This window comes from Paraburkholderia haematera (genome assembly GCF_905220975.1).
Lineage (GTDB): Bacteria > Pseudomonadota > Gammaproteobacteria > Burkholderiales > Burkholderiaceae > Paraburkholderia > Paraburkholderia haematera.
In genome coordinates, this window is the sequence record NZ_CAJNBK010000018.1 from 1 (window position 1) to 57,671 (window position 57,671).

Consider the following 57,671-nt stretch of genomic DNA (forward strand, 5'->3'; position numbering starts at 1 on the left):
CCGGTCGCGAGGACGACTCATGCGCGCAAAATGCTCCCTGCCTCTGACACTTGCTACCTTGAGCACCTGTTCGCCGCTTGACTTCCAATACGGTTGCTTTTCTTTGCGGCATGCAAAGAAAAGTAGGTGCCCCCCGCACAGGGGGAACGCAAATAGACCACTAACAAAACAAGAAAACGCCAACACCAAAAAAAACCACACCCAAACAAAGCGCCACACAGGCAAAAAAACCCCCTAATTCGACAACGACAAATACGGCGAACTCAACGGCACAGGCGGAAACGGCTGCAACCCCGTCTGCTTACTAAAGCTATACCGCACATAAACCGCAGCAAGCCACTCCCGATACTCATAAGCATTCCCGAGCGACGCAGTCGCCCCAAACGCCAACTGCGGCGCAAGTTGATATTCCCCCACTGCGCTAAGCGAATAAGAAACCCCGGTCTTACTCTGCCCAGGATAAACCGCACCACTATCCAGACCCGAGCCGAGCTTTTTGGCTTGCGCCGCCGCATCGCTCTGGCGCTTGGAACCATCATTGAGCGGGAAGTAGTTCGACTGATCCTGCCGATAGTGCTGGACACCGATCGACCCCTTCAAGTCGTAGGTAAACGCGCCATTACGCCCAGCCCATTCCACCGGAAGATTCAGGATCACATACTGTTGCGGACTGAAGTACCCACCCTGACCATAGGTGAAGTAGGACAGATTCTTGTTATAGGCCATCAGTGTCGTGTTCACACCGATAGTCAGCGTCTGATCCGCATCCTTGAACAGACGCGTGTAGATGCCACCGCCGCCTTTGACTGCGTTATTGCTTGCGACGTTATAGCCCTCGTAGTGCTGATAGGCGGCGTTCACGTACAGGCCGCTGGTGCCGTCATCCCATGCAAGGCTGGCGAGGCCGCCGTTGGACGTGACGCCGCCCCACTCGAGGCCCGAACCCGAATCGCGCGCGCCGGCATACGACAGCAGGCTGTCAGTCACCGCGCGGCGCGCAACCGCCAGCGAATACGACACCTTATCGGTAATGCCGCCGTTATATTGCAGGCCGCCTACGACAGTCTTCTCGGGGAAGCCGAGCGGCGTTACACCGACATCGCCGCTAAAGCTGCGGCCTTCGTAGCCGAGCGACAGTCCCACGCCGCTGGCGGTCTGGCTGCCATAGGTGTTGTTGCCGGCAACCGCCGCCGCCGCGGACGTGGTATTGGATAACCCCGCGCCAAATCGCGCGAGCGTCGACAAATTGCCCGAGGCAGTGCCGGCATCCAGCGTAACCGGCGTCGCCGTCACGACAATGTGGCCATTGCCGGCCTTGATACGCCCTTGAATGGGCGCTTCGATGTCCGTCAGCGTCGACAGGCCGTCTTCTCCCGAGCGATTGCGGAACACGATCCCGCCCGACACGGTGCTCGACTGCTCGCGATTGACCTGGGCCAGTTCCTCGGCGACACCGAGCGTCTGCGTGTTGGCTACGTTCGGTTGCGGATAGTTGCCGCCGTTGCCGTTCGCGCCGGGTTGTTGCGGGTAATAGGCTTGCGCATAACCGGTCGGCGGCTGCGGAATGTATGGCTGCTGTTGCTGCGCGTAATAACCGGAACCCTGATTCGGATACGGCTGATAAGGCTGCTGGCCGTAAGCCTGCTGCGGCGGATACGGTTGATAGGGCTGTTGCGCATAACCCGCTTGTTGCGGCGCGTACGGTTGATAAGCCTGCTGGCCGTAGTAGGGTTGCTGCTGCGGATAGCCTTGCTGCTGCCCATACGGCGCCTGCGCATAGGCTTGTGCGTTACGGTTGCTCTTCGACGCAGTTGTCTTCTTGCCGGCCGGGTGTTTTGTGCCGGTAGTCGAGCCTGCATAACGCGGCGGCTGCATCGAACCGGCATTCGCTTGCGCTTCTCGTGCCGCAGGCGACATCGGCCACGGCGTGGGCGCGTAGCCGTCAGGCGCCGGCTGCTGGTATTGCCCTTGTTGAGCGTATCCACCCTGCTGCGGATAACCGGCCTGTTGCGGATACGCCGGGTTGTACTGTTGCTGCGGGACCTGTGGCAAGGGCGGCATCTGCGTCTGGCCCTGGCCCGGATACGGCTGCAACGGCGCGCCCGACTGGCTCGACCCGTTGGACTCCTGGCCATAACCGCCGGTGTTGGCGCCAGGGCGCGGCGCGTTATAGGGAACGGCGGTAGGCGCGACGTTGGGCACGGCCGTAGGCACGGCGGTAGGCGCATACGGCTGCGCGGGCGCAGTATACGGCGCGACGTAAGGCGCGGGCTGTGAAGGCGGCGGATAGTTCGGCACGGTCTGTGACGGCAAGGAGGACTGCGAGTACGGGAGCGAAGCACGCGCGGCATTGGAGCCGCCGCCGGCCAACGCGGCGTTGTCGGCATCGGTCGGCGAGATCGTGGCGGTTTTACCTTCGAAGGGATTGGTGCCCGGCAGCGGCGTCGCGCCGATCCGGCGCATTGCGACTTCCCAGCCACGCGGCACGTTGCTCGGCGCATTGGCGCGTGGCCCATTGGCCATCAGCGGGGTATTGGCCGCGACCAGCGAGCGCTGCAAATAAGTCGACGCGAGCGACAGCTTGCCTTCGGCGCGATACATGCGGCCGACTGTCGCCAGCACGCCCGGATCGCCAGGGGCCGCCGCGAGCGCCTGATTGGCGAGCGATTCGGCGTAGCTGAACTGTTTCGCACCGGCCGCCGCGGAAATGGCCGACTGCAGCAGGTTCAGATCGTCCGGCTTGCGCTGCAACGCGACGCGGTAACTGGCGAGCGCATTGCGGTCGTCACCGGCGCTCGAATAGAGGCGGCCGAGGGCGGCCTGCAGATCGGGGTTGTCGGGCATCGCCGCAAGCCACGGCGCGATCACGTCGTAAGCGCTGGCAAGGTCGCCGCGCTGACGCACCGCGTCGCATTGCTTGATGACGATCCCCAGATTCAGGTTGCCGAAATCCGTGCGCTGCTGCGGCGTCAGTTGCATCGCTGCAAGCCGCCGCATCACCATGCCGAGTTCGGCTTCCTGCTGGGTGGCGGACAGAATGCCCGCGTATTGCAGGAGCAAATCGGTGTTGCCGGGCGCCGCGTTCATCGCGCTGCGCACGAGACTCAACGCGCGGGTTGGATCGCCCGCCTGCTGATACGCCGCGGCGATCACGCCGATCAGTTCGGGGCTGTTACCCGCCACGGGTTCGGCCGCCTGCAACGTCGCCAGCGCTTGTTGCGACTGGCCGTTGCGCGCCATCCGCGTGGCGAGGTCGGCCTGTTGATGGACCCACAAGCGATGCTGCAAGGTCGTCATCGCGTCGGTGCGTTGCGCGGCCGGAATCCGTTCGAGTTGCGCAAGACCGGCTGCCCAGTCCTGCGTTTCCGCCGACAACAACGCGCTCGCATAGAGCGCGTCGGTCATGTCGGGATGCGCGGCGAGCAGGCCGTCCATCATGCTGCGGGCATTCGCTACCGCGCCCTGGCGCACGTAAATGCGCGCGAGGTCGAGGCGCAGCCAGGGATCGTCGGGATCGTTCAGCAGCGCGTCTTCGAACAGGCTGCGCGCACTGCCGAGATCGCCGCGCGCTTCGGCCGCGCGCGCCTGCGCGGCCTGCGCTTCGCCGCGCAGACGGTTGATGCCGCCGGCCTTCGATTGCTGTTCGCTGTTCAACTGATTGGCAAATTGCAGCGCTTCGTCGCCGCGGCCTTGCGCGGCAAGCGCGCCGACGAGGCCGCGAATCGCATCGGGATTGTCGGCCTGGCGGCGCAGCGCCATCCGGTAGGCCTGCTCCGCGCCGACCGGGTCGCCGTTCGACAGCAGCATTTCGCCGAGCAGCACCTGGGCTGTGACGTCGGACGGATTCAGCGCGATCGCGCGTTCGAACAGCGACTTCGCCTTCGCGAATTCGCCGTTGCTGCGCGCGCCGATGGCGTCGCTGGTATAGGTCCAATAGGTCGCGCTATCGAGCGCGGTTTTCCAGCGCGCCGGATTGCCGCTGCGCGAAGCACGTTCCAGATAGTTGCGGGCTTCGGCGAATTTTTCCTGCTTCAAGGCGGCGATACCCATGCCGCCGAGCGCGTCGGTGTCGTTCGGACTATTTGCCAGTACTGACGAAAATTTCGCCCGCGCCGTGCCGAGGTCGCCGCGATCGAGCGCGGCGAAACCGTCGGCGATGGTGCGGCCGCGCGCGTCGACGGCGGCATTTCCCTGGGCGCGATCACGCGCCGCCTTGTCCTGCTGAACCATCGACTCGAAGCGCGCCTTGACCGCGGCGTCATCGGGTGCGCTTTGCAGATACGCTTCGTACAACGCAGCGTCGGAAGGGCGTGCGTCGAGCCACAATAACGCCTGCCGCCAGCTCTTTTTCGCCGACGCGCCGACCGTGCTGTCGCCCGCCAGTTTCTGCAGCCGCGCGACACCGTCGCGACGCGTCACGTCGCGATACGTCAGATGCTGGGCGTAGGCGAGGGCGTAGCGCGGGTCGTCGGGGTTATCGCGTGCGAGCTGTTCAAGGCCGCGGCGCGCCTGGTCCCAGCCTTGCGGCGTGGCCGACAGCGCCTGGTAATACTCGAGTTGCAGTTCGGGCGTGGCCGGCTTGCCGTTCAACGCGCGCTGATACTCCTCTACCGCACTCGCGCTCTGACCGCTTTGCGCGAGCCGCCGCGCGTCGTTGACCGTCTGGTCACGCAGGCTCGATTCGCCAAGACGGCGGCCCAGTTCGTCCAGATTCGGATAGTTCGGCGCAACTGCTTTCAGGCGCGCCAGATATTGCTGCGCGCCCGCGCCGTCCTTGCGGTCGGCGAGCACCATGCCCATGCCGTAGAGCGCATCGGGCTGCTTCGGGTCGATGCGCAACACTTTCTGCCAGGCCTGTTCGGCGAGGTCGCCGCGGTGATGCGATTGCCAGTACTTGCCCTGATCGATCAGCACGTTCAGGGGATCTTTCGACGCCTGCGCCAACGCGTCAGGCGAAGCCGTCGCCACGCAGCAGACGGCCGTGAGGCTCAGCGCGAACCGCAATGAAAACGCGAGGGCGCTCAATCGCATGCATTTCTCCAACTCGGCACGAGACGGCCGGCTTCGTCGAAACGATAGCGGCCGTCGATGAATCCGGTGCCGAACAAACCCAGCACACGATCGTAATAGACAGGTTCGCGGCCCGGTACGCTGGTGTCGAGCACGGCGAGGTGGGTACGCGCGAGGCCGAGGCCGCGTTCGTCGCCGAGCGCCTTGAAGTACGGCGCGAGCGCGCCCCAGTAGCTCAACGGTCCTTCGCCGCTCGCCGTGCCGGTGGTCGACGAAACCTTCTCGGGCGGGATGCCGGTTTGCGCAACCTTCGCGCGCATGCCGCCAAGCGCCGCGAGCCAGGGTTTGGCAAGCGGGTCGGCGGGCGAGGCGAGACCGGCCCACAGGTAGACGCGGATCGCGTCATAGCTGCCGGTGTCGCCTTCCTTCGGGTCGACCACGAACTGGCCGTTCTGCCACGCAGCCCAGTCGGGCGCGAAGCCTTGCGGCGCAGTGGTCTTGATCAGCCTGTAAGCACTGTCGGCAAGTTTGGCCCACGGGCCGTTCGGTATCTCCTTCGCCAGCGCACGCAACACCGGCAACGGCAGATAGCTCGGATTCAGGCGTGTCACGCCGCCATTCCTGAAGCCCTGCGGTCCGGGCAGCAGCATCGGGCCGACGCCGGGCAGCGTGGTCATTTCCTGGCGAGCGATTTGCGCGGCGAGCGCCTGACCGAGTTGCGTATAACTCGCCTCATGCCAGAGACGGCCGGCTTGCAGCAGATCGTAGGCGATCCACAGGTCGGAATCGGACGCGGAGTTCTGATCGAGCACGCCGAACGAGCCGTCCGGTTTCTTGCCCCACAGCCACGACGGCAGCCGCACGTTTTGCGCGTCGAACTGATTGCCCGCGAGATTGGTGCGGGTCCAGTTGAGCAAGCGGTCGAAGGTCGCGCGGTCGTTCGCGACCAGCGCAAAAAACAGACCGTACGACTGGCCTTCCGAGGTGGTTTTCAGTTGTGGCGACGAGTAGTCGATCACGCGGCCATCGGCCTGCACGAAACGCTCGACGAAGAGACGGTACGCCGGCCAGTCGGTGTTGCATGGACCCGCCTGGCCCGGCGTCGACGTGGTCTGGGACACCTTGGTGATACTGGCAAAACTCGCGGTCGCAGCGAGAGCCAGGCCCAGCCCGAGCGTCAGTGCCACGGATGTCTTGTTGATTTGATGCCGCATATCAGTCCTATCAGTCCTTCAGGCGGCGCGCGGCGATCGAACGCAGCGTCCGGTAGAACAGGCCCGCGATGATCAGCGCGGCGAGCACGCCGCCCAGCATCAGCAACAGCGGATGCGACGACAGCGCCCAGCGCAAATATTCCTGCGGCGACAGATGGCCGACATAGTACGCGTCGCCGTTCGACGTGATGGTGACGGTGCGGCCGTGAATCACGGCCATCGCGCCTTGAATTCCCTGCAGCACGTCGGCGTCGAGCAGGGCGGCGGACAGATCGGCGTCGGACTGGCCGGCTGCGCTCACCAGCGCGACGGCGCTGCGGTTCTTCTGCAGCGGCGACTCGAAACCGCTCAGGAGCGCGTCGCCGTTCGAACTCACGAGCGTGAGATCGGCGCGTGCCGGCGAGCGTTCGACACCACGCTCGCCATGCCACCAGTCTTCGAGCTTGAAGACAACGTCTGAGAGCGTGAAAGTGCGCGAATCGCCGTCGCTGGAGAACGGCATCGATTTGGCCCAGCGCTGCAACAGCGGTTGACGGCCCGGCGCGCCGAAAATCAGCAGGTCCTTGTCGGCGTACCTGTCGACGTCCTGGGCCGTGCCGACGGTGACGCCATCCACCGGGTAACCCGTCGATGCCCCCATGCGGCCCATGGTCAGCAGGTACAGGCTGTAGTCGCTGGAATCGGCCTCGTCCGGCAGGATCGCCGCGGTCTCGGAGAGGTCGGCCATCCGCGTGAACGGGAAGCCGCTGTTCGCAAATGCCGCCAGGTCGGGCAGCGCCATGTAATGCGGGAACGACGATAGGTCGATCGTCGAGTTCGGATCGATTGCGCCGACCACGTTGTCCAGTAGACGGCCGTGACATTCGCCCGTATTCGGAATGTCGTAAAAGAAGTGCAGGCGCACTTGCGCGCGCGGCGTGAGCAGCAGCGGCGGAATATAAATCGTGCGGCGCGCTTCTGCGGTCTGGTCCGGCAACACGCGCGCGAAGTAATGGCTCAGTTCGAACACCGAGGCCGACTCGGCCGGAATCGGCAGAGCCTGCACGAACCCGTCATTGACGCTGACGTTCAGCGACGAACGGTCCCGCAGCGGGCGCACCGTGTAGCGGTAGCGCAGATCGATCGGCGCGCCCTTGGTGTGCCACATGAACAGATCGGGTGGCACGCGCAGATTCACGCGCACGGCGTCGGCGTCGTAACCGGACACGGTCAGGTCGCGCGGGTCGGCGAGCTCGCCGAAACGCACCGGGCGGTTAGTGGGTAGCCAGTTCGGCGCGTCGTACGGCGCGCGCGGCGCGAGTTCGTTCAGTTGCGTGATCGTCGCGCTCGGACCGGTCAGCGTGTTCTGGCCGATGCCGAGTGCCCTGGCGGCGGTTTTCAGTTCGGCTTCGGTGCGGCCGAGCACGAGCAGCAGCTTGCCGCGCGCCGGCGCTTGACGATCCACCACGGCGATCGTCGGGCCGGAAATCGCCGGAATCGTCACGCCGGCCGGGCGCTGGTCGTCGGTTGCGAACACTACCGCGTTACCCGACAACGGTGCGTTATCCTGCTGCGCCGGAAAAACCGCGCCGCGATAGCCGGCGAGCGCGCCGAACCATGAGGCGACGATGCCGCCCGCTTCGAGCGTCGCGGCGCCGGGTTTTTGCGGGAACACGAACGGCAGCTCGAGACGGCGCACGTCGCGGCGGTCGAAGAACGGCTGTGGCAATGCCGCCAGGTCCGGCTTGCTGGCGAGCGACGCATAGGTCAGATCGAGCGAACTCGCATTGCTGACGGTGGCCCACAGCGAGGAATTCGCCGGGTCTTCGCAGCTTGTGGTGTAGTGGCCGATCAACTGCACGTTCAGGTGGTTGAATTCGGTGATGAAACGCGGATCGATCGAAACGTCGCGCGCCACCAGCATGCCGGCCTGTTCATGCGGCACGGGCAGCGTCGCGGCCACTTCGCCGTTCACCAGCACTTTCAGCTGGGAGATATTCGCGAGCAGCGCGGGCGAGTAGCTATACACCAGATGCAGGATCGCGCCGGTCACCACTTCGTCGCCGCGCACGGAGAACGCGACGCCGTTCTGGCCGTCCGTGCCACGCAGTTGCAGCGGGTCGTGCGCGCCGAGATCGGCGAACGTGAGCGTCTGACGGCGGCCGCCCGGCACCAGCGTGCCCGGTTCGGCGGTGGTCGGCGTTCTGATGCCCAAGGCTTTCACCGACGACGCGGCGAGCGCAGGCGTGGGTGTGGCAAGCTGCGCCTGCGCGATTGCGTTCGGATCGTAAGGGACGGCCGCGCTCGGCGCGGGCACGCTGCCCACGCCGGTGGCGACGCGCGCGCCCGGTGCGGCCTGGGCCGATGTTTGGGCCGATGTCTGGGCCACGACCGCCTGGCCGGCTTGTGACGCACTCGCGCCGCTCATGGCCACCGCGGCAACTTCGGCCGCCGAAGCCAGCGGCGCCGCCAGCGCGGTCTGCAACGCGAGCCAGCAGGCAAGCCCGCGCGTCAACCGTTGCGAGCGGGAGCGTCCAGACAGACGCGTCTCCGCTTCCATCGCACTGCGCTCGTGATTCGAGCGTTCGACGTTTGACTTCGCCATCCTGTTGCCCATAGATCAGTCTTTAGTTTTTAGCTTCTTGACGTCCGCCGGACGGCTTTTCATCGAGCTTCGAAGGTCGGCATAAAGATGCTCGAAAAGACCCACAATGCCGCGCGCGCCGACCGTCAGCACATGCGACAGACCGCGCAACGGCGTGTCCTGCTGGCGCCCTTCGGCCCAGCCGGTCCACGCGTCAGCGCGCGCGAAGGTGGTCTTGACGAACTCGTATTCCTGCTCTCGCGTCAGCGCCGAGAAGCGCAGGCCCACGCGGCCCGGCTCCGTGAAACCGACCGTGGCCGGGAAGGCGTATTCCTCGTCGCCGCGAAACAGCGAGACGGTCACGCGTTCGTGCATCGGCACCTGGATTTTGCCCGGCAGCGCCACGCCGACGCCGCCTTCCGAGTAGTCGATGGTTTCGCAGGCGAGCGTGCGGCCGGTCGAGAACTTCAGCATCACCGGCATCTGCATTGCCACGCGGTGCACGGCGCGAATCTGCCGGCGCTCGCTCGCCGCGGCCACGCTCGCGCCGAGAATCAGCATGTTGTAGGTGGTCCAGCCGAGGTTCAGGATGGTCGTGTTCACCACGCTGCGGGTGTGCCAGTTCAGATAGATATGCACGATACCCACGACAAAGCCGATCAGGTTCAGCAACAGCAGGAACAGATACGGCCGCGAGATCGCCCAGTCGAAGTAGTTCTTCTCGATCTGGCCGCCCTTGGCTGTCACGTTGAACTTGCCGAGCTTCGGGTTGATCAGCGCGAGCAGCGTAGGCGCGGTGATGTACGACGCCAGCACCGATTCGTAGACTTCGGCCCAGAACGAGTGGCGAAACGAGCGCTGCATCCGCGAGTTGGTGATGCTCGCATGCATCATGTGCGGCAGGGCGTAGATCGCGATCGTGCTGGCGGCGGCCTCGATCACGTGCGCGCCGAAGAACAGATACGACAACGGCGCGGTCAGAAACACCAGACGCGGGATGCCGTAAAAGAAGTGCATCATCGCGTTCAGATAACAGAGCCGCTGGCCGATTTTCAGACCCTTGCCGGTCAGCGGATTGTCGATCCGGAAAATCTGCGTCATGCCGCGTGCCCAGCGAATCCGCTGGCCGATGTGGCCGGAGAGGCTTTCGGTGGCGAGACCCGCCGCCTGCGGAATCGCCAGATACGCGGTGGTGTAGCCGAGGCGGTGCAGCTTCAACGCGGTGTGCGCGTCTTCCGTGACCGTTTCCACGGCGATGCCGCCGATCTCTTCGACCATGGTCCGGCGCAGCAATGCGCATGAACCGCAGAAGAAAGTCGCGTTCCACAGATCGTTGCCGTCCTGCACGAGACCGTAAAACAGTTCGCCTTCGTTCGGCACCTTGCGGAAGGTGCCGAGATTGCGTTCGAACGGATCGGCGGAGAAGAAGTGGTGCGGCGTTTGCAGCATCGACAGCAGCTTGTCGCGCAGGAACCAGCCGAGGCCGATCTGCAGGAACGAGCGGGTCGGAATGTGATCGCAGTCGAAGATCGCGAGGTATTCACCCTGGGTGATCTTCAGGGCTTCATTGATATTGCCGGCTTTCGCGTGGCGGTTGTGCGTGCGGATCGTCCAGTTGACGCCGACTTCCTCGCAGAACGCCTTGAACTCGGGGCGGCGGCCGTCGTCGAGCACGTGGATCGCAATCTTGTCGGCCGGATAGTCGAGCGCGAGCGCGGCGTAGATGGTCGGCTTCACCACCGAGAGCGGCTCGTTGTAAGTCGGGATGAACACATCGACGCTCGGCCACTGGTCGCGCGAAGCGGGCAGCGGCATCGGCTTGCGTTTGAGCGGCCAGGCGGTCTGGAAGTAGCCGAGCATCAGCACGATGGTCGAATAGACTTCGGCCGAAACCAGAAGCAGGCCCCACGCGGCGTCGAGCGGATGTTCCCAGTAAGTGGTCGAGGTCAGGCGCCAGTACATATAGCGGCCCGAGGTGACCACCGAGAGCATGATCATCACCATCGTCGCGTAACGGCCTGGCTGGCGGCGGAACAGCAGGGCGGTGATGAAGCAGCAGGTCGCGAATGTCAGTTGCTCGTAGAACGCGAGCGGCACCGTGAACACGAAATACAGCATCATCAGCGCGAACAGCGTGATCAGGCCCGTTACGATCCGGCTGTTCCAGAAACGTGCGTCGACGAAGCGGTCGAGCCGCGATGGCTCGGCGCCCTCGAGGCTCTCTGTAGAAGGCGTACTCATGCGACGTTCCTCGGCGAAACGGCGATCGCATCGACCGCCGTCATGAGCCAGTTGCCGCACGAGCGGAAATCCGCGGATGCCTGGCTGAGTGGATCGTAGTGAATGAGCGTGGTGTCGCACGCGAGCGCTTCGCTCACGCCTTCATCCATATGGATCACGCCCGGGAAGAGTTTGCCGCCGAGCATCTGGCGCAGGACCTTGAGGACGTCTTTGGTCAACTGGCGTGACTGGTCGATCTGGTTGATCACGTAGCCTTCACCACCGAACTCGGAGCGCGGCGCCGCATACGTTTCAATCAGTCTTTCCATTAACGGAATGGCCGCGTACGAAGCGGCGTCGGCGAGCACCACGTTCAGCGCGAAGGTGGCCGCGAACAACGCAGTGCGTACATACACGGACGAGCCCGGCGGCGTATCGACGATAACGATGTCGGACTCGTCGAGCCGCAGCGTTTGCAGCGACTGCGCGAGCCAGCCTGGTTGCTGGTCGATATGCGCTTCGAAACGGCGGCGGTCGTCTTCGATCAGTGCGCCATAGGGCAGCACGGTCACGCCGTCTATGCCGTCGAACATCACCGATTGCCATGGATCGCCCATCAACGTGGCGCGCGACAAACCGTCGATGCTGTCGAGCGGCACGCCGAAATGCAGACGCAGCGCGTTCTGCGGATCGAGGTCGAGGGCGATTACGCGCCGGCCGCTGGCGGCCAGCACGGAGGCGAGATTGGCGGCCAGGGTGGTTTTACCGACCCCGCCTTTGGCGGACACGACCGCAATGACTTTCATGAGCGACGAGGGCCGTTGACCAGCCACGAATTGGAGGCGGCAGGCGTGGCGGCCCGGGGGGCGACGGCCGGCGGCGCGGCGGCCGTTTGAGCGGGCGTGCCGCGCAGACGGTCGAAGACCGATTGCAGCGGTGCGGATTCGCCTGGGCGGCCGGCCGGTTGCGGCGGCGCGAGTGCGGGTTCAGGGGCGAACAGTTTGCCGAGGATCGAAGCAGGTGGCTTCGGCGCGGCGGGCGCCTGGGCCCATGCGGGTGCGGCGACCGGCGCCGGGGCGGTTGCAAAGACCGGCGTCGCGGCGAATGCAAAAGCCGGCGAAGGTACGGGTGCAGAGACGGGCGCAATGGGTGCCGGTGCAGGTGCGAAGACCGGCGAGGGCACGGGTGCAAAGACCGCCGAAGGTGCGGGTGCGGAGACTGCCGCCGGGTCCACGGCGCGTGGTGTCGCGGCGGGGATCTCGGTGCGTGACGTCATCACGTCGATCCGTGCCGCGGCTGGCGCTGCTTGTGCGGCCTGCGCTGCTTCTCCTGCCTGGGCTGTTCGCTGCGCAGCATGATCGTTCGCTTCGGGCGCGCCGAAACGCGAAGCGCCGGCCGGCGCGGCCTGCTGAGCGGCGACGACGACCGGCGGAATGTCCCGCCGATGCGACCGGGTAAACAGCGGCGCCCTCGCGCGCGTGACCGAGGCGGTGTCTTTGGGCGTCGTGTCCTGACGATCGGCAGCCGGCGCCTCGTTTTGCGCCAAGGCCTCGCTAACGGCCGCGCGGGGTTGCCCGATTGCGGGAATGGCCGGCTGCGTCAGATCCAGCGTCACCAGCAGCGGCCAACGTGTGCGCGCCGAACGCGCTTCGTTTTCGCGGCCGATTTCCTGATACGCGTTGGCGTCGCCGCCAAAATGATCGAATAGTTTCTCGATGTCGCTCGATGAACTCATAATGCCGCCGTCTCTTCCATGACTTCCCTTACCCCGATCCATCCACCTGCCGCTCAAATACGATGCCGGCCCAGCCGGAACTCGATCGCGGTGTCCGTGCCATATTCGCTCGTTTGCGCGACCGACAGGCCCTCTGCGCCCAACGCGCTTAACCAGGTCTGATAGACGCCTTCGAGAAACGCCGGGGTCCATGCGAGCGCTGTGTTGCCGAACGCCTGCAGCGGCGCACAGTAATGCACGATGCGCAGAGAGTCGGTTTCGTCGGACAACTCGACGTAGCCCCAATCCATGCCATGCCAGACCAGATTCAGCGCCTGAGCGAGTTCCGCCGTCGAACCGCAAGCGGGCAATTGGTGCGCCGCGGCAAAACGGCAGCCGACGCGATACATCAGTTGGCGCAGTTCGTCGCGACCGATCTGCGCTTCGAACTCCGTTGCCAATGCAGTCAGCATGCCACGCCATTGTGGCGAGATCTGGCGTTCCAGCAGGTAATCGAGAATTGGGACCATATTTTCCGGGAAATGGCCGTTGCTTCAGCCGTATATGAAAACGGGTGCCGACGGTCGAATGCAAGTGAAAGCGTTACAGAAGGCCGCGCGTTGCACGCGTCCGCAGTTACTTTTACCGAACTGTCTAGTCTCTCCGCAACATTTCGCAGGAGTCTACTTAAGACATTAACTTTTAGCCACTTTACATTCGTCTGCGTAATACGCGCAAACGATTGCCGTAGATGCACATCATTTACGTGACACGCATGCATTTTCTTGCTGCTGGACTGCCTTTCACGCTTCCCCACTGTGGATGCCTGCTGCGAGCGTGCTCGCCACCGGCCTCATTGACTCCATTTCTTCTCCGTGAGCAGTTGTTTTCGCCGTTGTTTTCGCCATTGCTTTAGCGTTTCGTTTCGTGGCAAATGCAACGCTTTGACTTGGCGTGGATGCGATGCGCATTTGCCTTCACCGGTCGCGTCTGGGAGACTCCCGCCGGCTGGTTGTGCCCTCAACTACGCTCAGGGCCGGTAAGCTACGCCCTTGCGCGGCCCGACTGACCCTGTATCGACGCCAGTCGCGCAGGCAGCAGGAACGTGGCACGCCAAAGCAATGCCGCTCGACTCAAGACAACAATGCTCAATCCACTCACTATTCTGGCGGTTACGGTTTTATCGGGCGCCATGGGGATGGCCGTGCTCGGTTCCTTATGGCGCGCGGCGATACCCGGCGTCGGCTACTGGATCTCGGCCAATGCGGTCGCGATCGTGGCGCTTTTTGCCTTTGCCTTGCAAGGACACGCGACGCGCTGGCTGACTATCGTGGGGGCCAACGAGCTGCTGGCCGTCTCGCTGCTGCTGGTGGTGGAAGGCTGCCACCGTTTTCTGCGGCGCCGCACGCGGCCGTGGGCGGCCTATGCCGGCGCGCTCGCGGTGTTGATCGGTATGACTTACTGGACCTTTGCCGCGCCCGACTTCAACGCCCGCGTGAGCGTGGCGTCGGCGTATCACGCGCTCCTCTATGCGATGCTCGCCTTCATGATGTTGCGCGACCGTCCCTCGAACCGGCCGCGCTACTGCTACTACTTTCTCGCGGTAGCGTCGGTGCTGCTATGCGCGGGGCATCTCTCGCGTGGTGTCATGTACGGCTTCGGCATGCTGCTGCAGACCAGCTTGCTGCAGGTGACGCCCGGCAATGTCGCCTTTCTCGCACTCGGCATCCTGGCGCCGCCGTGTCTTTCGATCGGGGTCGTGATGCTGGCGCACGATCGCCTCGCCGAGCGGCTCGAGCGGCTTGCCAATGTCGACGATCTGACCGGCGCGTTATCGCGTCGCGCGTTTCTCGCGGAAGGCGACGCGCTGCTGGAGGCGTCGCTGCACACCCGCTTGCCGGTGGCCATGGCCATCATCGACATCGATTCGTTTAAAGCGGTCAACGACCGCTACGGCCATGCCACGGGCGACCAGGTGTTGAGCCACTTCGCGGCGTTCGTCCGCGGCAACCTGCGGGCCGGTGACGTGTTCGGGCGGTTGGGCGGCGAGGAGTTCGGTGTGCTGTGCCCGGCAACGAGCAGCGCCGAAGCGGTGCGATTGATGGATCGTCTGCGGGTCCGGCTGGCCTCCACCGCGCCGGCGGAGTTGCCGCGCGGGCTGAAATACACCTTCAGCGTCGGGGTGGACCAGCATCGGCGCGACGAATCTCTTGCCCAGTTGATGGCGCGTGCCGACGGCGCGTTGTATGCCGCCAAGGCCTCGGGGCGCGATCGCGTGATGGCCGCGTAGCCCTGACGGGGCGGGGCGCAATTCTATTTGCGGGTGGGGCATAAATATTTGTCAGACGGTTGCCGTTATACATTGGCCGAGTGACCGGAGCCAGCCTGATATCTATCAATATGCTTTCCACCTCAACGAAGCACCTGTCCGATTCCGGTTTGCGAGATCGTTTTCATCGACGATCGCTCGAGCATCAGCGTCCACTGTCGACCGTGACGATGGCGTTTACCGTTGTGGCGTTCCTGTGTCTCGTGGGCGCGCGCAACATGGTTGCCGGTCCGGCGACGCCGCTCGCCTACCGGCTCGCTTGCGCGCTGGTGCTTGCGGTGCTGGTGATGGCGATTCCACGCGCCGGCTCGACCTGGATGTTCGGCGCAATCGGCTTCGCGTATTCGCTGGTGCTGGTGGCCGGTCTTGCGCTGAACGTCTCCGGCGTCGAACAACCGTTGCTGTGGGTATTGCCGGCCATGGTGGTGATCCCGATCTGCGCCGCGCCGCTATGGCTCACGCCGCTGCATTTCTTTGCCGGCAGCGCGCTTTTCTATGGGGCGGCGCTTGCCTTGCTGATTGGCGAGCCGCGCACGCATGACGTCGACGTTGTTGTGTGGATGTGGGTCGTGGCGATCGGTGTGCCGACTTCCGTTGTGTTTCACTTTGGCTTTTACCGGTTCCGGCGCAACCACTTTCTGCTCGAGAGCCAGCTGGCGCAGCTCGCCGCGACCGATCCGCTGACCGGCCTGCAAAACCGCCGCGCGTTTGTGAAACAGGCCGAGCGCCGCCTTGAAAGCATGGCGCCGGGTGCGCGGATCAGCGCGATTTTTCTCGACATCGACAGTTTCAAATCGCTGAACGACCGTTTCGGCCACGCGCTCGGCGACCACGCGCTGTACGAGGTCGCCCAGGTACTGATGGAGGAGACTTCCGCGGACGACAGCGTGAGCCGGATCGGCGGCGAGGAATTCGCGGTATTGCTGCGCGACGGCTTGACTGGCGCGCTGGCGATGGCCGAGCGGCTGCGGGGCGCGATTGCCGCGATCGAGCGGCCGGACGGCTATCTGACCGCGAGCTTCGGCGTGGCCGAACACCGGAGCGGCGAAAGCATCATGGTGTTGCTCGACCGTGCCGACGAAGCCTTGCTGCGCGCCAAGCATTCGGGCAGAAACCGCGTGTGCGCCGAACGCGCCTTGCCGCTCGAGACGCTGCAACTCCTTGCCGACGCCGCGCGCGAAGAGGGTGGGCTGACCGCGTTACGGCATCGATGGGAGGACTATTACCTGACCTCCCACTTCCAGCCGCTCTACAGTTTGTCGCATCAGAAGCAGGTGGGGTTCGAGGCGTTGCTGCGCGGTGAACAGGACGACGGCACGCTGGTGCCGCCCGTTGTCCTGTTCGCGCCGAAGCCGTCCAGCGACGAAGGCGCGCTCGATCGGGCGAGTCATGCCGTGCATCTGGCCAATGCGCGCAAGTCGCTGCCTGGCGATGCGTGGCTGTTCCTCAATATTCTGCCGGCCACCTTCATTGCCGAAGGCTATGCCGATCAGCTCGCCGCGATCGTGCGGACGGTTGGGCTCGATCCTGAGCGGGTGATTCTTGAGATTCTCGAATCGCACGGCGGCAGTGTCGACGACATGTCGCGCGCCGCGGCTTTGTATCGCGAGCACGGCTTCCTGATCGCCGTCGACGATTTCGGGGCGGGTCAATCGAATCTCGACCGCTTGCTGCGGATCCGGCCGGATATCGTCAAGCTCGACGGCGAACTGATTCGTGCGACGAGCCACGGCTCCGAGCAGCCGATCTTGCCGAAGCTCGTTTCGCTGTTGCATCAGGCGGGGATGCTGGTGGTCGTCGAGGGCGTGGAGACGACGGAGGAGTTGATTCTCGCGGTGGAATCGAATGTGGATTTCGCGCAGGGGTATTTGCTTGGACGGCCGGCTGCGGAGATTGCGCGGCCGGAGTCGGTGCATCGGCGGATCGATGAGGCTTTCGATGTGATTGCCCAGGGGAGGGCGCATCTGCATGCGTTGTTCGAGTCTGAGGTCGAGCCTTACCGGATTGCTTTGCGGCGGGCCGCCGATCAGTTGCTGACGGGGGTTTTGATGGATGAGGCGTTTGCTTCTCTGGCGACGTTTGGTCGCTGTATCAGCTGTTTTATTCTCGATGATTCGGGGCGGCAGATCGGGCATGAGGTGCCGGGGCCGGCGTCGAGTGGCGAAGGGGCTTCGCTGCATCCGGTGGCGAATCCGCGGGATGCCAGGTGGGATCATCGGCCTTATTTTCGTAATGCGGTTTTGTTGCATGGGGTTGTGGTGACTAGTCATCCTTATCTTTCTTTGGCCAGCGGCCGGCCTTGTGTTGCGGTTACTTTGGCTGTGCAGTTTGCTAATGAACGGGCGGTTGTGGGGGTGGAGTTGGATTGGGCCGAGGTGGGGTTGCCTTGGCCGGCGGGGGATTAAGGTTTGGTTTTTTTTGCCTGCGCGGCGCTTGTTTGTCTGGGGTTTTATGGCGTTGGCCTTTCCTTGAATTCTTATTGGTTTATTAGCGTTCCCCCTGTGCGGGGGGGCACCTACTTTTCTTTGCATGCCGCAAAGAAAAGTAGGCAAAAGAAAGCGGCTCAAACCGCTAACTATTAAGCGGGTCCCCTGGCTTGGAGGAGGTAGTGGTGCATCTGGAATCGGTGCCCTCGCACATTCAGCCCCGGTGACAAGGCAGTCATTCTTCCGGCGGCGCTGCGCGCGCCGAAGCGGCGCCTCATAAAACCATGCTCTGCGTTTGGCGCTCGCATTTTTCTCGCGATCGTGGCTCGTCGATGCGTCGCCCCTGCTAACGCAGCCGACACCGCGCCGCGATGGCCCCCGCTGCGCGTAACCGAAGCCCCAAGGTTTCCCAGGCAAACCCATCCGCGACGCACGCAGTGCGGAGTGGGAGCGGATGACACCTTTGTCACTAACGCGGAGTGTGCGAGAACGCAGATTCCAGATGCACCACTACCGTGGCTGCGCGGGGGACCCGCTTAAGAGTTAGCGGTTTGAGCCGCTTTCTTTTGCCTACTTTTCTTTGCGGCAGGCAAAGAAAAGTAGGTGCCCCCCCGCACAGGGGGAACGCTAATAAACCACTAACAAATCAAGGAAAGGCCAACACCATAAAACCCCAGACAATCAAGCGCCACGCAAGCAAAAAACACAAGAAAAGCCCAACACCGCAGGCGAAGAACATCCAGGCAACCCCCCCCTCAATACCCGCCCTCCACGTACCCCACCACCACCACAGCACTCTTCTTATACGAAGCCGCCAAATCCGCCGCCGCGCGGCTCAACAACCCTGTATCCGTCCCCACCGCCACGAACGTCGCGCCCGCTGCCAGATACTCGGCCGCAATCCCGGCATCCGCCGCCAGCACGCCTGCCGCTTTACCAGCATCCCGCACCCGCCTGATGCCAGCACATATCGCTTCGCGTACACGCACGTCCCCCGGCTTACCCAACAATCCCATCGACGCACTCAAGTCCGCCGGACCAAAAAACACACCGTCCACACCGTCCACCGCGGCAATCGCGGAAAGATTCTCCATGCCTTGCATCGTTTCCACCTGCACCAGCACACACAACTCATCAGCCGCGGTGTTCAGGTAATCAGGTATCCGATTCCAACGCGATGCCCGCGCCAACGCACTCCCCACGCCACGAATGCCCTGCGGCGGGTAACGCGTCGCCGCAACGGCGTCCGTCGCCTGTTCCGCCGTGTCGATCATCGGCAGCAACAACGTCTGAGCACCGATGTCCAGCAATTGCTTGATCAACGCGCTATCGCTTCGCACCGGACGCACCACCGGATGCGATGCGTACGCAGCTACCGCCTGCAATTGCGTCAGCGTGCTGCGAACATCGTTCGGTGCATGCTCGTTGTCGATCAACAACCAATCGAAACCGGCGGTGGCCAGCAATTCGGTCACGTAGGCATCGGCGAGTGCCGCCCACAAGCCGAATTGCGGCCTGCCTTCTGCCAGCGCGCGCTTGAATGTGTTTTGCGGTAAAGACATGTCGGCGACTCAAATAAAATTCAAACCAATCCCGCCCAGCGGACCATAGTCGACATGAAAGGTGTCGCCCGCCCGTGCCGGGATCGGGCTCGTAAAAGAACCGCTCAGAATCACGTCGTTCGCGTTCAGGATTTCGTCATAGGGAGCAATCTTGTTCGCGAGCCATGCAACGCCAGTGGCAGGGTGATTCAGCACGGCCGCAGCAAGCCCGCTCTCTTCCACGGCGCCATTCTTGTAAAGCAACGCGCCAACCCAACGAAGGTCCACGTCCATCGGACGCACCGGCCGCCCGCCCAGGACGATGCCGGCGTTCGCCGCGAAGTCCGAGATGGTGTCGTAGACCTTGCGCGGTGCCTTCGTCTCACGGTCGAATTGCTCGATGCGCGCGTCGATAATCTCAACTGCCGGCGTCACGTAGGCCGTGGCATCCAGAACATCGAAGAGCGTGACACCCGGGCCCTTCAAGGGCTTGCTCAACACGAAAGCCAATTCGACTTCCACGCGCGGTGCAATGAAACGGTCGGCACGAATGTCCTGGCCGTTTTCGATGAACATGCTGTCAAGCAGCGGCGCATAGTCGGGTTCGTCAATCTGCGACGAACGCTGCATCGCGCGTGAGGTAAGGCCAATCTTGCGGCCCTTGATCGTGTGCCCCTCAGCGAGTTTGAGCTTCACCCACTCGCGCTGAATCGCGTAACCGTCCTGTACGGTCATCTCGGGATACTTCGCCGAGAAGTGGCGCAACTGGGTGCGCGTCTTCTCGGCATGGTCGAGCTGCGCCGCGAGATCGCGGATAGTTTGTTCGTCTAGCATGATGGATTCTCTATATGCGCCTACCAGGCCCGGTATGAGCCCCGGGTTTTAGCCTTGTGTATTGGCCTTAAGCCGCGCGTGCAAATTGTTGTGTTTCCACGTTCCTGCTTCGCTAAACTCATTGATCTCCAGCGACAACGCCAGGCCGTGTTGTTCAAACTCGGCAATGAAGTACTGTTTGATCACTTCAAACAGCGCATCTCCGGTCGCCTTTTTTGCAGCGTCCGAGCGGCCCGCGGCGATCTTCAGGTTCGCGTGCAGGAAGGCAGCGTCGGCTCTGCCATCGGCAATGCAGTACTGTTCGCAGCGCAAAGCGCGCACGCGAATGCCGCCGAGCGGAAAAACGCGCTGTTCGTTCTCGCGCTGTGCGTCAAGGCTTGCAGCCAGCTTTTTGCACAGTTGGCCGATGCTTGCTTCGTCAGTGAGGTTAGCGCTGTATTCAAGTGTCAAATGCGGCACGGCAGGCTCCTTTCTTAGTACTTAAACGGGCAGGGGCGTCACGGGAAAGATTGCATTGATCTGACCGGTGCCGGAACTGCCGAAATACGGCGTAACGACTTCCACCTTGCCGTCGTAACGATCCCAACCGAGCGCGCCGAGCAGCATCGCGGTGTCGTGCATGCCGCCTTCGCCCCAGCATTTCTCGTTATAAAGCGGCAGCATTTCGCAGAAAGTCTTCCAGTCGCCGGCTTCCCACAACTCGACCACCTTGCGGTCCATCTGTTCGAGAAACGGGCTCCATACCTTATGCATGAATTGCTCGGCCGTGCCGTTATTGGCAAAGTGGTGGCTCAACGAACCGCTCGCCAGAATCGCGACGGTGCCGTCGTACCGTTCCTCGATGGCCTTGCGTACCGCAAGGCCGAAGCGCGCGCTGGTTTCCAGGTCGTGCCACATGCACCAGCCCGCCACGGACACGGTCTTGAAGTGCTGATCGCTATTCATATAGCGCATTGGCACCAGCGTGCCGTATTCGAGTTCGAGTGTGGTCTCGCTGTGCGCGCGGCTCTTGACGCCCATTTCGTTGGCGACTTCCGCGATCAGATCGCCGAGACCGACGTTGCCGGGATACGCATACGGCATGTTCTTGATGAAGTGGGGCAGCTCGTTGCTCGTATAGACGCCCTCGAATTTCGGCGCGCAATTGATGTGGTATTCGCTGTTCACAAGCCAATGCACGTCGAACACGACGATGGTATCCACACCCAGCTCACGGCAGCGCCGGCCGATTTCATGGTGGCCGTCGATTGCGGGCTGACGGCAGCCCTTATGCGGACCGTCGAGTTCGGACAGATATAACGACGGGACGTGAGTGACTTTTGCTGCCAACGCGAGTTTTCCCATCGCGGTCTCCTGTTCTGTGTGGCGCGAGGCGTGATGCACTCGCGCATGGCGCCAAACGCGAAAGCGCCTCAAACGCCTTAAACGCCCCAGCGCGGAATGTGATGCGAGCCGAGCGATACGCATACGTTCTTCGGTTCAAGGAACACTTCGTAGCTCCACGTGCCGCCTTCGCGGCCCACGCCCGATGCCTTCGTGCCGCCGAACGGCTGGCGCAGGTCGCGTACGTTCTGGCTGTTGACGAAGCACATGCCCGCCTGGATCGCCGCGGCGACACGCAGCGCGCGGCCGGTACTCTCGGTCCAGATGTAACTCGACAAACCGTAGGAAATGTCGTTGGCGAGTTCGATCGCGTCGGCTTCTTCGTCGAACGGAATCAGGCAGGCGACCGGGCCGAAGATCTCTTCCTGCGCGATCCGCATGCGATTGTCGACGTCGACGAACACCGTCGGCCGAATGAAGTTGCCTCGGCGCATGGCGTCGGGCAAATCGGGCGCGTCGAGCCCGCCGCATGCGAGTGTCGCGCCTTCTTTCGGTCCGAGTTCGATATAGCTGCGGACCTTGGCCAGATGCCCCTGGCTGATCATCGGGCCAACGATCGTGCCGTCGGCCAGCGGATCGCCCACCGTCAAGCGTTTCGCGCGCTCGATAAAACGCTCGGCAAAGCGCGCGTAAATCGAGCGTTGCACCAGAATGCGCGAACCCGCCGTGCAACGTTCGCCGTTGTTCGAGAAGATCATGAACACGGCGGCATCGAGTGCGCGTTCGAAATCGGCGTCGTCGAAAATCACGAACGGCGACTTGCCCCCTAGTTCCATCGAAAACTTCTTCAGGCCCGCAGTCTGCACGATGCGGTTGCCGGTTGCCGTCGAACCGGTGAACGACACCGCATGCACATCAGGATGCGCCACCAGCGGTTCGCCGGTGTCCTTGCCGAAACCGTGCACGACGTTCAGCACGCCGGCAGGAATACCGGCTTCGAGCGCGAGATTGCCGAGCATCGAGGCGGTCAGCGGCGACAATTCGCTCATTTTCAGCACGGCGGTGTTGCCGAACGCGAGGCAGGGTGCGACTTTCCACGTTGCCGTCATGAACGGCACGTTCCACGGCGAGATCAGCGCGCAGACACCGACCGGATGGAACAGCGTGTAGTTCAGATGCGTCTCGGTGGGATACGTATGGCCGTCGACGCGCGTGCACATCTCCGCGAAATAGCTGAAGTTGTCGGCGGCGCGCGGCACGAGCTGCTTGCGCGTCTGCGAGATTGTCTGACCGGTGTCCTTTGTCTCGGTCTCCGAGATCTCCGGCACGTTCTTCGCGATCAACTCGCCGAGCTTGCGAATGACTTTTGCTCGCTCCGCCGCGGGCTTGCCGGCCCATGCCGGAAACGCTTCTTTGGCTGCGCGCACGGCAGCGTCGACTTCTTGCGCACCGCCGCGTGCCACCTCAGCGAGCACCTCTTGCGTCGCCGGATTGACCGTCTCGAAGTAGTCTTTCGCGGCGTCCGATTTGCCGTTGATCAGATGTTCGATTCGCATTGCCCTGTCCTTTTCTCTTTCACTGTCGATCAGGCGCGGCCAAAGTCCGCGTCGGATGCAATCGTATTGACGAGACGGCCAAGGCCGTCGATTTCACAGATCACTTCGTCGCCCGCATTGACGTTGACGATGCCTTCCGGCGTGCCGGTCAGGATCACATCGCCGGGCGCGAGTGTCATGAAGCCGCTCAGGTATTCGATCAACGCCGGGATACCAGTGACGAGATCGCGCGTGTTGCCATGTTGCTGCCGCGTGCCGTTCACGAAGGTGCGCAATTCGAGTTGCGTGACGTCTTCAATGTCGGCCGCATCGACGAACCAGGGGCCGAGTACCGTGCCGCCATCGCGATTCTTCACGCGCAGGTTGGGGCGGTAATAGTTTTCCAGGTAGTCACGGATCGCGTAGTCGTTAGCGATCATGTAGCCGGCCACATGCCGCATGGCGTTTTCGCGCTTGACGTTCTGCGCGGTTTGGCCGATCACGACAGCCAGCTCGCACTCGTAGTGCATGAAGGTGACGTCGGCGGGGCGGCGCGTGAAACCACGGTGACCAATGACCGCGCCCGGCCCCTTGAGAAAGACCAAAGGCTCGTCCTGCTTGTTGAACTGCAATTCCTTTGCATGTTCGGCGTAGTTCAAGCCGAGCGCGAAGATCGTGCCGACCTCGATCGGCGCGAGCCAGACAACTTCATCCTCGCGACGCACGCGGCCGTCGGCGAGGCGCACGCCATTGGCGTCCGGATACGCTTCGTGAATCGCGCCCGCATACGCAACACGGCCGCGCATCATGACGGTTCTCCATCGTGTTCTTCCGCACCGGCAAACGACACTTCGAGCGGTGGTAATCCGCCAATCGAAAGCGTGGCCGAGTCGCCGATATGCGCAACCGGCGAGCCATGAGGCACGCCGAGCGTAATGACGTCGCCGGCGCTGAGTGTCATGAAATCGGTGACGTCCGCGATCAATTGAGCGACCTTGCGTACCGACGACGCAGTGCTCGCCGTGAAGTCCTCGCGTCCTGGCAGCGAAACTTTGATCGTCAAATCGTCAGGTGTCGCAACGTGACGTGCTGCAACCACTGCCGGTCCGATCACGCAAAAGCCGTCGCGCGCCCGGAACCGTACCGAAGGCCGGTACACGCTCGCATGCGGCACGCTCAGATCGGCGACCAGCGTGTAGCCGGCAATATAGTCGAACGCCTGGCCCGCGCTGACGCGTGTTGCGGTGCGGCCCATCACGATACCTAGCGAAGCGCCGACTTCCACGCCCAATGCGTTGTCGGGTACGACCACGCGGGCGCGATGACCCGCGAACGTATTGCGCGGCTTCAGATAGAGAATCGGCGCTTTCGGCGGTGCCTTATACGGGGCGGCATGCACCGCGTCGCCCAAAGCTTCCAGCGCCGCGCGATCGTTCAGCAAAGTTCCATAAACCGCGCCGGAAACAGGCGCGCGGCAGGCCAGGCCACGGGCGAGCAGCGCGGCGACGGCGCGAGCATCCACGTCGCGAGGCAGCGCGTCGCCTTCGGGATGCAGCAGGTGATCGGCAAGGGCAAACATAAATCAGCTGGCTCCCGGTAAAAATACTAACATGTTAGTAGTATTGCGCTTGATATGATCCATGGTCAATAGCCTGTCGGCTGATCGCGGGTTTTCCCTTAAGTTTCGACGGCTGTTTTTTACCTATCTTCCGCCATGTCCGCTTCCGCTTCTACCCGAGTTTTGCACCGCAACCTGCCGATGTTGTTGCTGCGCGCCAGAGAAAAAATGATGGAGCGTTTCCGCCCATTGATTACCGCGCACGGACTGACCGAACAGCAATGGCGTGTGATTCGCGCGCTCAATGAGCACGGCCCGATGGAGCCGCGCCACATCTCCGATATCTGCACGATTTCGAGCCCGAGCATGGCCGGGGTGCTCGCGCGCATGGAGAGCATGGAACTGGTGACGAAGGAGCGTTTCGCGGAGGACCAGCGCCGCGTGCTGGTGTCGCTCACCGATACGAGCGTGGATCTGGTGCGCGTGATCTCGAAGGATCTCGAGGCGCACTATCGCGAACTGGAGCGCAAGGTGGGGCCGGAAATCGTCGAGCGCGTGTATCGCGCGGTCGATGACCTGCTTGCGGGGCTTGAAGAAGAGGACGAGTGAAGTAACGCGTTAGTTGTTGGTGTCAGGCGACGAGCCGCGCTCACCAACCCTGAAAACGCCGCCACTCGACGCTATCGCCATCCGCCGAAACCGCGTGATATTCGGGGAACTGCGCACCGGTCGCGCATGCATGATTCGGCAGAATGCGCAGCTTCATGCCGATCGGAAAGCGCTGTGCAATGTCGTCGACCTGCGCGCCTTCTTCCGTTGACGACAGGATCCCATGCTCCTGATTGGCGCCGCTCACCACATATCCGCCAAGCGGTGTTCCGTTCAGCAGGCAGGGCTGGCCGTAGCCGAAATCGTGCGGCTGCTTCGAGGTGCCGCGATCGCGGCTCATGGCCATCCAGCCCGCGTCGAGAATAGCCCAGCCTTTATCCGCCTGATGGCCGATCACGGTGGCGAGCACGCTGAGCGCGATATCTTCAAGCGCGCACACGCCGACGTTGTGCATGACCAGATCGAAGAAAACGTAGACGCCCGCTCGCACTTCGGTCACGCCATCCAGTTGCTCGGCGGCGAGGGCCGTGGGGGTCGAACCGACACTCACGGCCGGGCACGGAATGCCCGCGTCGCGCAGCCGCTGCGCCGCGCGCACGCAGCCCGCGCGTTCCTGCTCCGCCAGCGCGGCGAGCGCCTCCGGCGTATGAAGCTCGTAGCTCGAACCCGCGTGGGTCATCACACCGCCCACCGTGACGCCGTTCTCATGCAGGATCCGGCCGACTTCGAGCAGCGTGTCCTGCTCCGGCGTAATACCGGAGCGGTGACCGTCCGTGTCCACCTCGATCCACACATCGAAGGTCTCACCGTGCTGATCCGCAAAGGCGGCGATGGCCGCGGCGGCGGTGGGATTGTCCACCACCAGTTTCAGATCGCAACCCTGGCGGCGCAACGCCAGCGCTCGCGGCAGTTTTGAAGGGGCGATGCTGACCGCGTAGAGGATATCGCTGACGCCGGCCGCAAAGAAGGCCTCTGCCTCTTTGAGGGTCGAGACCGTAATGCCACGCGCCCCGGCGGCGATCTGCGCGCGGACCACGTCGATGCATTTGGTGGTCTTGACGTGCGGACGGAATGCCACACCCAGCGTGTTCATATGAGCCTGCATCCGCGCAATGTTCTTCTGCATCCGGGGGATGTCGATCAGCGCGGCAGGGGTGTCGATGTGGTCGAATTTCATGCTTTCACCGGGGGAATAGCGTGGTTCTGGGCTGACCCGAAACGGCTGAGCCACGGGACCAGCGCGTCGAGCGTCGGCGCCTCCACTTCGGGCGGCTGGGCGCCCGTCACCAGCGGCAGGCCCACACGGTTGTGCCAGTAGGTACGCAAACCGACCGCGGCCGTGCCGAACATGTCGTAGCTGGAGCCGGCCACGAAGGCGGCCTCATGGGCGCCTACGCCGAGTTTGCCGAGTGCGAGCCGGTAAGGCAACGGGTCCGGCTTGTACATACCGGCTTCTTCAGCGGTCACGATTGCGTCCCACTGAATTGGGAAAAGTTTGGCAGCTTGTGTGCCGAGGTGGATCGAGCAGTTGGTGACGACGGCCAATTTGCAATGCGGGCTGAGCGCCTGCAATGTGTCGAGGGCACCGCGCCAGGGCCTAAGCTTTAACCAGTCGGCTTCGAGCGCGAGCGGTGCGGATTCCGGCAGTCCCACTTCGACGGCTGCCGTGCGCACCAATTGTTCGTACGCAATATATTGGCCGCAGCCGTAGGTCAGGCGCAAATACGCCGCACGCCACGCACGGCCCGCCGCTTCGGAGCCCGCGGCGTGATTCCATGATGTCCATGAGTCGAGCAGTGCGGTCAGGAGGTCGAAGAGGACGGCCTTGGGGTAGGCGGCTGAGGGCGATAGGGAAGTCATGATGTAACCGGCGAGGAACGGTGAGCCGATTATAAAGTTTCGCCATTCGCGTGGCGTTCGGCTGAGCTAACTCTTAAATTCAGTTTGAGTGAATGTGCCGATTTTGACGTGGTCCACCACATTTCGATTTTTATCTTCTCCATGGTGGCAACGGTCTGAATCTGCCCTGCAAGTACTGCATGAAATGCCGCGTACGGGCCGGCAATCCGGCTCGCTGATGCGTGAGCGCGATCACGTTCGCGTCCGGCGCCTTCCAGCCTTGCAGCAGGCGCACGAGCCTTCCCTGCGCGATGTCGTCGGCCACGTCCCATTCGGAGCGCAGGATCACGCCGCGGCCTTCGCAAGCCCATTGGCGGATCACGTCACCGTCGTTGCAACTCAAATGTGGAGCAACGCGCACGCTGCGGCGCATACGGCCCTTGCTGAACTGCCAAAGCGAGACATCCTCGTTGTTTTCGCGCAGCACGATGCACGGCAGCTTGCTCAATTCTTCCGGCGACTCCGGCTGGCCAAGATGCTTGAGCAGCGCCGGCGCGGCGCATACGAAGCGCGCATTCGGTGCAATTGCGTAACCGACCAGATTCGATACCGGCAACTCGCCGATATGCACGACGATGTCGAAGCGGTCCATCGTCTCGGTCAAGGGCTGGTCGGACAGCGTGAGCGCTACGTCGATATCCGGGTTCTGCTGCTGGAAGTCAGCGATCGCCGGCGCCAGATGGCGCCGGCCGAATCCCAGCGGCGCATTGATTTTCAGGGTGCCAGTCAAACCGCCCCGGCGGGTCTGCAAGTCTTCGAACAGCGAGTCGAACTGCTGGACCAGTTCGGCGCCGCGCTCGCAGAGAAGCGTGCCTTCCTCGGTGAACTGCAAGCGCCGCGCCGTGCGGTTCACCAGTTGCGTGCCCAACTTCTTTTCGAGTTGCTGCAGACGCTGGGTCACCGCCGAGGGCGACAGTGCCAGTTTTCGCGCCGCGGCGATCAGGCTGCCACTTTCGCGGATGGTCAGCAGAAACCGGATATCGGCCGAGTCGTTCATGGCGGCAACTTGTGAGTTCGGAAGTCTGGCAGCTTAAAGCGTTTGACTGCGCTGTTCCAGTGCGGCGGGATGAACCGGCTACGGGCGCCCAGACGTCGCGCACCAATGAACGCGAGACGGCATCGCAAGGTAAACTGCTACGTTCGTAACGAAGCCGGCAGTTCGATCCGCTAAAGTGTGCGCTTGAGCCAGGTGGGACGAGCAATACCCGCCATCTATCGAATCGTTTTCGCTTCCATTTGAAGAGAAGTCCAATGCCGTTGTCACATGGACCGTCGGGTGGTGCTTCAAGCGCCGCCAGCGGATTGACCAGCATGTCGAATGATCCCGCCTGCCGGCCAACTGGGAGCTCGCAACAAAGTGCCCTGAAACAGGGGATATTTTTGCACACGGGCTGGCGCAGCGCGGGAACGTGGGTCTGGTCGCGCCTGCGCGCACTCGATTCCGTGACCGGATTCTATGAACCGTTCAGCAATGTACTTGCCGATCTGAGCCTCGCCGACGTTTCCGCGTCCCGTCCTACGCTGACCTCCGGCCATCCCCCGCTCGCGGCGCCGTATTTCGAAGAGTACCGGCCGTTTCTGCAAGAGGGTGCGCGCGGTGTGGCCGGATACAGGAAGCGCTTCGGCACCGACCGGTTCTCACCCGCACCCGACGCGGAATTTCCCGCGTTGCAGGCCTATTTGACCAATCTGTGCGAGCACACCGCCGGGCAAGGCCGCGTGCCCGTCCTCAAGTTTTGCCGTTCTTCAGGCCGGCTGCCCTGGCTCAAGCGCGCATTCCCGCAAGCCATGCATGCGGCTGTGCTGCGAAATCCCGCATCGCAGTTTGCGTCGGGGTGGCTGCTCAATCAGCAATGGAGCAATCCGTTCTTCGTGGCGGCGCCGTTTCGCGTGCTGGGTCTGAATCAGTCGGAGCCCCTGGTCAGGCAGGCTATCGAAATCTGCGGCGTGAGCTTGCCGCCTGCCGTGCCGGCTTCGGATGACGCTTACGCCATCACATGCGAGCACTATGCGCGCACGGCGGAGGGCAACAACGCGTATCGGGCGTTCCTCGCGCTGTGGATTCTCTGTGCGTTGCGCATGGCGGACGGCGTCGATTTGACGATCGACGTCGACCGGCTGGGAGCGTCGCGCGACTATGCAGCCGGCTTGCGCGCCGGGTTCCTGGCGCAAAGCGGCTTGTTGCCCGACTTCAGCGGCGCGCGCGATCTGGTCGAGGAAACGCGTCGCAGCGCAGCGCGCATGGCTGGGATCGACGGCCGGTCAATGCGGGCAGTTCACTCCGCGGCGCTGAAATTCCTCAAGACGCAGGGCGCAGCGGACGCCGCCTTTACCGAACTCATCCGCGAGAAGATGGTGCTGGCCAACGAATTGACCGAGCAATGGCGCTGAAGGGGCAATAAGAACGCGGCAATACGGATCGTCGCGCTCCTGCGCGCGGCATGATGTCGGTTGCCGGCAGCCAACGCCTATAACGGGCCGCCGGGAGCGCCACCCGCAAGCCGGGCCGATCACTGCCGGCGCCAAAGCCGCCCCTATTGCGGCGACTTCCTCAACCAATACAGTTCCCGCGCGAAAAACAATACAGTGAGGCGCGGTTTTATTGTGCTGTATCGGGAATATGACCGGCACCGTCGATACAGTTTGCGGATCGACTCTAGCGGTCTATCCCGAACACGAGGTATCGAAATGAATGCAGTGAACGAACAAGCGAACTTGTCGGTGCAGCAGTTGGGCCATTACATTGGCGGCGCGCCGGTTGCATCGGCGAGCGGCCGTTTCAAGGACGTGTTCAATCCCGCTACGGGTCAGGTGACGGGCTCGGTTGCCCTGGCATCGGTCGAGGAAGTGGACGCCGCGGTCAAGGCCGCCAAGGCCGCCTTTCCCGCCTGGAGCGAGACCGCGCCGCTCAAGCGCGCCCGCATTCTGTTCAAGTTCAAGGAACTGCTGAACCGGAATCACGACGAACTCGCCATGCTGATCACACGCGAGCACGGCAAGGTGTTCACGGACGCACAAGGCGAAGTGGTGCGCGGCATCGAGGTCGTCGAGTTCGCCTGCGGCATTCCGAATCTGCTGAAGACCGACTTCACCGACCAGATCGGCGGCGGCATCGACAACTGGAATCTGCGTCAGGCGCTGGGCGTCGTGGCGGGGATCACACCGTTCAACTTCCCGGTCATGGTGCCGATGTGGATGTTCCCGGTTGCGCTGGCGTGTGGCAACACGTTCGTGCTGAAGCCGTCGGAGCGTGACCCGTCGGCGTCGTTGCGCATTGCCGAACTGCTGAAAGAAGCCGGTCTGCCCGACGGCGTGTTCAACGTCGTGAACGGCGACAAGGTGGCGGTGGACGCGCTGATCGAACACCCGGACGTCGCGGCGCTGTCGTTTGTCGGGTCCACGCCGATTGCCGAATACATCTATACGGAAGCGTCGAAGCGCGGCAAGCGTGTGCAGGCGCTCGGCGGCGCGAAGAATCATCTGGTGGTGATGCCGGATGCCGACCTGGACCAGGCTGTCGACGCCCTCATCGGCGCTGCTTACGGTTCGGCTGGCGAGCGCTGCATGGCGATCTCAGTCGCGGTGGCGGTGGGCAATGTCGCCGACGAACTGATCGAGCGTCTGGTGCCGCGCGTGAAATCGCTGGTGATCAAGAACGGCGAAAACCTCGACGCGGAAATGGGTCCGTTGGTTACCGCCGAACATAAGGCCAAGGTGGCTGGCTATATCGACTCGGGTGTGGCGGAAGGCGCGAAACTGATCGTCGATGGCCGTGCGCATCCGATCGTGAACGAAGCCGGGTTCTTCATCGGCGGTACGCTGTTCGACCAGGTCGGTACGGAAATGAAGATCTATAAAGAAGAGATCTTCGGCCCGGTGCTGGCGGTGGTGCGCGTGCCCGATTTCGCGAGCGCGGTCGAGTTGATCAACGCGCACGAATTCGGCAACGGCGTGTCGCTCTTCACGTCGGATGGCGGCGTGGCGCGCGCGTTCGGCCGGCAGATTCAGGTGGGCATGGTCGGCATCAATGTACCGATTCCGGTGCCGATGGCATGGCACTCGTTCGGCGGCTGGAAGCGTTCGCTGTTCGGCGATCACCATGCGTATGGCGAAGAGGGCGTGCGTTTCTACACGCGCTACAAGAGCATCATGCAGCGCTGGCCGGATAGCATCGCGAAGGGTGCCGAATTCACGATGCCGGTCGCGAAGTAAGCAGCAACGTAGCCCTTAAATACGCTCTAAACGCCAGCGGACGAATCTTCTTCCGCTTCGCTCAGCACGGCAGTCTGCACCGCAGTTGCCGGGCTGACGTAAGGCGGCGCCTGGCGTGGGTCGTCGATGCTATAGCGCAACCGGCCCGCGTCGACAAACACGCGCAACTGACGATACTTCACCAGATAGATCAAGCCGACGAGCGCCGCGGCGAAGCCCGATGCCGCGCCGACGCCGAGCGCCCAACGCGGGCCGAAGCGATCCGCGACCCAACCCACCACCGGCGCGCCGAGTGGCGTGCCGCCTAGCGCGATGGCCAGCAGGATCGCGATGACCCGGCCACGCATGGCCGGCTCGGTGGAGATTTGCACGAGGCTGTTCGTTGATGTGTTGAACGTCTGTGTCGCCACGCCAACCACGACGAGTGCCAGGCCGAACAATACGTAGTTCGGCATTAGCGCGGCGACCGTGCAGCCCACGCCAAAAACCGCCGCTGCGCCGAGCAGCAGGGCCATGCGAGGTTTCGCTCTGCGTGCGGCGAGCAGCGCGCCCGTCACCGAGCCGATCGCCATGGTCGAGCTCAGCACGCCGTATTGACTTGCGCCCGCATGAAAGGCGGTGACCGACATAGTCGAGATGAAGATCGGGAAGTTCAGCCCGAACGTACCGATCAGAAACATCATCAACAGCGCGGCTTTCAGATCGGGACGGGTCCACACATACTTGAAGCCTTCCACGAAGCTGCCGCGCGCGCGTGTCGCACGTGGTTTCAAATTCAGTTCGCTGATGCGCAGCATGCGCAGCGAGCCGAGCACGGCGACGAACGAGAGCCCGTTGATCAGAAACACCCAGCCGGTGCCCACCGAGGCGATCAACAGCCCCGCGACGGCGGGGCCGATCATGCGTGCCGCGTTGAACGAGGTGGAGTTCAGCGCGACCGCGTTCGACAGATCGGCTTCTCTCACCAGATCGGAGACAAAGGTCTGACGCGCCGGTGAATCGAACGCGGTGACACAGCCGAGCAGGCCCGCGAATACATAGACCTGCCATAGCTGCACGAGGCCGGTCACGGTAAGGAGCCCCAGGCATAACGCCAGTGTGCCCATTGCCGCCTGGGTGGCGAACAGCAGCTTGCGGCGGTCGAAATGATCGGCCGCATAGCCGGTGAGGGGCAGCAGGAGCATTTGCGGCCCGAACTGCAGCGACATCACAATGCCCACGGACGTTGCATTGTGATGCGTGAGTTCCGTGAGCACCAGCCAGTCCTGCGCCGTGCGCTGCATCCATGTGCCGATGTTGGAGACGATCGCGCCGCTGGCCCAGACCCGGTAGTTGAACGTGCGCAGCGAACGGAATGTGCTGCTCACCGGAACCTCTCCGTGTGGACGATCTGCACCGTGCGGCGGTTAAAACGAGTCTTCATGCGCGCGTTTTTTCGAGCAGGTCGAGAACGTCTTGCGTGGTGCCGGTTTCGCCGAGGCGCGGGAAGATTCGCGCGATGCTGTTGGTATGGGCGTCGAGGTTCATGTCCGTCATTGCGTCGACTGCGAACGTGACGTTAAAGCCGAGTTCGTGTGCGAAACGCGCGGTGGACTCGACGCCGATACTGGTTGCCACGCCGACCAGCACCACTTGCGTGACGCCTTGCTGGCGCAGATAGGCATCGAGGTCGGTGTTCGTGAACGCGCCCCAGGTGCGCTTGCTCACCAGATGATCGGACGGCTGCTGATTCAGTTCGGGCAAGAGGTCCGCAAAGCCGACGGGGAAATCGCCGGTGTGACGCGACTGCTCCGCGCGGCCCGGCGCGCCGGCCGTGACGTTGACGAGCACCACGGGCAGACCGTGACGGCGGAATGCATCGGCCAGGTCAGCGGAACGTTTGACGATCTCGCCGGTGGGGTGAGCGGTGGGCAGCGCAACAATGCCGCGCTGCAAATCGATGACGACCAATGCGGTCTTTGCGTCGAGCGTGGTGAGAGCCATGGTGGTTTCCTGAACGTTACGAATCGATGAGGCGTTTGAGCAAATCGACGCCGATCGCGAGCTGTTTCTGTTCGGCTGCGGAGAAGCGGGTCTGGATCGTACGGAATAGCCAGTCTTCGCGTGCCGCGCGGCTGGCTTTGACCTTCTTGCGAAAGGCGGGCGTGAGGGACAGAACGGTTTGCCGCCCGTCGTTCGGATCGGGCGCGCCGCTCACGAGTCCGGCTGCTTTCAAAACTGAAAGCGTCTCGCCCATGGATTGCGGACGCATGCCCTGAATGCGCGCGAGCGTAGTGACCGTTGCGGGACCTTCGCGCTCCAGCAGGAGGAGAACCTGCACCTGAGACGGCGTGAAATCGCCCACATGCGCTTCTTCGCGCAACCGGCGGCGCAACTTGCCGACGAGGACGCGCAGGTCCTCTGCCGTTGCATGCAGGGCGTTGGGATCGGAAGGGGGCCGCGTGGGCTGAGTGTCGTTGCTGGACATACCGGCAGATGTGAAGGTTACCTTCGTAGGTTACCTTCGCATCTGCCGGGAGTCAAGTTGACGGAATGGGCAGCGGAATGCGAGGCGGGCCACGCATTCCGTGTTTGGCTTGACTGATCCAGGTGAAGCGAGGCTCGCGGTGGTGTGCCGCTTAGAACTTGTGGCGAAGTGCTACGCGCGCTACGACCTGATTCTGCGTCGACGAGGGAGACTGTGTACCGGGGATGAATGCGTCGTCGAGAATGGAGTTGGTCGAGCTGCCTGCGACCTTCTGATACTCGCCTTGAACGTAGACGTCCGTGCGTTTGGACAGGTTGTAGTCCGCCATTAGTCCGACGGAGTGGATTTTGGGCTTCACGCTGCCTGTCGAGGCGTCGTATGTCTCCATCGTGTAGACGTACTGCGCGCCGACAAAGAATGCGGGCGTGATCTGGTATTTGCCGTTCACTTCGAAGTTCTGGTATTTCAGCGTATTTAGCTGGACGCCGTTCGCGGCGAGCGGGATGCCGATATAGCCGTTGCCGGTGGGGTCTTTGTAATTCGAGTTGGTGTACGCGAAGCCGACGGTTGCCGAGCCGAACGTGTAGTTGATACCGCCGCCGAACACGCGCATGCGGCCCGCGATGAAGCTTGCGTCGTTCGCGGTGATGGCACCGTTCGAACCGACGCCGGGGTTATTCGCTTGCAAATAGGCTGCGGCGACCAGCAGGCCACCGTTTGCGTATTGGGCGCCGAAGCTGTACTGACGGTTGTTGGCGAAATTCGTATCGTTGCTGAAGCTATAGGTACCGCCGAACTGGAACCCTGAGATTTCCGGGCTGGCGTATTTGATGGTGTTATCGACACGGAACGAGTTATCCGTGTTGTCGTTGTCGTACGGGTGGGCGAACAGATAGCCTGCCCAATTGCCGTTGGCGGTGGTTTGCGCGAGATAGTCGACTACTGAATCGTATTGACGGCCTAGGGTAACGGTACCGAAGCGGTCGCTGGTGAGGCCTACGTAGGCTTGCCGGCCGAACATGCGGCCGCCTTGATTGAGCCGACCGGAGTTCAGGTCGAAGCCGTTTTCGAGTTGAAAGATTGCTTTGAGACCACCGCCGAGATCTTCCGAGCCTTTCATGCCCCAGCGGCTGCCTTGTGCGTAGCCGCTTGCGAGTTCCACGACGCTACCGTGCCCGACGTTATTTGTGTAGTCGATACCTTCGTCGATGACCCCATAGAGCGTGACGCTGCTTTGTGCAAAAACGGGGGAAGCGGCGGCACTGGCCAGGGCGATAGCGAGGATTTTCTTCTTCATAAGATCTCCATGATGTTTTGGATGTATTGGCAGGTAGCCTGCGCATGATTTTCCGGCCAATACTTTTTGCAAAGCGAGGAATTCTGATGGCATCAATCGGAAACGCCGATGGAGTGTTATCTGGAAGAAGCGGCAACCGAATCACGGAACGTCCGCGATGCGAATCATGCGAGTGGGAGGGGAGGGTGAACGCTGCGCGAAGCGAGACCAGGCAAGTCAAAACAAACGAGTAGAGGCGAGAACCGACCAGAAGCGCCCAGACGAAACAAGCCGAGATAAGGAAGGGAGACAAACGGTTTTAGAAGTGCGCGTCGGCGCGCGCAGCGCCGCCGGAAGTATGACGCCCTTGTCACTCACGCGGAATGTGCGAAAACACGGATTCCAGATGCACCACTAGCCCCTCCGAGCCAGGGGACCCGCTTAAAAATTAGCGGTTTGAGCCGCTTTCTTTTGCCTACTTTTCTTTGCGGCAGGCAAAGAAAAGTAGGTGCCGCCCCGCACAGGGGCAACGCCAATAGACCACTAACAAGTCAAGAAAAGGCCAACATCAAAATCAACCAGACAGCAAAACCTAAGCAGCAACCGCCACAACCCTACTCCCCCGCCCCTCCACCATCTCCTCAATCAACCCTGCCAGCACATCCACCGCCGGATCCCGGCAAACCGACGCCCGATGCAACTCAAGATCCGCCGAAGGCATAGCCGGCATCCCATCCTCAACCCCCAGCACCCGCCAGTGATCCGGCAGCGTACGCCGATCGATGATCGTAACAGCCACCCCATGATTAACAGCGACCCTGATCCCGGTAGGACTCTGACTCGTATAAACAACCTGATACTCCCGATCAAGCGCGGCGAGCGCTTCAAGCCCCCGTTGCCGATAACAGCAGGTTTCAGGAAACAGGGCAAGCGGCACCGGCGCCCCAGGTTTCAGAACAAAATCCTGATGCGCGGCCCACACGACTTCCTGACGTCCAAGATGCCGCCCACTGGTCTGCGACCCGTGCCGCACCACTAAAGCCAGATCCAGCTCCCCAGCCTGCAACCGCTCGAGCAACTCAAGCGACATACGGCAATGAATATGCGGCCGCGCGCCCGGCCGCAGCGCATAGAATTTTCTGAGCAACTCGGGCAACCACAGTTCTGCATAATCCTCAGGCAGGCCAAACCGGATCACGCCATCGCTACTACTGCGGTTCAATGCGGCGATCGCCTCGTTCTGCACCTGAATAATCCGCCGCGCGTGAATCAAAAAATTCTCGCCATCGCGCGACAACGCCAGCCGTCGGCTGTTACGCAGAAACATGTGCGTTTCCAGCCGGTCCTCCAGCGTGCGGATCCGCAAGCTGATGGTCGATTGAGTGCGGTGCAGCAATTTCGACGCCGCGGTGAAGCCGCCGCTATCGACGACGGCCACGAATGCCCGCACCAGCTCGGGATCCAGAGAACTCAGTTTGGACCAATCGGGTCCGCTGATGGAAGCCATCGGAATTACTCGCTTTCCAAAGAAATTTGGCGATCAAAACATAGGGGTGTTAGTGGGGTGATTGTTGTCGAAAACACCCCCGTTACAAATCAGTCCGAACCCCTATCCGGAGTCTCGCCTTGTCACGCCGTTTTCCTCTTGCCGATGCTGACTGCAACGATTTGAGCGACACCGTCACCCGCGACGTGATTCTGGTCCACGCAATTGTGCACCGCAACTATGTCGCTCAGGCGATGGAGCGCTTCACTGCCGCTGTCCGTGTGAAGCGGGCATCTGGAAAAACGCGGAATTCTCGCGTACCGTCCTGGGCGGCGACGGTCCCGCAACAGCGGCGCAAAACACTGTCGGCAAGCTCGCCGAAGAACGCATGCATTCGATATGGAGAACGTACGCGCCGGCACGAACTTCCACAAGTCCGTCTCCAGGGCCTGGAAGATTCCCGGTCCGCACCCAACGTGCCGCTTTTTCACGCTCGCGCAGCGTGTCGGCATGATCGGTGAATACCCGTACGTCGTCGATCGCGAGGACAACGACGCCACGGGTTATGACGGCGTGATCGAGCCCGGCACGACGCAGTGCATCAAAAGCGATATCGGTCATGAAGGTGGAGGTGAAGGCGTCAAGCTGGACGAGCAGGTGTCTGTACGCGATGACAGCGGCGTGGAACGGCTGTCCGACTATCCGTCCGGGAAGCGCCTGCTCGCTTGAGCGCACGGCGTGTCCTCACCGGCATGTGAGGAAGAGGGGCGGCCTCTCGCGCATGCCGATTCAATACAATTCAACGCTTCAAGGGTGATCGATAATGCAATTGAGACAACTTCGGGTGGTACTGTGCGCCGCCGCCATGGCCTTGACCGGCGCTTCCGCGCACGCGGCGGATAGCTGGTGTGCGCAGGGCAAGACGGTGCATTTCGCGGGCATTACGTGGGAAAGCGGCTCGTTCGCAACCGAGGTGCTAAGGCAGATCCTGGAGAAGGGTTACGGTTGCAAGACGGATGTCGTGCCCGGCAGCACGGCGGCCACTGAAACCGCGCTTGCGCACAACGACGTGCAGGTGTGGGCGGAGCAGTGGACCGGGCGCAGCGAGATCACCGCGAAGGCCGTGGCCTCGGGCACCGTCAAGCTGGTCGGCGATACCTTGCCGGGTGGCACGAAGGAGGGCTGGTTCGTACCGGAATATGTCGTGAAGGGCGATCCCACGCGCGGTATCAAGCCGGTCGCAGCGGGCCTCGTTTCGGTGACCGACCTGCCCAAGTACAAGAGCGTATTCGCCGATGACGAGGAACCGGACAAGGGCCGCTTTCTCAACTGCCCGACGGGTTGGGATTGCGAACGGGTCAATACACGTTTGCTGAAGGTGCTGAAGCTCGATGCGAGCTACACCAACTTCCACCCGGGCACGGGCGCCGCGCTCGACGCCGCGATCGCTTCCGCGTACCAGCGCGGCGCGCCGATCGTGTTCTATTACTGGGGCCCGGCCGCGCTGATGGCCAAGTACAAGTTTGTCGAACTGAAGATGCCTGCGTATAACGACGCTTGCTGGAAGACGTTGCGCGACGAAAGCAGTACCTCGCAATGCGCCTCCTCGTACATGGTCTCGCATGTCACCGTAGGCGTCTCCACGCCGTTTTACGAAGCCGACCCGCAACTCATGACGATGCTCGGCAAGGTCAAGTTCCCGATGGACTTCCTGAGCAGCACGATCCTCGAAATGAGCACGAAGAAAGTCGACGGCTCTGCCATGGCCACGCAATTCCTGCGCACGCATCCGGAGATGTGGAAGCAATGGGTGCCTGCCGACGTCGCGTCGAAAGTGCAGGCCTCACTTGCTGGCGCCTGACAGTCGGTAACGTCAGGCGGATTTCGACGGCACGAGGTCTTGCGGCTTCGTGCCGGACAGCAGGTGTCGTAGCGCCTGCTGTCCACTTGTAGTGGAGGATGGTTTATGCATTCGTTTTTTCTGCATCTTTCGATTGCCGATTGGGTGAACGATGCCGTGCAATCGTTCGTGACCCGCTACGGCGACAGCTTCCACCAGTTCAGCATCGTGCTCCTGCGCTATGTGCTCGTGCCGCTCGAAGGTGGGCTGCGCGCCGTGCCGCCCTGGCTGATCCTGCTTGCGGTCGGCGCGGTGACGTGGAATGCGACGCGACGCCTGAGCGTTGCCGGCTTCTTCATGCTGCTGCTCTATGCGATCGGCTGCTTCGGCCTGTGGGAAAAGCTGATGCAGACCCTCGCGTTGATGCTGGTGGCCACCGTGCTGTCGGTCTCGCTCGGCGTGCCGCTCGGCATTCTCACCTCGCGCAGTGCATGGCTGCGGCGCGTCCTCCTGCCGACGCTCGACGTCATGCAAACGCTGCCGAGCTTCGTCTATCTGATTCCGGTGTTGATGCTGTTCGGCCTCGGCAAGGTGCCGGCGATCCTCGCCACGATCATCTATGCGCTGCCGCCGCTGATTCGCCTGACCGATCTCGGCATCCGTCATGTGGATAGCGAGGTGGTCGAAGCGGCGCGCGCCTTCGGCACGACGCGCTGGCAGTTGCTGGTGAACGTGCAGATGCCGCTCGCGCGGCCCAGCATCATGGCCGGCATCAACCAGACCACGATGATGGCGCTCTCGATGGTGGTGATCGCCTCGATGATCGGTTCGCGCGGGCTTGGCGAAGATGTGCTGGCCGGCATTCAGACACTCGATGTGGGCAAGGGAACCCAGGCGGGTATCGCCATCGTGATCCTCGCGATCGTGATCGACCGCATCAGTCAGGGCTATGGCCAGGACCGCCGCACGCGACGCCTGATTGCGCAGCGCAGAAAGGCGAAAGCGGCTTCGCGTATTCCTTATCGTGCGAGCAGCACGAATACGGAAGAAACATCGTCGGCTGAAGACGGGCTTGAAACCCGCACCGCAAGGTAACAGGAAAACGAGGAGACAGACATGGCAGCGATTGAAGTCAACCACGTGTACAAGCTTTTCGGGCCGCCGACCAGCCATGCGCGCGTGCTCGACCTGTTGAGAAGCGGCAAAGGCAAGGCCGATGTGCTCGCCCAGACCGGCTGCAATGTCGGTCTGAACGACGTCAGCCTGCATATCGGCGCGGGCGAAATCTTCGTGATCATGGGATTGTCCGGCTCAGGAAAGTCGACCCTGGTGCGCCATTTCAACCGGCTGATCGAGCCGACGGCCGGCGAGATCGTGATCGACGGTTCGGACGTCATCAAGCTCGGCGCACAAGGTCTGCGTGATCTGCGCCGCTACAAGGTCAGCATGGTGTTCCAGAATTTCGGGCTGCTGCCGCATCAGACCGTGCTCGACAATACGGCGTACGCGCTGAGGGTGCGTGGCGAAAGCAAGGCGGAGGCTAATGAGAAAGCCCGGGTCTGGCTTGGCAAGGTGGGCCTGAACGGTTACGACGAACACTATCCGGACGAGCTATCCGGCGGCATGCGCCAGCGGGTCGGGCTGGCCCGTGCGCTTGCGGCGGATACGGACGTGCTGCTGATGGACGAAGCATTCTCCGCGCTCGATCCGTTGATTCGCACCGAGATGCAGGACCAGTTGCTGCAACTGCAGGCTACCCTGAAGAAGACGATCGTGTTCATCACGCACGATCTCGACGAAGCGCTGCGGATCGGCAACCGCATCGCGATTTTGCGCGACGGCAAACTCGTGCAGGAGGGAACGCCCAACGAGATTCTGACGCGCCCCGCGGACGACTATGTGAGGCGCTTTGTCGAGCGCCGCTCGGATCGCGGTTCGGCCGGCGTGGCCCAGGATTGATTAACCCGCTTCGCAAGCCTCGCGCACCATGCCGAAATGTTGCGCGAGTCCTTCCCAGCCGAGCGCCGTAACGGTTAGCGACCGCGTGGTGGGCGACTTGCGCATCCAGCCCCACGCAATGAAGGCGTCCATCAGACGGGCGCCTAACGGCCCCGCGACGTGATATTGCCGCTCGGTCCAGTCAAGACATTGACGGGCATGGCCCACCCGCTCGAACCCCGGATCGCCCATCTCGATGCCGAGTTGCCGCAGCCACTCGCAGCCATGCGTGGTAAGTGCCTATTCGCGCTCGCCGGCCTCGACGATCAAGCCCCGCGTGAGCATGCTTTGCGTCACCGCGACACCGATCTGACCCGCCAGGTGATCGTAGCAGCAGCGCGCGAAACGCAGCGCCTGGGCCGGCCGGCTCGGCGTAGTGCGCCAGGCCGGGGTCACCGGCCCGACTGACGCGAGGCTTTCAAGCAGGTGCGAAACGTGCGGCCCGGCGAGCCGGTAATAGCGATACCGGCCTTTGCTTTCCACGCTCAGCAAGCCGCCGTCGAGCAGTTTGGCGAGGTGCGAGCTGGCGGTCTGCGCCGTGACGCCCGCCGCTTGCGCAAGCGCGCTGGCCGACAGGGCGCGGCCGTCGGCGAGCGTGATCAGCATCACCGAACGAACCGGCTCGGCGATCAGGTGCGCCACGCTCGCAATATTGTGCTGGCCCATTTATTTGCACCGTCCTTCATTGACGCGCGTTTGATGCCTGTTGGCAGGTGAAAAATCGCTCGTTTGTTCTCACTGACACTTCGATACAGCCCGAAGCATTCTCTGTGCAGGCCGCCTTATAGTCAACGGCGAACCGGTAACCAGAGGCTGGACTCTTGAACACTGAACGTGAATATCAGAAACGGGTATTGATCGCGACGAGCCTCAGCTACGTCATTGTCATACTGGACACATCGATCGTAAACGTTGCGCTGGAGCCCATTGCGGCCAGTCTGGGCTCGGATATCAGTGGCCTGCAATGGGTGGTCAACGCCTATACGCTGACCTTTGCGAGCTTGCTGCTGAGCGGTGGCGCACTCGGCGACCGGATCGGGGCCAAGACCGTTTATCTCGGCGGATTGCTGATTTTCGCCTGCGCGTCGGCGTTATGCGGATTGGCGCCGGATCTGCGGATTCTGGTTGCCGCGCGGATCGCGCAGGGCGTCGGCGCGGCGTGCCTGGTTCCGTGTTCGCTGACCCTGATCAATCATGCTTTTCCGGTCGCGCGGCAGCGGGCCAGCGCGATCGGCGTGTGGGCCGGATGCGGCGGCATCGCGATGGCGGCGGGACCGCTCGCCGGTGGCCTGCTGATTCATCTGCTGGGCTGGCGAAGCATTTTTCTGGTGAATGTGCCGATCGCCTTGATCGGCGCCTGGCTGACTACGCGCGTCGATTCGATCCGTCCGGCCGCGTCGGACAGGTCGATCGATGTGGCCGGTCAGATGCTCGCGATCGTGGCGCTTGGCGCGTCGGTCGCCGTATTGATCGAGGGCGCGAAGTTCGGGTGGCACGCGGGCGCGATACGTGCGGGCGCCGTGGTTGCGCTCGTCGCATGGATCGCATTCGTGATGGTCGAGACAAAACGCAAACAGCCGATGCTGCCTTTACACTTCTTTCGGAGTCCGGTGTTTTCCGCATCCGCCTTTGCCTCGCTGATTTCCGGCCTGGTATTCTACGGCTTGTTTTTTCTGCTGAGCCTGTATTTCCAGTCGGCTCGCGGGTGGTCGCCGTTGCAAACCGGCCTGGCATTTCTGCCGTTGACCGTGATGGTGGCGATCGGCAGCTTCGCATCCGGTGCATTGAACAGGGCATATGGCGCGCACCGGCTCGTTTGCGGCGGCTTCCTGCTCTATGCGCTGGGGTTTGCCGGGCTCGCCGCGCTCGCGGACGATGCGCCGTATTGGCGGATAGCGCTGTGCTTTCCTGCTGTCGGCTTCGGCGCGGGGGTGATTACGCCGGCGGCCACCGCCGCGTTGATGACGGCGGTGGACAAGGCGCGTGCCGGCGTCGCGGCGGGCGTGCTCAATGCGAGCCGGCAGACAGGGGCCGCATTTGGGGTCGCGATCTTTGGGGCATTGATGAGCGCGATCCAGCCGCTCGACGCCGGGATTCGCGTGGCGGTCCATCTGGCGATCGGCTTGTCGCTTCTGGCCGCGCTGGTTTGGGGTGTCGCTTTGGCGGTGGCGGCGCGTTACGAACGAGGGGCAACGTAGCTTGCACTGTCAGGCCCCTCCCGCTCGCCGGACGCGTGCGGCAGCGCGCCCGGCGCATGACCGGTTACAGAGCGTTGATCGACACGTCGCGCAGAGGCAACGCAGGTGCGCGTTGTCCACCTGATGGCACGACCTTGATGTTCAGCGTTGCGCTCGCTCCCGCTGCGTTCGAAAACACGCCCAACTCCTTGCGCAGGGGTACAGAGAAAGTCGCGTCGTTCGACATTTTCATGCCGTGCATCATGGGGCCGAAAAACGCAATCGTACCGGCATAGTACGGACTGTCCGCATCCACCTGCGTGACGCCTTCCGGGGCGTTGATCAGAACGTCGAACTCTCGGGGGGCTGACGCGCCGTCAGGGCGGGGCAGCGTAATGCTGGCGACCAGTGATGTCTGCCCGGCCTCGCCGCCCAACCCCTGAATCAAGGGCGCAGGCACCACGACGGATGCACCCGACGCATTAATCGTAGCTTGGAGCGGTGAAATCTTGCCGACGTTAGAAACGTGTCGCTCTTCGACGCATTTTTCGCCGAATCCGGGCTGGTAGTCATAGCTGAAAGCCGTCGCGTCGAAGTAGTCTCCGGCATTGCCAGAAATGTATTGGCCGCTGCTGTTCACGTAGAACAGGAATGGCTCGTTAGCGAGTGTCTGCAGGTCAGGACCCGTAGGAAGATAGGGTTGTCCTAACGCTATCTGCTTGCGTGTCCATACGTCCCATAACCGATCCATGTTGGCGTGATGCAGATAGAAGATGGGATCTAGTGGAGACAGAAAGTTAGTCATGTTGCCGTAAGGACCGGGGTCGATCGCCCCGACCCCGCCGATACAGTTATGCACCTTGTTGTGCGGCATTGCTTCAAGGATCGAGAATTGTGTGGCCGCTGTCGGTGCCATGACGTGCGAAGCGGTCTTCGAGCTAGTGAAGCTGAGGGTAATGTTCGGGCTATTGAAGGATGCCGGCCGCAAACCCGCATTGACGATAAACGGTGACACACCGTAAGCCGTCTTCTTGTCGAGCCCGCGATTGAAGCGCGACAGGTAGCGTGCACCGCTCGTGACCGCGTACGCAGCGTTGCCGGGTACGACCGCATGCGCACTTTCGCTGAAGCCTGTTACGTCGTCCCAAAGCAGGTCGAAAGTAGCATAGCCGCGCGCGTTCAGTTGCGCGCGCTGAGCGCTATTCAGACCATTCCAGTAGGCTTGAAGCGCGGGCTTGATGAACGAGGTGAAGCGGGCAACGTTGCCGGTGTACGGTTCGTATGCGCGATCTGTCGGGGTGAGTACGCCATTGAACATGTCCTCGGGAATCCCGGGTTGCTGTGTCCAGTCCCAATAGGGCATGGCGAAATCTGGATCGTTGCTCAATGCGCGGATCGTCTGTTCGAAATAGCCGACGTAGCCGCGGTGCCACACGAAAAACCACCAGTTGCCATGCGGACAGTCCATCAAATGGGTGAATGCGTTGCGAAACCAGTTTTGCGGATGTTCGGCGGGGAGTCGAAGCATCGCAGCGATTCCTTTTGCGTAGCTGCGCAACATCCGTTGTCCTGACCGGCTTGACACGTTGTAGCGCCGATATCTGGCCGATCTGTTGGCGTTATCTTGTGAAAACGCAACCTGTGTGCCCAGCGAAAACATTGATGAACCAACGGCTGTTGCAGCCGTTTTTAGGAAGTGCCGACGAGAGTGCAGTTTCATGATTTCTAATCCTAAATAAAATAATGGATTAATTGACTCGCTGATTTTGGGTAAAGTGTGCGTGGCGGTGATTAGTTCGGCATGGTTCGTCTGCCAAGGCGTTTGTGTATCGTATATCGAATGTTGGTGAATTCAATCAGCTTTAGAAGAAATTTTTGTTTTATTGAGATAATTCGTATTCCTATATATATGGTATGGTTGTTGATGGATCAATTTTTATTGATATAAATCGGATCGGGCGATGACACTCGAAAGCGTGATTTTGCTTACCGATGGCGACGCGTCTGGCGCGCAAACCCCAAGTTGGCACCATCGAAAGGACGCCACTGGCACTACACGGGTGTTCGAAATGCTGCGACGATACCGGCCCTTTCCTGAAGATGTCGTCGTGCGCGGAACGCAGCAATCGATTTGACCTTCGATTCTCCGTTTTTTTGCGAACACACGACTCATGAATGTTGCCGATACCCCTTCCATACTGGGATGTCTGGCCCTGGTGACCCTGGTGGCGGGCATGGCAAAAGGTCTGACCGGATTCGGCGGCGCGCTCGTCATGGCGCCGTTGTTCGGGCTCCTGATTCCCGCGCCGGAAGCCGGCGTGCTGATCGTCCTCATCCATTTTGCGACCTCGCTGCAAGGCGTGCGTAGCTGGGCGAGCGCAGTGCGCTGGCGCACGGTGATTCCACTCGCGCTGGTCGCGATGGCTTGCACCGCAGTCACGACCTTGTGGATGGCGAGCGAGAACGCGGTGGCGCTTCGCCGGCTCGTCGCGCTCGCCGTCCTTGCCTCCACGGCGATGCACATGCGGGGCTGGCGCTGGCTTCACGATAGCGGCTGGCGGCCGACCTTCACGGCAGGCGCCATGAGCGGCGCGCTGACCGCGCTGGGCGGTATCGGCGGTCCGCCGGCCGTCTACTACCTCAACGGCGTCGGCCAGGGTGCGGCGTTGCGCGCCAATCTCCTCGCGTATTTTGCGGTGCTCTACGTGGGGGTGGTGGCCCTTCTCGTGGCCGAGCATCAGGTTCACACGCCCGAGCTCGGTTCCCTGGTACTGCTCGTGCCGGTGTTCGTGCTCGGCGTCGCCGTGGGGGAACGCCTCGGCCGGCGCGTGCCCGTGCGCCGGGTCGAACATGTCGTGAGCGCTTTGCTGCTGTGTTCCGGGCTGGTTGCCCTGGTCGCGTAAAAGCGGGTAAAAATAACCTGCGAACAGCCGGTGCGACGTTCGCGCGAGCGGGTGCAATGTCCGCTCAGGGTCCCGCATGTGGACCAGGCGATTTGTTATCGCTGGTACTAGTCAGGTGCATTTTCGGCCACCGATACTCAATTCATCTGCTATGGCCTTCGTGCCACATCCGCTCGCCGCGGACCCCCGCCACCCGGGTTGGTCCCTCAATGGCGGGCGGATTCAGCAGAGACGATTTCATCGGTCACGAAAAGCAGACGGAGACTTCATGCTCAAGTTCTTGATTGGGATCGGCATCCCCTATATCGGCGTGATCGGCCTGCTGCCCTGGGTCGCTTCTGTCGATCGATTCGTGCTGGGCGTGCCCTTCATCTATGCGTGGATTTTCGCGTGGTTTATCCTGACGTCGCTCTGCCTGCAGGTGTGCTGGCGTCTGTTCGATCGCCGCGCGGACGATGCAAATCCGCAAACCCACTGACGCTGAAGGAGAGTCCGGATGTCCACCGTTGTCTTTCTGGGTTTGATTCTCTTCTCGCTGTATCTGGCGATACGGTCCAAAAAAGGGCGCGGCGCGCAAAGCGTTCATGACTTCTTTGTCGCGTCCCGTCAGTTCGGCGCGTATCTGGTCTTTTTCCTCGCCGCGGGCGAAATCTACAGTATTGGCACGATGGTCGGCTTTCCGGGCGGCATCTATGCCAAGGGGCCCACTTATGGAGTCTGGTTCCTGGGATACATCCTGCTGGCGTATCCCGTCGGCTATTTCATCGGACCAAAAATCTGGGAGGCCGGCAAGCGCTATAACGCCATTACGCTGCCCGATCTGTTCAAAGGCCACTACGGCAGCCGCGCGCTGGAACTGATTGTCGCCGGATCGGCAATCCTGTTCCTGCTGCCGTGGGGCGAGTTGCAATTCACGGGGCTCGTGGCCGCGTTCAAGGGCCTCGGCTGGAATTTCCACCCGCTCTATCTGATTCTGATCTCCGCGGCGCTGGCGTTCACCTATATCGCCATTTCGGGCGTGCGGGCGTCGGCGTACATTGCGATCCTGAAAGACGTGCTGATGGTCGTGGCGATTGTGATCACCGGGCTCGCGGTCGCGTGGGAGTCGGGTGTCACGGAAGTTTTTCACGCCGCGAGCCTGCACGTCAGCAACAGCATGAACACCAGTCAACTGACGTTTTCGATGAGCACCATGCTGTTCCAGTCGTTAGGGTTCTACGTGATGCCGTTCGCGGTGCAGGTTTTCTTCACGGCCACCAGTCCGAACACGATCCGGCGCACCCAGGTGGCCATGCCGCTGTACATGTTGATGTATCCGTTCCTGGTGATTGCTTCGTACTATGCGATCAGTCAGAACCTGCACCTCGCGTCGCCGAATGAAGCGTTCTTTGCAGCGGCGATCCGGCTGCTGCCGGGCTGGCTGCTGGGCCTGGTCGCGGCCGGCGCCTCGCTATCCGGTCTGTTGGTGCTGACGGGAATCTGTCTCGCCATTGGCCCGATCGTGACGCGCAATCTGTTGCCGAAGATGCCCGAGAGCAAGCAGAAAGCCACCGCTAAAACGGTGATCGTTATCTACCTGGTGGTCTCGATCGTGATGACCCTGCTGACGCCGAACCTGATGCTCACGTTGATCAATACCGCGTACTACGGCGTGACCCAGTTTTTCCCGGGCGTGATGGTCATTCTGTTTTCGCTTCGCGTCAAACCGGCCGCCGTCGCAACAGGTATTCTGACCGGCCAGATACTCGCGATCATCCTCTACATGCTGCATGCCGATCTCGGGGGATTCAACCTGGGCTTGCTGTGTCTCGTGATCAATATCGCGGTGACCGCCGTGTTGAATCACGGTTGGAAGCGCAAACCGGTTCATGCGCTGTCCTGAGCGTTCGGCCCGCCTCCTGAATCAGAGAACACATACCTATGAATTCGCCTGAACGAGGTCCCATCACCGTCTTCGCCGCCAGAAAGATTCTGACGATGAATCCGTCTCAACCGCACGCCACGCATGTGGCCGTGCGAGACGGCAAGATTCTCTCAGTCGGCAATCTGGAGGACGTCAGCCGGTGGGGCGAGGTTGAGATCGACGACACGTTCCAGGACAAGGTGTTGATGCCGGGTCTCGTGGAAGGGCATTGCCATCTGATGGAAGGCGCCATGTGGGACGCCGTGTATCTCGGCTACTACGACCGGCGCGGTCCCGACGGCACGTTGTGGCGAGGCCTGAAAACGCTGGACGAGGTGATCGGGCGGCTCACCGAAGCGCAACGTGCCATGACGGACGCGGCGGCGCCGCTGCTTGCGTGGGGCTTCGATCCGATTTTCTTCGGCACGAGCCGCCTGTCGGTCAAGGAACTCGATACGGTGTCGACTCGCCGGCCCATTGTCGTGCTGCACGCGAGCGTGCACCTGATGAACGTCAACTCCGCCATGCTGGCGCTCGCCGGAATCGACGAGAACACCGACATTGACGGGATCGACAAAGACGATGATGGCCAGCCGACCGGCGAGCTGCAGGAATTCGCCGCCATGTTCCCGGTGTACGAGGTGATCGGCAGCCAGCTTTCCATTGCGGCGAGCGAAAAGAAAGCGGCCATCTGGAATTTCGGCAAGGTCGCGCAGCTCGCCGGCGTGACCACCGCGACGGATCTGGTCAACGATCTGTCGGCGCTCGGTAATCGCAACCTGCGCGAAGTCACGGCCGACCCGCAGTATCCGGTCAGGATCGTGCCAGCCTTTGCGCCGCAGCGAAGCCCCGAGGGCGGCGTGGAAAAAGTCCTGTCGGCGATCCGTGACGGCACGGAAAAATTGACGTTCGGTCCGGTCAAATTCATCGTCGACGGATCGATTCAAGGCTTCACGGCGCGGCTGAAGTGGCCGGGTTATGTCGGCGGCCAGCCGAACGGCTTGTGGCTGATTCCGCCCAGCCAGTTGGAGGAGGTGTTCACGCCGTTTCACCGCGCCGGCCTGCAACTCCATATCCATACCAATGGCGACGAAGCCACCGAAGTCGTATTGAACACCCTCGAAAAAATGCTCGACGCCTGTCCGCGCAGCGATCACCGTCACACGCTGCAGCACTGTCAGATGGCGGACGCGAGCCAGTTGGCGCGTGCCGCGAAACTCGGCATGTGCATCAACTTTTTCTCCAACCATATCTACTACTGGGGCGACGCGCATTACGCGCAGACCATGGGCCCCGACCGCGCGAACCGGATGAACGCGGCGGGAACGGCGCGGCGTCTCGGGATTCCCTTTGCCTTTCATTCGGATGCGCCGATCACGCAGTTGAGCCCGCTTTTCACGGCCTGGTGCGCCGTGCAACGCAAGACCGCCAGCGGTCGTGTGCTGGGCGCGAGCGAGTGCATCCCCGTGGCGGACGCATTGCGCGCGATCACGCTGGGCGCGGCCTACACGCTCAAGATGGACCATCTGATCGGCAGTATCGAGGTGGGCAAATTCGCGGACTTCGCCGTGCTGGCGGACGATCCAACCGAGGTCGCGCCCGAGCGGTTGAAAGACGTCGAAGTGTGGGGCACGGTGCTGGGCGGGCGTGTGTTTCAGTCGCCGGCAAAAAAATGAACGGCGAGAGCGCACCGTCGCAGCCGACCGTGCGGCCACCCATTGCGCTGGTGGTGCTCGGCGGTTATCTGGGTGCGGGGAAGACGACCTTGCTCAACCACGTGCTGTCGATGGCGGGGCAGCGCCGGATTGCGGTACTGGTCAACGATTTCGGCGATATCAATATCGACGCGGCGCTGATTCGCGAACGCACGGACGATGTCATCAATCTGGAGAACGGCTGCATCTGCTGCTCGATCGGCGGCCGTCTCGTCGACGCGCTCGTGAAAATCAGCGCGCGTCCTGAGCGTCCCGAGTTGTTGATCATCGAAGCCAGCGGCGTTTCCGATCCCGTGAAGATCGCGCAGATCGGCCTGCTCGACCGGGCCTTCAGGCTGATCGGGATCATCGTCGCGGTGGACGCCGAGCGCATCGGCGCAACCTTGCTCGACCCGTACGTCGGCGATATTGTGCGCCGGCAGATCGCGGGCGCAACCGCGCTCGTGCTCACCAAAACCGACCTCGTGACCGAGCAGGAAAAGAGTACGGCAACGGCAGCGGTGTTGGCGCTCGCGACCACGTCCATCCTGTTCGAGTCGACCAATGGGCAGATACCGTCGGCGTTGATCTTCGACGCGAGTGTGGTGCCTCGCCGCCGTGCGGGTGGGTTCGGGGTCACGACGGAGGGCGCTTCGAACCGGCATCCGGATATCTGCAGTTTCTCCTTCCGCTCGGATTTCCCGCTGGACAGGAAGAAACTCAGGGCAGCGCTTCGCAGCCTGTCTTCCACGCTGTTGAGAGCGAAGGGCATCGTCTGGCTGGATCAGGACACCTCACCGCAAGAACTCCACGTGGTTGGTGGCCGCATTCTCATCACGCCGTTCGCGGGTCACGCAGCGGCCGAATCGACGATTGTCCTGATCGGCCGGTTCAGCGACGAGGACGAGCGCGCGATCAGGCGTTGCCTCGAAAGCACGCAAGCGCTGAACTGACACCTACTCGCGCAAGTGCCGCGCTCGTCGTGTCAATGGCACTGAGTGTACCGATCACACCACGCGCACCACGTGCACCACGCACACCAACGGCCTGAATCCGAAAACCCGGTTCGAGGCCAGTCAACCCACGTGTTCCCGACACCCACTGCACCAGGCGAAACCGGCGCACTGGCCCTACCGCCGAGTGAACACCAAACTTACACTTTTCCCTAAGAGATCGCCGCTTAGGCAAGCTCACGAGTCTCATCCAATTCAACAAGCAGGAGACATGCATGGCCACAATGGAAACGTCCGCATCGAAGGTCACCGCGGAGACACTCGCCGCATTTTCCGATGCGTTCAACCGTCACGACGCAACCGCGCTGATGGGCTTCATGACCGAAGACTGTGTGTTCGACGCAGCCGGCGGAAGCGAAGTATATGGTGCGCGTTTCGTCGGCCGCGACGCGGTGCGCGCAGCATTCGAAGCGGTCTTCAGAACCTTCCCGGACGCGCATTGGGGCGACGGCCGTCATTACGTCATCGGAGAGCGTGGCGTGTCCGAGTGGGTGTTCACGGGGACGCATGCGGAAGGCTGGCGCATCGAAGCGGAAGGGTGCGATCTGTTCGAGTTCCGCGATGGTCTGATCGCAGTCAAGCGCGCGTTCCGCAAGGAACGCCCGAAGCAGAACGTTTGACGCCGACGAGGAGCTTCACATGGCGCAAAGTGTCATCACACGGGTCGGCGAAGGTCTGTCCGCAGGGCGGGACAGCGCAACGCAGTATGACCCGAGATACGACCCGCTGGTTTCGCCGGGACCGGGTCACGGCAAGCAATACGCCCCTACCTACTGGGCCGCGACCGCTGGCACGCCGCCGCCCGACGATGGTCCGATCACGAAAGATATCGATGTGGACGTGGCGATCATCGGCGCGGGGTATACGGGGCTCGCAACGGCCTTGTGTCTCGCGCGCGATCACGGTATCAAGGCTGTGGTGCTCGAGGCCAACAAAACCAGTTGGGGTTGCAGCAGCCGCAATGGCGGGCAAGGGCAGAATGCGTCGGGACGTCTGTCGCGTTCGCAATGGATCGAGCGCTGGGGCAAAGATGTCGCGCTGAAAATGCACGACGAGATCCAGGAAGGCTTCGACAACTTCAAAGCGCTCGTGGCCGAAATCGATTGCGATCCGCAACCCGGCGGCCACTTTCTGATCGCGCACCGGCCGCGCATGATGGCCAAACTCGCCGCCGAGGCCAAAGTCTGGAAAGACGTTTTCGGTTACCCGTCCGAGCTTATCGACCAGGCCACGTTTCGCCGCGAGTACGTCAACGATTGCGAGGCGGCCGGCGCCCTCCACGAGCCCGAAGGCATTGGCATTCATGCGTTGAAACTCGCCTACGGGTATCTGCGGTTGGCGCGCGAAGCGGGTGCGCGCGTTCATCCGGCGAGCCCGGTGATCGGCTGGGAAACCATTAACGGCATTCATCATCTGCGCACCCCGGGCGGCACGGTGCGGGCCCGGTCCGTGGGTATCGCGACCGGTGCGTATACGGCGCCGGACCTGCATCCTTCGCTGACGAGCCGTGTGATGCCGATCCTGTCGAATTCGATGGTGACGCGTCCGCTCACGCAGCAGGAAATCGCTGCCTGCAATTTTCGAACGACGCAGGTGCTCACCGATACACGTACCTTGCGTTTCTACTATCGCTTCCTGCCGGACAATCGGCTGCAGATCGGCAGCCGTAGCGCGATCACCGGTGCGGATGCGCCGAATCCGCGCCATTACGAGTTGCTCATCGAAGGAATGGGGCGCAAATTCCCGGCCTTGCGCGGGGTCCAGATCGACTATTCATGGTGGGGCTGGGTGGACGTGAGCCACGACATGATGCCGCGCGTGTGCCAGCCGGATCCGAAGCAGTCGGTGTTTTACGCACTGGGCTACGGCGGCAACGGCGTGTCATATTCCCAGCAGGCGGGTCGTCGCCTCGCTGAACGGATCGCGGGCAAAGGGTCGAAGCAGACGCTGCCGATCTTCACGTCGCCGTTGCCAGGCCATCCGTTCGCACCGTTCCGCCGCATCGGGCAACGGATGCTCTACCAGTTGTATTTCCGGCGCGACGAAAAACCTTGAACGCGCTCCGCGTGCCGCGCCACCCGCGGCACGACTTGCGCCAGTCCTCGTGCGTCACGCGCGCGGTGCTGCGCAGCGCAGACAGGTCTGCGCGTTAAGTCCGAAGAAAAGACACGAAGCAGTGAGGCGCGTAAGCGACTTCGCTCGATCCGAATTGACGGCGCTCAGGTTTCGGGAATGCACGCCACCGCGCATGCAGCCCCGCACGACCGGCGCCGGCATCAACAGGATGTGGAGGTGACATGGAAGTATCGAACAAGAGTGAACTGAAGACCGGCCTCAAGGAGCGCCACATGACCATGATCGCGCTGGGCGGCGTGATCGGCGCGGGCCTGTTTGTCGGCAGCGGCGTCGTGGTCCGGCAGGCCGGCCCGGCGGCAGTTCTGTCGTTTCTGATTACCGGCGGTCTGATCGTGCTCGTCATGCGCATGCTCGGAGAAATGGCGTGCGCCATGCCGGCGGTGGGCTCGTTTTATGAATACGCGCGTCTCGCCTTTGCCGGCAAGCGCGGACCGGGCAAACTGGCCGGTTTCCTGACCGGGTGGATGTACTGGTATTTCTGGGTCATCGTGGTGGCCGTCGAGGCGGTGGCCGGCGCGAAGCTGGTTCAATTCTGGCTGCCGGATACGCCGGCGTGGGCAATCAGTCTTGTGTTGCTGGTCGTGCTGACGGCGACCAACCTGATCTCGGTGGGCAGTTACGGGGAGTTCGAGTTCTGGTTCGCGTCCATCAAGGTGGCGGCGATCGTCGTGTTTCTGTTCCTCGGCGGGCTCTATGTATTGGGTCTGTGGCCTGCGTCGATGCACACCGCCGCGGTGATGCCGACGCTGTTTTCGCACGGCGGCTTGATGCCGAAGGGGATCGGACCGGTGCTAAGCGGCGCCGTTGCGGCGACGGGTTTTTACTTCGGCGCCGAGATCGTCACCATTGCCGCCGCCGAAGCGCATGAGCCGGTCAAGGCGGTCGCCAAAGCCACCAATTCGGTGATCACCCGCGTGCTGATTTTCTATGTCGGCTCGATCCTGCTCGTGGTGGCGCTGGTGCCTTGGGATTCGCCGCGCATGGCCACGCCGTATGTGAGCGCGCTCGATGCAATGGGTATCCCCGCCGCCGCCAATGTCATGAACGCGATCGTGCTGACCGCGGTGCTGTCCGCACTCAATTCCGGCCTTTACGCGGCCTCGCGGATGATGTTTGCGCTGACCCGCCACGGCGACGCGCCGGCTGCGCTCGCCAAGGTCAATCGCCGCGGCGTGCCGGTTCGCGCGATTCTGGTCGGCACCTTGTTTGGCTATGTATCGGTCGTCATGTCATACGTATCGCCCGACACAGTGTTCGCATTCCTTGTCAATTCATACGGAACCGTGGCGATTTTTGTCTACGTGCTGATCGCCGTATCGCAACTGAAGCTGCGCGCCCGGCTAGAGCGCGAGGCACCGGAGATGCTGCGCGTGAGGATGTGGTGCTATCCGTATCTGACCTGTTTCGCGATCGTCGGCATGATCGGCATTCTGGTGGCCATGGCCTTCATACCGGACCAGCGCACGCCGCTGTGGCTCGGCGTGGTGAGTCTCGGCGTGCTGCTCGTGGCGTATGCGTGGCGGGCCCGGAAAAGCGGAGATGTTTCGACTGAAGCGGATTTCGTGGACTATCGGCCTCGTACACATTGAGGCTTGTCTAACGCGTGCTGTTCAGTGTGCAGCGGTGGGTCGTTCGAGATCGCCGCTGCACCGGGTTAATGTCAGGTTGGCGGCGCGTCCTTGCTATTTCTATTTCGACACGACCGTCGCCGTTGCCGTTGCCACCGCTGCCGCCGTCGCAGGCTGAAGCAGCGGTCCGATGCGCAAGGCTACCTCCTTGAGCTTCGGCACCGCTTTCAATAGATCCTCAAGGCTGGCACGCGCCGTGGGGGCATGAACGGCCAACGCCGCGAGCACCCGGCCGTCCTCGATGCTGCGCACCGGCACTGCGACCGCGACCATGCCGCGTACGAATTCCTCATTGTCGACACCGATGCCGCGCATGGCGAGGCGGTCGAGTTCCGCTTCCAGCAGATCGATGTCGGTCAGGGTCCGATACGTCATCGATTTGAGCGACAGGCGCCGGATAACGAGGCTGCGCTCGGCCGGCGTCATCTGCGAAAGGAACAGTTTGCCGCTGGCAGTGCAATGGAGCGGGACGCGCGTGCCCGGTTGCAGATGCAGACGCAAGGGTTCGCTCGTCTCGACGCGCTCGACATACAGCACGGTATCGCCGTCGAGCACGGTGAGATTGCAGGTCTCGCCGAGCGACTCCACGAGGGTGCGCAACAACGATCGGCACGCTCGCGTAAACGTGCTGTTCGCGAGCGTGGTCAGGGCGAGTTGCGCGGCGCGGGGCCCGAGCGCGATGGCGCGATCGGCCCCGCGCGAATCCGGCATGTGTGTGACGTAACCGCGTGCTTCGAGCGATTCGATCAGGCGCATCAAGGTCGCCTTCGGAATCTGCAGACGTAAGGACAACTGGGAAAGTGACGACGGTTGTCCGGCGGACGCAAGTTGTTCCAGCACGCTGAGCGCGCGCAGAACGCGGGTGTCGTCGGCGGGCTCGTGAGCAGGCGAGGGGAGATGCGTGGTGTCTCTCATTGTCCTTCCCGGGGCGGATGAAGGTGGATGCAGTCCGAACGGATCGGTGACAACCCGGATAAACGCGTGCGGACCAATCGAATAGTGAAACGAAAAAGTCGGTTTTCGTACCGGATTAATCAATCGTAACCGGAATCGCTTGAAGTCGAAACTGCCATCCAATAAATTGAGACGAAATGATCCGTTTTTAAAAGCAAAGGCAGCAACACGGAGACATCAATGGTACGGAGTTTCGACTACGTGGTCGTCGGCGCGGGATCGGCGGGTTGTGTGCTCGCCAACCGTCTTTCCGAAAATGGCCGCTACTCGGTATGCCTGCTCGAAGCCGGGCCGCCCGACCGCTTTCTGTGGATTCATATCCCGATCGGTTACGGCAAAACCATGTTTCATCCGGTCTACAACTGGGGCTTTTACACCGACCCGGATCCGAACATGCACGACCGCAAGCTCTACTGGCCGCGCGGGCGCACGCTGGGCGGCTGCAGTTCCATCAACGGGCTGATCTACATTCGCGGCCAGAAAGAGGATTATGACCAGTGGGCCGCGCTCGGCAATCGTGGCTGGAGCTGGAAGGAATGCTTGCCGTACTTCCGGCGGCTCGAACATAACGAACTCGGCGAATCGCCGACACGGGGCGTGGACGGCCCCTTGTGGGCCTCTACGATCAAACAGCGCCATGAACTCGTGGATGCGTTTATCGCTGCGTCGAATCGCCTGGGCGTCCAGACGGTCGACGACTTCAATCAGGGCGATCAGGAAGGCGTCGGCTATTACCAGCTGACCACGCGGCGCGGCTGGCGTTGTTCGACCGCTGTCGCCTACCTCAAACCCGCACGAAAGCGTCCGAATCTGCAGATCGAGACCGACGCGCTGGCATCGAAAATTCTCTTTGAAGGCACGCGTGCGGTGGGTATTCGTTATGAGCAGCACGGCAGGGTTCACGAAGTGCGCGCGCACCGCGAGGTGGTGCTGACCGCGGGCGCGCTGCAGTCGCCGCAATTGCTGCAGGTGTCGGGTGTCGGGCCGGCTGCATTGCTCAATGAGTTGGGTATTCCGGTGGTCGCTAACCGGGCCGGCGTCGGCGAGAATTTGCAGGACCATTTGCAAGTACGCCTGACTTACGAAGTAACGCGGCCGATCACGACAAACGATCTGCTGCACTCCTGGACGGGTCGCGCAAAGATGGGGCTGCAATGGGCGTTGTTTCGCGATGGGCCGCTCGCTGTCGGCATCAATCAGGGCGGCATGTTCTGCCGTGCATTGCCGGATGAAGCGAAAACGCCCGACATTCAGTTCCACTTTTCCACGCTCTCGGCCGACACTGCCGGCGGCGACGTTCATGCCTTTCCAGGTTGCACCTATTCGATTTGCCAGCTACGGCCGCAGTCGCGCGGCAGCGTGCGGATCCGCACGAGCGACATGCGCGACGCGCCGTCGATCCAGCCGAATTATCTGTCCACCGATCTCGACCGGCGCACGACGGTTGCAGGAGTGCGTTTTGCGCGCCGCGTCGCCGCCACCGAGCCCATGGCATCGCTGATGAAACGCGAAGTGCGTCCTGGCCACGAGGCGCAAACCGACGACGAACTGCTGCACTTTTGCCGCGAATACGGCCAGACGATTTTTCATCCGTCCGGCACCGCGAAGATGGGCGTGGCGAGCGATCCGGGCGCGGTAGTCGACGAACGATTGCGCGTGTATGGCACGCAAGGCTTGCGGGTGGTCGATTGCTCGATCATGCCGACGCTGGTGTCAGGCAATACCAACGTGCCGATCGTGATGGTTGCCGAGAAGGCGTCCAGCATGATTCTCGAGGATGCGCGCGCGGGCGACCGGCCGGCCGGGCAGATGCAGGCACGGAGCACGGAAGCGCAGTATTGACGCAAGAAGCAAGCAAGAAGCAAAACGATCGCGACCTGACTCGCTGAATCCGAAGTCGATAACAGCAGCGTGCAGGTCGCGAAATTCGTGCCCCAGGAGGAGACAAACAGGGGCTCAAAAGCGCTGCGTTGCCGGGACGGCACGCGGCCATCCATTGGAGAAGGCGCTATGGCAATCGATAAGCGGGTAATCCGCCGCGTTGCATTCGCGAGCGTGATTGGGGCGACAGTCGAATGGTATGACTTTTTTCTCTACGGTGTCGTAGCGGGGATTGTGTTCAACAAGCTTTACTTTCCCGCTCACGATCCGCTCGTCTCGACCATGCTGGCCTACGGTACGTTCGCCGTCGGCTTCATCACGCGGCCGCTCGGCGGCGTGATTTTCGGTCACTTTGGCGACAAGGTGGGCCGCAAGTCCGCGTTGATCTGCACGCTCATCATCATGGGGATTTCGACGGCGGGGGTTGCCTTCGTGCCGACCTTCGCACAGATCGGCATCTGGGCGCCCATTCTGCTGCTCGCCTTGCGCGTGTTGCAGGGTATCGGGCTCGGGGGCGAGTGGGGCGGCGCGGTGTTGATGGCCTATGAATATGCCCCGCCGAACCGGCGCGGTCTGTTCGCAAGCTTGCCGCAGATCGGCTTGTCGATTGGCTTGTGCCTCGCGTCGGGCATCGTCGCGGGCATTTCCCGATTGCTGCCGGAAGCGGCGTTCCTCTCGTGGGGCTGGCGTCTCGCATTTGCCGCATCGCTGCTGCTCGTGGTGCTCGGCCTCTACATTCGTCTCAAGGTGATGGAGACGCCCGAGTTTCTCGCGCTCAAGCGCAACCGCCGCGACGTGAAAATTCCGTTTGTCGACATGATCACGCGCTATCGCAGTTCGGTGTTGCTCGGCATGGGCGCGCGCTGGATCGACGGGGTGTTCTTCAACATCTTCGCGGTGTTCATGATCGGCTACCTCACGCAACATCTCTCGATGAGCCGCACGGAGGCGCTCACCGGCGTGATGATCGCGGCGATGGTGATGTGCTTCTTCATCCCGTTCTTCGGCAGGATGTCGGACCTGATGGGACGCGCACGCGTGTATCGGTGGGGCTCGCTGATTTGCGGCGCTTCGGTGTTGCCCGCGTTCTGGCTGATGGAGACGCAGGCCGGCAATACGCTGGCTGTCTGGCTCGGTGTGGTGATCCCGTTCGGCATCTTCTATGCCATGGTGTACGGTCCGGAGGCCGCGCTCTTTGCCGAGTTGTTCGATCCGGAAGTACGTTACACCGGCATCTCGTTCGTGTATCAGTTCTCGGGCATTTTCGCGAGCGGCCTCACGCCGATCATCGCGACGGCGCTGCTGCGGCTCGACGGTGGCAAGCCCTG

The 57,671-nt window shown here is 62.3% G+C and carries 46 protein-coding genes (1 of these 46 running past the window's edge); 20 read left to right on the forward strand and 26 right to left on the reverse strand.

Going from position 1 to position 57,671, the window contains the following annotated elements:
• Positions 1-234 precede the first annotated feature (234 nt).
• Genes KHO23_RS24915 through bcsD form a run of 7 tightly spaced genes read right to left on the reverse strand, consistent with a single transcriptional unit; the run spans position 235 to position 13,251 of the window.
• On the reverse strand, positions 235-5,031 hold the full coding sequence (locus KHO23_RS24915; protein WP_211614065.1) for a cellulose synthase subunit BcsC-related outer membrane protein: 4,797 nt from the start codon (positions 5,029-5,031) through the stop codon (positions 235-237).
• A complete protein-coding gene (gene bcsZ, locus KHO23_RS24920; protein ID WP_211614067.1) occupies positions 5,022-6,224 on the reverse strand; it encodes a cellulose synthase complex periplasmic endoglucanase BcsZ in 1,203 nt (400 codons plus the stop codon). Before bcsZ ends, KHO23_RS24915 begins: the two co-directional genes overlap by 10 nt.
• A 10-nt stretch (positions 6,225-6,234) precedes the next feature.
• Complete coding sequence (gene bcsB, locus KHO23_RS24925) at positions 6,235-8,820, reverse strand: cellulose biosynthesis cyclic di-GMP-binding regulatory protein BcsB (protein WP_211614069.1); 2,586 nt, start codon at positions 8,818-8,820, stop codon at positions 6,235-6,237.
• Positions 8,821-8,823: 3 nt separating this feature from the next.
• Complete coding sequence (gene bcsA / locus KHO23_RS24930; RefSeq protein ID WP_211614071.1) at positions 8,824-11,028, reverse strand: UDP-forming cellulose synthase catalytic subunit; 2,205 nt, start codon at positions 11,026-11,028, stop codon at positions 8,824-8,826.
• A complete protein-coding gene (bcsQ, locus tag KHO23_RS24935; protein ID WP_211614073.1) occupies positions 11,025-11,813 on the reverse strand; it encodes a cellulose biosynthesis protein BcsQ in 789 nt (262 codons plus the stop codon). The genes bcsA and bcsQ overlap by 4 nt, the downstream gene beginning before the upstream one ends.
• On the reverse strand, positions 11,810-12,742 hold the full coding sequence (gene bcsP / locus KHO23_RS24940) for a cellulose biosynthesis protein BcsP (protein WP_211614075.1): 933 nt from the start codon (positions 12,740-12,742) through the stop codon (positions 11,810-11,812). Before bcsP ends, bcsQ begins: the two co-directional genes overlap by 4 nt.
• A 53-nt stretch (positions 12,743-12,795) precedes the next feature.
• Positions 12,796-13,251 carry a cellulose biosynthesis protein BcsD gene (gene bcsD / locus KHO23_RS24945; protein ID WP_211614077.1) on the reverse strand — a complete coding sequence of 152 codons (456 nt, stop codon included), beginning with the start codon at positions 13,249-13,251 and terminating at the stop codon, positions 12,796-12,798.
• Positions 13,252-13,865: 614 nt separating this feature from the next.
• Here bcsD and KHO23_RS24950 point away from each other — a divergent pair.
• Both KHO23_RS24950 and KHO23_RS24955 read left to right on the forward strand, forming a co-directional pair.
• Complete coding sequence (locus tag KHO23_RS24950) at positions 13,866-15,011, forward strand: GGDEF domain-containing protein (protein WP_211614079.1); 1,146 nt, start codon at positions 13,866-13,868, stop codon at positions 15,009-15,011.
• A 110-nt stretch (positions 15,012-15,121) separates the two neighbouring features.
• A complete protein-coding gene (locus KHO23_RS24955; protein WP_211614081.1) occupies positions 15,122-17,455 on the forward strand; it encodes a bifunctional diguanylate cyclase/phosphodiesterase in 2,334 nt (777 codons plus the stop codon).
• 776 nt (positions 17,456-18,231) lie between these two features.
• On the opposite strand, the gene hpaI is transcribed toward KHO23_RS24955, so the two are convergent.
• The 7 genes from hpaI to KHO23_RS24990 form a co-directional block, all read right to left on the reverse strand.
• Positions 18,232-19,038: a 4-hydroxy-2-oxoheptanedioate aldolase gene (gene hpaI / locus KHO23_RS24960; protein ID WP_211614083.1), complete on the reverse strand. Its 807-nt coding sequence runs from the start codon at positions 19,036-19,038 to the stop codon at positions 18,232-18,234.
• A gap of 9 nt (positions 19,039-19,047) precedes the next feature.
• A complete protein-coding gene (gene hpaH / locus KHO23_RS24965) occupies positions 19,048-19,851 on the reverse strand; it encodes a 2-oxo-hept-4-ene-1,7-dioate hydratase (RefSeq protein WP_211614085.1) in 804 nt (267 codons plus the stop codon).
• A gap of 48 nt (positions 19,852-19,899) precedes the next feature.
• On the reverse strand, positions 19,900-20,310 hold the full coding sequence (locus KHO23_RS24970) for a 5-carboxymethyl-2-hydroxymuconate Delta-isomerase (protein ID WP_211614087.1): 411 nt from the start codon (positions 20,308-20,310) through the stop codon (positions 19,900-19,902).
• A gap of 21 nt (positions 20,311-20,331) precedes the next feature.
• Positions 20,332-21,195 (reverse strand): 3,4-dihydroxyphenylacetate 2,3-dioxygenase, encoded by an 864-nt coding sequence (gene hpaD / locus KHO23_RS24975; RefSeq protein WP_211614089.1) that lies wholly within the window; start codon positions 21,193-21,195, stop codon positions 20,332-20,334.
• Between the two features lie 77 nt (positions 21,196-21,272).
• Positions 21,273-22,730: a 5-carboxymethyl-2-hydroxymuconate semialdehyde dehydrogenase gene (gene hpaE / locus KHO23_RS24980; RefSeq protein ID WP_211614091.1), complete on the reverse strand. Its 1,458-nt coding sequence runs from the start codon at positions 22,728-22,730 to the stop codon at positions 21,273-21,275.
• 29 nt (positions 22,731-22,759) lie between these two features.
• The gene (locus KHO23_RS24985) at positions 22,760-23,518 is read right to left on the reverse strand and encodes a fumarylacetoacetate hydrolase family protein (RefSeq protein ID WP_211614093.1); all 759 of its coding nucleotides are present in this window, start codon (positions 23,516-23,518) and stop codon (positions 22,760-22,762) included.
• Positions 23,515-24,288, reverse strand: coding sequence for a fumarylacetoacetate hydrolase family protein (locus KHO23_RS24990; RefSeq protein WP_211614095.1), 774 nt, complete (start codon positions 24,286-24,288; stop codon positions 23,515-23,517). The genes KHO23_RS24985 and KHO23_RS24990 overlap by 4 nt, the downstream gene beginning before the upstream one ends.
• Positions 24,289-24,468: 180 nt before the next feature.
• On the opposite strand from KHO23_RS24990, the gene hpaR reads away from it, so the two are divergent.
• Positions 24,469-24,876, forward strand: a complete 408-nt coding sequence (gene hpaR / locus KHO23_RS24995; protein WP_169488206.1) for a homoprotocatechuate degradation operon regulator HpaR — start codon at positions 24,469-24,471, stop codon at positions 24,874-24,876.
• Positions 24,877-24,916: 40 nt separating this feature from the next.
• On the opposite strand, the gene KHO23_RS25000 is transcribed toward hpaR, so the two are convergent.
• The 3 genes from KHO23_RS25000 to KHO23_RS25010 form a co-directional block, all read right to left on the reverse strand.
• Positions 24,917-26,053, reverse strand: a complete 1,137-nt coding sequence (locus tag KHO23_RS25000; RefSeq protein WP_211614096.1) for a DSD1 family PLP-dependent enzyme — start codon at positions 26,051-26,053, stop codon at positions 24,917-24,919.
• The gene (locus KHO23_RS25005) at positions 26,050-26,736 is read right to left on the reverse strand and encodes an HAD family hydrolase (protein ID WP_211614098.1); all 687 of its coding nucleotides are present in this window, start codon (positions 26,734-26,736) and stop codon (positions 26,050-26,052) included. Before KHO23_RS25005 ends, KHO23_RS25000 begins: the two co-directional genes overlap by 4 nt.
• A 130-nt stretch (positions 26,737-26,866) precedes the next feature.
• Positions 26,867-27,772, reverse strand: coding sequence for a LysR family transcriptional regulator (locus KHO23_RS25010; protein WP_211614100.1), 906 nt, complete (start codon positions 27,770-27,772; stop codon positions 26,867-26,869).
• Between the two features lie 314 nt (positions 27,773-28,086).
• On the opposite strand from KHO23_RS25010, the gene KHO23_RS25015 reads away from it, so the two are divergent.
• Entirely contained in the window at positions 28,087-29,166 is a 1,080-nt protein-coding gene (locus KHO23_RS25015; RefSeq protein WP_211614102.1) for a hypothetical protein, read from the forward strand.
• Positions 29,167-29,463: 297 nt separating this feature from the next.
• Positions 29,464-30,987: a CoA-acylating methylmalonate-semialdehyde dehydrogenase gene (locus KHO23_RS25020; protein WP_211614104.1), complete on the forward strand. Its 1,524-nt coding sequence runs from the start codon at positions 29,464-29,466 to the stop codon at positions 30,985-30,987.
• 26 nt (positions 30,988-31,013) lie between these two features.
• Here KHO23_RS25020 and KHO23_RS25025 read toward each other — a convergent pair whose 3' ends face one another.
• The 5 genes from KHO23_RS25025 to KHO23_RS25045 all read right to left on the reverse strand — a co-directional run bounded on the left by KHO23_RS25025 (position 31,014) and on the right by KHO23_RS25045 (position 36,237).
• Positions 31,014-32,354, reverse strand: a complete 1,341-nt coding sequence (locus KHO23_RS25025) for an MFS transporter (protein ID WP_211614105.1) — start codon at positions 32,352-32,354, stop codon at positions 31,014-31,016.
• 52 nt (positions 32,355-32,406) lie between these two features.
• Positions 32,407-32,970: an isochorismatase family protein gene (locus KHO23_RS25030; protein WP_211614106.1), complete on the reverse strand. Its 564-nt coding sequence runs from the start codon at positions 32,968-32,970 to the stop codon at positions 32,407-32,409.
• Between the two features lie 16 nt (positions 32,971-32,986).
• Complete coding sequence (locus KHO23_RS25035) at positions 32,987-33,454, reverse strand: MarR family winged helix-turn-helix transcriptional regulator (RefSeq protein ID WP_211614107.1); 468 nt, start codon at positions 33,452-33,454, stop codon at positions 32,987-32,989.
• Positions 33,455-33,605: 151 nt separating this feature from the next.
• The gene (locus KHO23_RS25040) at positions 33,606-34,751 is read right to left on the reverse strand and encodes a porin (RefSeq protein WP_211614108.1); all 1,146 of its coding nucleotides are present in this window, start codon (positions 34,749-34,751) and stop codon (positions 33,606-33,608) included.
• Between the two features lie 571 nt (positions 34,752-35,322).
• A complete protein-coding gene (locus KHO23_RS25045) occupies positions 35,323-36,237 on the reverse strand; it encodes a LysR substrate-binding domain-containing protein (RefSeq protein WP_211614109.1) in 915 nt (304 codons plus the stop codon).
• A gap of 378 nt (positions 36,238-36,615) precedes the next feature.
• Between KHO23_RS25045 and KHO23_RS25050 the strand changes: the two genes are divergently transcribed.
• The 4 genes from KHO23_RS25050 to KHO23_RS25065 all read left to right on the forward strand — a co-directional run bounded on the left by KHO23_RS25050 (position 36,616) and on the right by KHO23_RS25065 (position 40,015).
• Positions 36,616-36,945, forward strand: coding sequence for a hypothetical protein (locus KHO23_RS25050; RefSeq protein WP_211614110.1), 330 nt, complete (start codon positions 36,616-36,618; stop codon positions 36,943-36,945).
• Positions 36,946-37,039: 94 nt separating this feature from the next.
• Positions 37,040-38,077, forward strand: coding sequence for an ABC transporter substrate-binding protein (locus KHO23_RS25055; RefSeq protein ID WP_211614112.1), 1,038 nt, complete (start codon positions 37,040-37,042; stop codon positions 38,075-38,077).
• A gap of 105 nt (positions 38,078-38,182) precedes the next feature.
• Positions 38,183-39,151 carry an ABC transporter permease gene (locus KHO23_RS25060; RefSeq protein WP_211614114.1) on the forward strand — a complete coding sequence of 323 codons (969 nt, stop codon included), beginning with the start codon at positions 38,183-38,185 and terminating at the stop codon, positions 39,149-39,151.
• Positions 39,152-39,172: 21 nt separating this feature from the next.
• The gene (locus KHO23_RS25065) at positions 39,173-40,015 is read left to right on the forward strand and encodes a quaternary amine ABC transporter ATP-binding protein (RefSeq protein WP_211614116.1); all 843 of its coding nucleotides are present in this window, start codon (positions 39,173-39,175) and stop codon (positions 40,013-40,015) included.
• Here the strand turns inward: KHO23_RS25065 and KHO23_RS35170 are convergent, their stop codons facing one another.
• On the reverse strand, positions 40,016-40,246 hold the full coding sequence (locus tag KHO23_RS35170) for an ArsR family transcriptional regulator (protein ID WP_236066987.1): 231 nt from the start codon (positions 40,244-40,246) through the stop codon (positions 40,016-40,018). It abuts the gene before it with no gap.
• A 48-nt stretch (positions 40,247-40,294) separates the two neighbouring features.
• The gene (locus KHO23_RS35175) at positions 40,295-40,720 is read right to left on the reverse strand and encodes an ArsR/SmtB family transcription factor (protein ID WP_236066988.1); all 426 of its coding nucleotides are present in this window, start codon (positions 40,718-40,720) and stop codon (positions 40,295-40,297) included.
• A 155-nt stretch (positions 40,721-40,875) separates the two neighbouring features.
• Between KHO23_RS35175 and KHO23_RS25075 the strand changes: the two genes are divergently transcribed.
• Entirely contained in the window at positions 40,876-42,252 is a 1,377-nt protein-coding gene (locus tag KHO23_RS25075; protein WP_211614118.1) for an MFS transporter, read from the forward strand.
• 64 nt (positions 42,253-42,316) lie between these two features.
• On the opposite strand, the gene KHO23_RS25080 is transcribed toward KHO23_RS25075, so the two are convergent.
• Entirely contained in the window at positions 42,317-43,951 is a 1,635-nt protein-coding gene (locus KHO23_RS25080) for a tyrosinase family protein (protein WP_211614120.1), read from the reverse strand.
• Between the two features lie 451 nt (positions 43,952-44,402).
• Between KHO23_RS25080 and KHO23_RS25085 the strand changes: the two genes are divergently transcribed.
• The 8 genes from KHO23_RS25085 (at position 44,403) to KHO23_RS25120 (ending at position 53,469) form a co-directional block, all read left to right on the forward strand.
• The gene (locus tag KHO23_RS25085) at positions 44,403-45,134 is read left to right on the forward strand and encodes a sulfite exporter TauE/SafE family protein (RefSeq protein WP_268963927.1); all 732 of its coding nucleotides are present in this window, start codon (positions 44,403-44,405) and stop codon (positions 45,132-45,134) included.
• Between the two features lie 268 nt (positions 45,135-45,402).
• A complete protein-coding gene (locus KHO23_RS25090) occupies positions 45,403-45,612 on the forward strand; it encodes a DUF3311 domain-containing protein (protein ID WP_120295681.1) in 210 nt (69 codons plus the stop codon).
• An 18-nt stretch (positions 45,613-45,630) separates the two neighbouring features.
• A complete protein-coding gene (locus KHO23_RS25095) occupies positions 45,631-47,016 on the forward strand; it encodes a sodium:solute symporter family protein (protein WP_211614124.1) in 1,386 nt (461 codons plus the stop codon).
• Between the two features lie 38 nt (positions 47,017-47,054).
• Positions 47,055-48,713 (forward strand): amidohydrolase, encoded by a 1,659-nt coding sequence (locus KHO23_RS25100; RefSeq protein WP_211614125.1) that lies wholly within the window; start codon positions 47,055-47,057, stop codon positions 48,711-48,713.
• Positions 48,710-49,684 carry a CobW family GTP-binding protein gene (locus KHO23_RS25105; RefSeq protein ID WP_211614127.1) on the forward strand — a complete coding sequence of 325 codons (975 nt, stop codon included), beginning with the start codon at positions 48,710-48,712 and terminating at the stop codon, positions 49,682-49,684. The genes KHO23_RS25100 and KHO23_RS25105 overlap by 4 nt, the downstream gene beginning before the upstream one ends.
• Before the next feature lie 275 nt (positions 49,685-49,959).
• Positions 49,960-50,364, forward strand: coding sequence for a nuclear transport factor 2 family protein (locus tag KHO23_RS25110; RefSeq protein ID WP_211614129.1), 405 nt, complete (start codon positions 49,960-49,962; stop codon positions 50,362-50,364).
• Positions 50,365-50,383: 19 nt separating this feature from the next.
• A complete protein-coding gene (locus tag KHO23_RS25115; RefSeq protein ID WP_211614131.1) occupies positions 50,384-51,799 on the forward strand; it encodes an NAD(P)/FAD-dependent oxidoreductase in 1,416 nt (471 codons plus the stop codon).
• A gap of 242 nt (positions 51,800-52,041) precedes the next feature.
• Positions 52,042-53,469: an amino acid permease gene (locus KHO23_RS25120; protein ID WP_211614133.1), complete on the forward strand. Its 1,428-nt coding sequence runs from the start codon at positions 52,042-52,044 to the stop codon at positions 53,467-53,469.
• Positions 53,470-53,568: 99 nt separating this feature from the next.
• On the opposite strand, the gene KHO23_RS25125 is transcribed toward KHO23_RS25120, so the two are convergent.
• On the reverse strand, positions 53,569-54,423 hold the full coding sequence (locus KHO23_RS25125) for an IclR family transcriptional regulator (RefSeq protein WP_211614135.1): 855 nt from the start codon (positions 54,421-54,423) through the stop codon (positions 53,569-53,571).
• A 219-nt stretch (positions 54,424-54,642) separates the two neighbouring features.
• Between KHO23_RS25125 and KHO23_RS25130 the strand changes: the two genes are divergently transcribed.
• Together KHO23_RS25130 and KHO23_RS25135 are read left to right on the forward strand one after the other, a co-directional pair.
• Positions 54,643-56,304, forward strand: a complete 1,662-nt coding sequence (locus tag KHO23_RS25130; protein WP_211614137.1) for a GMC family oxidoreductase — start codon at positions 54,643-54,645, stop codon at positions 56,302-56,304.
• Positions 56,305-56,472: 168 nt separating this feature from the next.
• Positions 56,473-57,671, forward strand: the 5' portion of a protein-coding gene (locus KHO23_RS25135) for an MFS transporter (protein ID WP_211614139.1). It continues 106 nt past the right edge of the window; only the first 1,199 of its 1,305 coding nucleotides appear in the window; it begins with the start codon at positions 56,473-56,475; its stop codon lies beyond the right edge, outside the window.

Coding starts and splice junctions, on each gene's coding strand:
- KHO23_RS24915 (WP_211614065.1), bottom strand. CDS start 5,031: ATGCGATTGAGCGCCCTCGCGTTTTCATTGCGGTTCGCGCTGAGCCTC.
- bcsZ (WP_211614067.1), bottom strand. CDS start 6,224: ATGCGGCATCAAATCAACAAGACATCCGTGGCACTGACGCTCGGGCTG.
- bcsB (WP_211614069.1), bottom strand. CDS start 8,820: ATGGGCAACAGGATGGCGAAGTCAAACGTCGAACGCTCGAATCACGAG.
- bcsA (WP_211614071.1), bottom strand. CDS start 11,028: ATGAGTACGCCTTCTACAGAGAGCCTCGAGGGCGCCGAGCCATCGCGG.
- bcsQ (WP_211614073.1), bottom strand. CDS start 11,813: ATGAAAGTCATTGCGGTCGTGTCCGCCAAAGGCGGGGTCGGTAAAACC.
- bcsP (WP_211614075.1), bottom strand. CDS start 12,742: ATGAGTTCATCGAGCGACATCGAGAAACTATTCGATCATTTTGGCGGC.
- bcsD (WP_211614077.1), bottom strand. CDS start 13,251: ATGGTCCCAATTCTCGATTACCTGCTGGAACGCCAGATCTCGCCACAA.
- KHO23_RS24950 (WP_211614079.1), top strand. CDS start 13,866: ATGCTCAATCCACTCACTATTCTGGCGGTTACGGTTTTATCGGGCGCC.
- KHO23_RS24955 (WP_211614081.1), top strand. CDS start 15,122: ATGCTTTCCACCTCAACGAAGCACCTGTCCGATTCCGGTTTGCGAGAT.
- hpaI (WP_211614083.1), bottom strand. CDS start 19,038: ATGTCTTTACCGCAAAACACATTCAAGCGCGCGCTGGCAGAAGGCAGG.
- hpaH (WP_211614085.1), bottom strand. CDS start 19,851: ATGCTAGACGAACAAACTATCCGCGATCTCGCGGCGCAGCTCGACCAT.
- hpaD (WP_211614089.1), bottom strand. CDS start 21,195: ATGGGAAAACTCGCGTTGGCAGCAAAAGTCACTCACGTCCCGTCGTTA.
- hpaE (WP_211614091.1), bottom strand. CDS start 22,730: ATGCGAATCGAACATCTGATCAACGGCAAATCGGACGCCGCGAAAGAC.
- KHO23_RS24985 (WP_211614093.1), bottom strand. CDS start 23,518: ATGATGCGCGGCCGTGTTGCGTATGCGGGCGCGATTCACGAAGCGTAT.
- KHO23_RS24990 (WP_211614095.1), bottom strand. CDS start 24,288: ATGTTTGCCCTTGCCGATCACCTGCTGCATCCCGAAGGCGACGCGCTG.
- hpaR (WP_169488206.1), top strand. CDS start 24,469: ATGTTGTTGCTGCGCGCCAGAGAAAAAATGATGGAGCGTTTCCGCCCA.
- KHO23_RS25000 (WP_211614096.1), bottom strand. CDS start 26,053: ATGAAATTCGACCACATCGACACCCCTGCCGCGCTGATCGACATCCCC.
- KHO23_RS25005 (WP_211614098.1), bottom strand. CDS start 26,736: ATGACTTCCCTATCGCCCTCAGCCGCCTACCCCAAGGCCGTCCTCTTC.
- KHO23_RS25010 (WP_211614100.1), bottom strand. CDS start 27,772: ATGAACGACTCGGCCGATATCCGGTTTCTGCTGACCATCCGCGAAAGT.
- KHO23_RS25015 (WP_211614102.1), top strand. CDS start 28,087: ATGTCGAATGATCCCGCCTGCCGGCCAACTGGGAGCTCGCAACAAAGT.
- KHO23_RS25020 (WP_211614104.1), top strand. CDS start 29,464: ATGAATGCAGTGAACGAACAAGCGAACTTGTCGGTGCAGCAGTTGGGC.
- KHO23_RS25030 (WP_211614106.1), bottom strand. CDS start 32,970: ATGGCTCTCACCACGCTCGACGCAAAGACCGCATTGGTCGTCATCGAT.
- KHO23_RS25035 (WP_211614107.1), bottom strand. CDS start 33,454: ATGTCCAGCAACGACACTCAGCCCACGCGGCCCCCTTCCGATCCCAAC.
- KHO23_RS25040 (WP_211614108.1), bottom strand. CDS start 34,751: ATGAAGAAGAAAATCCTCGCTATCGCCCTGGCCAGTGCCGCCGCTTCC.
- KHO23_RS25045 (WP_211614109.1), bottom strand. CDS start 36,237: ATGGCTTCCATCAGCGGACCCGATTGGTCCAAACTGAGTTCTCTGGAT.
- KHO23_RS25050 (WP_211614110.1), top strand. CDS start 36,616: ATGGAGAACGTACGCGCCGGCACGAACTTCCACAAGTCCGTCTCCAGG.
- KHO23_RS25055 (WP_211614112.1), top strand. CDS start 37,040: ATGCAATTGAGACAACTTCGGGTGGTACTGTGCGCCGCCGCCATGGCC.
- KHO23_RS25060 (WP_211614114.1), top strand. CDS start 38,183: ATGCATTCGTTTTTTCTGCATCTTTCGATTGCCGATTGGGTGAACGAT.
- KHO23_RS25065 (WP_211614116.1), top strand. CDS start 39,173: ATGGCAGCGATTGAAGTCAACCACGTGTACAAGCTTTTCGGGCCGCCG.
- KHO23_RS35170 (WP_236066987.1), bottom strand. CDS start 40,246: ATGGGCGATCCGGGGTTCGAGCGGGTGGGCCATGCCCGTCAATGTCTT.
- KHO23_RS35175 (WP_236066988.1), bottom strand. CDS start 40,720: ATGGGCCAGCACAATATTGCGAGCGTGGCGCACCTGATCGCCGAGCCG.
- KHO23_RS25080 (WP_211614120.1), bottom strand. CDS start 43,951: ATGAAACTGCACTCTCGTCGGCACTTCCTAAAAACGGCTGCAACAGCC.
- KHO23_RS25085 (WP_268963927.1), top strand. CDS start 44,403: ATGAATGTTGCCGATACCCCTTCCATACTGGGATGTCTGGCCCTGGTG.
- KHO23_RS25090 (WP_120295681.1), top strand. CDS start 45,403: ATGCTCAAGTTCTTGATTGGGATCGGCATCCCCTATATCGGCGTGATC.
- KHO23_RS25095 (WP_211614124.1), top strand. CDS start 45,631: ATGTCCACCGTTGTCTTTCTGGGTTTGATTCTCTTCTCGCTGTATCTG.
- KHO23_RS25100 (WP_211614125.1), top strand. CDS start 47,055: ATGAATTCGCCTGAACGAGGTCCCATCACCGTCTTCGCCGCCAGAAAG.
- KHO23_RS25105 (WP_211614127.1), top strand. CDS start 48,710: ATGAACGGCGAGAGCGCACCGTCGCAGCCGACCGTGCGGCCACCCATT.
- KHO23_RS25110 (WP_211614129.1), top strand. CDS start 49,960: ATGGCCACAATGGAAACGTCCGCATCGAAGGTCACCGCGGAGACACTC.
- KHO23_RS25115 (WP_211614131.1), top strand. CDS start 50,384: ATGGCGCAAAGTGTCATCACACGGGTCGGCGAAGGTCTGTCCGCAGGG.
- KHO23_RS25120 (WP_211614133.1), top strand. CDS start 52,042: ATGGAAGTATCGAACAAGAGTGAACTGAAGACCGGCCTCAAGGAGCGC.
- KHO23_RS25125 (WP_211614135.1), bottom strand. CDS start 54,423: ATGAGAGACACCACGCATCTCCCCTCGCCTGCTCACGAGCCCGCCGAC.
- KHO23_RS25130 (WP_211614137.1), top strand. CDS start 54,643: ATGGTACGGAGTTTCGACTACGTGGTCGTCGGCGCGGGATCGGCGGGT.